The sequence below is a fragment of the Klebsiella sp. SYXHC3 genome (assembly GCF_057196925.1).
In genome coordinates, this window is the sequence record NZ_JBXUNG010000017.1 from 1 (window position 1) to 40644 (window position 40644).

Sequence of the window (40644 nt, forward strand, 5' to 3'; positions counted from 1 at the left end):
GACCCCATGCCGAACTCAGAAGTGAAACGCCGTAGCGCCGATGGTAGTGTGGGGTCTCCCCATGTGAGAGTAGGGAATTGCCAGGCATCAAATAAAACAAAAGGCTCAGTCGAAAGACTGGGCCTTTTGTTTTATCTGTTGTTTGTCGGTGAGTGCTCTCCGGAGCAGGACAAATCCGCCGGGAGCGGATTTGAACGTTGCGCAGCAACGGCCCGGAGGGTGGCGGGCAGGACGCCCGCCATCATTGCCAGGCATCAAATAAAACGAAAGGCTCAGTCGAAAGACTGGGCCTTTTGTTTTTGTGTTTTGCGGCCAGACGCGCCGCCATCTTCCCCGGTGGCGCTGCGCTTTCCCGGGCTACAGACCCGTAGCCCGGGAAAGGCGCATCGCGCCGCCCCCGGGAAAATGACCATATCAATATAAATGAAAGGCCCAGTCGTGAGACTGGGCCTTTTGTCTTTCTGGCGGCTAAGCCAAAGGGAACGCATCCCGGCTGTAGCGTTTGTGGAGAGGTATCACTAACGCGTAAGCGCCACGATTCCTAACGTGAGACCGGCAACCGCTGCGGCCCCACCGGCGATTGCGCCAGCGGTTTCCCAGTTATCCTGAGTTGTGCCTTTTACACAGGTATTGGTATGCACCAGTCGGCCCTGCGAGTCATAGACCGGCACGCACGGGGAATCATGGGCACAGCCAGCAAGCAACGTTGCTAACAATGTCACTAATATTAATTTTTTCATGGTATTACCTCTAAATAACCGTTTGCAGTCAACGATGTCAACACATAACGGAATAGCTTATTTTACCACCGCAATGACCCAGGCCCGGAAGGGGAAATAATCTCAAATTATGAGCAGAGTAAATATCGTGAAGAGAAATGAGAAATAATGAAGAAAATATGTAGAAAGGGATATTTCAATGCGTCAGTCGGGGATGGGAATTAATATTTCTACTAACTTATTGTTCTGATAAATATAAAAAAAGGCGCCGCGTGGCGCCTTGATAATCATAGTCGATTATTCTGCGTGGCGGGTAAAGCGACGCCTTACAACCACAAAGAACACCGGCACGAAGAAGATGGCCAGCAGCGTTGCGGTAAGCATACCGCCCATCACACCGGTACCGACAGCGTTTTGCGCGCCGCTACCAGCGCCGTGGCTAATCACTAACGGCATGACCCCGAGAATAAAGGCTAATGAAGTCATTAATATAGGGCGCAGACGCATACGGGATGCTTCCAGGGTCGCCTCAATAATACCTTTGCCTTCTTTATCCATAAGGTCTTTGGCGAACTCAACAATAAGAATGGCGTTCTTTGCAGATAAACCAATAGTCGTTAACAGGCCAACCTGGAAATAAACGTCATTATTCAATCCTCTAAGTGAGGCTGCTAATAATGCGCCAATCACCCCTAATGGCACAACCAGCATAACTGAGAATGGAATAGACCAGCTTTCATAGAGTGCAGCCAGGCAAAGGAAGACGACTATCAGCGAAATAGCATATAGCGCTGGTGCCTGGTTGCCTGATAAACGTTCCTGATATGACAAGCCCGTCCAGTCATAACCAATACCCGCAGGGAGTTTACTGGCCAGTTGTTCCATCAAGGCCATGGCTTCCCCGGTACTCTTACCCGGAGCCGCTTCGCCGAGGATTTCCATTGAAGGCAGGCCGTTGTAACGTTCGAGACGCGGAGAACCATATACCCAACGTGAAGTAACAAATGCCGAGAACGGCACCATTTCACCGTTAGAACTGCGGACATACATGTTATTGATATCACCCGGCAGCATACGGAAACTGGCATCGGCCTGAACGTAGACTTTCTTCACGCGGCCGCGGTCAATAAAGTCATTCACATAATAGCCACCTAGCGCCGCTGATATCGTTTCGTTTATGTCGGATAACGAGACGCCAAGCGCCTGCGCTTTCTCTTGATCGACGTCGAGTTTGAACTGCGGCGTATCCTCAAGACCATTAGGACGAACACGGACTAGCTGTTCCGGATGCTGTTTGACCATCCCCAGAAGCTGGTTTCGGGCCTGAGTTAGCTGTGTGTGACCTAAGCCGCCCTGGTCAATCAACTCGAAGTCGAAACCGGTCGCGGTACCTAACTCGATGATGGCCGGCATGTTGAACGGAAAGACCATCGCATCTTTAATCTGACCAAATGCAGCGGTCGCGCGCTTGATAATGGCTTCAACCCCGTTTTGCGAACCGCTGCGTTCTTCCCATGGTTTCAGACTGACGAACGCCATACCGGAGTTTTGTCCTTGTCCGCTGAAGCTAAAGCCGTTAACGGTGAATACGCTTTCAACGTTAGCTTTCTCTTTCTGCAGATAGTAGTCGCTGACGGAGTCGAGCACCTTTTGCGTCCGCTCTTGCGTAGCGCCAGCGGGCAACTGAACCATGGTCAGGAATACGCCCTGGTCTTCATCAGGCAGGAAGGACGTTGGCAAGCGGACAAACAGCATCGCCATGCCGATAACGATCAGCAGATAGATAACCAGGTAGCGCCCGGTGCTGCGCAGGATCCCGCTGACGCTGTTGGTGTAATGGTTAACGCTTTGGTCAAACCTGGCATTAAACCAGCCGAAGAACCCCTTTTTGCCATGATGGTCTGCGGATGCTGGTTTTAACATGGTTGCGCACAGCGCCGGGGTCAGTACCAGCGCGACCAGTACAGACAGCGCCATCGCGGAAACGATAGTGATGGAGAACTGACGATAAATCGCCCCGGTCGAGCCGCCAAAAAAGGCCATCGGGACGAATACCGCCGAGAGCACCATGGCGATACCAACCAGCGCCCCCTGAATCTGCTCCATTGATTTCTCTGTGGCTTCAACGGGGGAAAGCTTGTCCTCGACCATGACGCGCTCAACGTTCTCTACCACCACGATGGCATCGTCGACCAGTAGCCCTATCGCCAGCACCATGCCAAACATGGTTAGCGTGTTGATGGAGTAGCCGAACATCGCCAGCACCGCAAAGGTACCCAGCAAGACGACCGGCACAGCGATCGTCGGGATAAGCGTTGCGCGAATGTTCTGCAGGAACAGATACATCACGAGGAAGACGAGGATAATGGCTTCAAACAGCGTTTTGACCACTTCGTGAATGGAGATTTTAACGAACGGCGTGGTGTCGTAGGGATAAACAACCTTCATCCCTTGCGGGAAGAAGGGCTGCAGCTCGGCAAGTTTCGCTTTGATCGCCGTAGCGGTATCTAACGCATTGGCGCCGGTCGCCAGCTTGATCCCCAAACCAGAGGCGGGTTTGCCATTAATGCGCGCGACAACGTTATAGTTCTCGCCGCCCAGTTCAATGCGCGCGACATCCTTCAGGCGAACCACGGAACCATCGGCGTTCACCCGCAGCGTGACTTTACCGAATTCCTTAGGATCTTTCAGGCGAGTCTGAGCAATGATCGAGGCATTAAGCTGTTGACCTTTAACCGATGGTGTACCGCCAAGCTGTCCGGCGGCGATCTGATCGTTTTGCACCTTCAGTTGGTTGATAACATCAACCGGCGTGAGGTTATATTTATTCAGCAGGTTGCCGTCGAGCCAGATACGCATGGCATATTGCGCGCCGAACAATTGTACATCGCCCACGCCGTTAAGGCGGCTGATAGGGTCTTTGATGTTAGAGGCAACGTAGTCGGAAATATCATCCTGGGTAGTGCTTGGATTATCAGAGATAAATCCGGCAACCAGCAGGAAGCTGCTACTGGATTTCTCAACGCTAATACCTTGCTGCTGTACTTCCTGTGGCAGCAGCGGCGTCGCCAGTTGCAGTTTGTTCTGCACCTGCACCTGGGCGATATCCGGATCGGTGCCGGATTGAAAAGTGAGCGTGATGGTCACGCTACCGGATGAATCACTGGTAGAGGACATGTACATCAGATTATCGATACCATTCATGTTCTGTTCGATAACCTGGGTGACGGTGTCCTGCACGGTTTGCGCATCTGCACCCGGGTAGGTTGCCGAGATGGCTACCGCGGGCGGCGCAATCGTGGGATATTGCGCGATAGGAAGCTGCATGATGGCGAGGCCGCCGGCAATCATCATGATGATCGCCAGCACCCATGCAAACACCGGTCGATGAATGAAGAACTTAGACATAGCGATTCATACCTTATTGTGCGGCGGAGGCAGCGGTATCTTCCGTCGCCTTCACGGTGACGCCTGGGCGAACCTTCTGTAACCCACTAACGATGACTTTGTCGCCGTTTTGCAGGCCGCTGGTGATTAACCATTTATCGCCTATCGCCTGGGCGGCGGTGACTTCTCGGTTTTCCACCTGGTTCTGCGCATTAACGATTAACACAGTGGCATCGCCGCGCGGCGTGCGGGTAACCCCCTGCTGCGGTACCAGAATCGCCTGCGGATTGACGCCTTCATCGATACGGGCGCGGACAAACATGCCCGGCAGAAGAGTGTGTTGCGGATTAGGGAATACCGCGCGCAGCGTAATGGATCCGGTGCTTTCATCGACGGTCACGTCAGAAAATTGCAGCGATCCCTTCAGGGAATAGGGTTGGCCATTTTCCATAATCAGCTGCACGCTTTTACTGTCATCACCGCGCTGCAGGCTTTCCTGTTTCAGGCGCATAAAATCGTTGCTGGATTCGGTTACGTCGACATAGATCGGATCGAGTTGCTGCACCGTCGCCATGGCGTCCGCCTGGCCGTTGGTCACCAGTGCGCCTTCGGTTACGCTGGATTTACCAATCCGCCCGTCGATGGGCGAGGTCACCTTGGTGTAAGCCAGATTGATACGGGCGTTTTCGACCGCGGCCTTAGCCGCCACGACATCGGCATCGGCCTGACGCGCGGTAGCGACGGCCTGATCGTATTCCTGCTGACTGATGTACTGCGTCCCAAGCAGAGGAACATAACGTTTCACCGTCAGATGGGCGATAGCCGCTGCGGCTTCGGCTTTTGCCTCGTCGCCTTTGGCGCTGTTCCAGGCCGCCTGGTAAGTGGCGGGGTCGATTTGATAGAGCGATTCACCGGCCTTGATATCGCTGCCCTCGACAAAGTTGCGTTTCAGGATAATACCGCTGACCTGAGGGCGAACTTCAGCGACACGGAAGGCCGACGTTCGCCCTGGGAGTTCAGTGGTGACGGAAAGCGGTTCGCTGTGCACTACATGTACGCTAACCTGTGGCGCCTGCGGTTGTGCCTGCTGGTTGCCTGAATTATCGCAACCGGTAAGCAACACGGCGGAGATAATTAGGCTGGATAAAAGAGAAACTCTGGCATGACTCGTCATTGCTGTTCCTTATAGATTACGGGCCGGATAGGGCGGCGAATCTGCGAAGAAATAATGAATATTAAAGCGGTTCGTTATCCTACAAATAAACATCGGTGGATGTAAGGAATAGTTATTTTTGCGCAATAAACAAGGCACGTAAAAACAAAAAAAAGGAGGTTGGTTTCGTTGCGTCTTCTTTAATATTTATTTTGTGAATGTATTCTTATTTTATATTTATCGCATGTATTAAATTATCGTGTAATTAAATGTCAGTATCTGCATTTTTGCTAAATAATATTTTTTATGGAATGCTAAATTGGCTTGTGTATCAGTCAATTCTGTATTCACCGTTAGGTAGCGAGTGGGAAAAGGTTATGGCCAGAAAAACCAAAGAGGACGCCTTAAGAACGCGTCAACTCCTGATTGAGTCCGCCATTCAGCAGTTCGCGCAGCGCGGCGTTACCAATACCACGCTGACCGATATCGCTGACGCCGCGGGCGTCACGCGTGGAGCGGTGTACTGGCATTTTTCCAGCAAGGCGGAGTTATTTAATGAGATGTGGCAGCAGCAGCCGCCGCTCAGAGAGCTACTGCCCCATCAACAGTGGGAGCTGGATAACAAAAATCCGTTAACTGGGTTACGTAAAAAATTTATTACCGGATTACAATATATCGCTGAGAATTCCCGACAGCAGGCACTGCTACAAATTCTTTATCATAAATGCGAGTTTACTAGTGACATGCTGCCGGAAAGCGAAATCCGCAAACGAATTGGCTTCAATTACGCCATAATCCGTGACGTCCTGCAGTGTTGCGTAAGAAATAGATTATTGCCGGCGGAAACAAATATCGAAATTACGTTGATAATATTACACGGCGCTTTTACAGGAATTATCAAAAACTGGTTAATGGATCCTGAACAATTCAATCTCTATCAGCAGGCGCCCGTGCTGGTAGACAATATTATGTCGGCGTTATCGCTGCAACAACCTGACCATAGCGTGTGGCCAATGGCTGCCGTGGGGCAGTAGTTCAGTATAAAAATCAGGTATAAAAAAAGGCGCTTCCCCATGCCGAAGAGCGCCTTTTTAATTCAGCAATTTACTGATTAATATCAGTTCATGCCGTATTTTTTCAGTTTCTTACGCAGAGTACCGCGGTTGATACCCATCATCAGGGCAGCGCGGGTCTGGTTACCACGGGTGTATTGCATCACCATGTCCAACAGTGGCTGTTCAACTTCAGCCAATACCAGCTCATACAGATCATTAACATCCTGACCATTCAGTTGAGCAAAATAGTTCTTCAGTGCCTGTTTAACCGAGTCACGCAGGGGCTTTTGAGTTACCTGATCCTGAGAGTTAACGGTAGAAACGGTCAGTACGTCAGAATTTACGCGTTGTTCGAACATAGTTCTGTCAGCTCTTTATTTCTATTACGCAAAATTTTCGAAGTATGCCTCCAACGCCTCCAGCTGTTCGCTGGCATCCTCAATGGCGTTGAATGTGCGCCGAAACTGGTCATTTGGAGCATGCTCCTGGAGATACCAGGAGACGTGTTTACGCGCGATTCGGTACCCTTTTGCCTGACCGTAAAAGTCATGCAGTTCCCGAACGTGCGCGCAAAGCAAGCGCTTAACCTCTGCCAACGGCAGGGGGGGCAGCAACTCCCCAGTGTCCAGATAATGCTGGATTTCCCGAAAGATCCAGGGTCTTCCCTGAGCCGCACGGCCTATCATGAGAGCGTCAGCCCCCGTGTAGTCGAGCACGGCTCTGGCTTTAAGCGGGTCAGTAATGTCGCCATTCGCGATAATCGGAATGGAAACTTTCTGCTTAACTGCCCGAATACTGTCGTATTCAGCTTCTCCGTTAAACAAGCAGGCGCGAGTGCGTCCGTGAATAGTCAGAGCCTGAATGCCACATTCTTCAGCCAGTTGGGCAATCTCTACACAGTTACGGTGTTCCGGTTCCCAACCGGTGCGAATCTTGAGAGTCACCGGAACGTCCACTGCCTTGACGACCGCGGTCAGGATTGACTTCACCTGATCGGGATACTGCAAGAGGGCTGAACCAGCAAGCTTACGATTCACCTTTTTAGCCGGGCACCCCATATTGATATCAATAATCTGGGCGCCGCTTTCCACGTTAATACGGGCGGCTGCGGCCATCTCTTCCGGTACGCTACCGGCGATTTGCACGGTACGAATACCGGGCTCATCAATGTGCACCATCCGTAACCGGGACTTGTCGCTCTCCCATACCTGCGGGTTGGAGGACATCATCTCGGAGACGGTTAAACCTGCTCCCATCTCGTAACACAGCGTCCTGAATGGTCTGTCAGTGATGCCAGCCATAGGTGCTGCGATCAGGCGATTTCTGAGCTGGTGGTGTCCGATGCGCATGAGTTAAGAAATGACCATACTGTGACTGCAAGGCGGCGTATATTACGCATTTTTTGCGCGAGATGAAAGGCCAAACTTTGACCAATCCTCTGTTACAGATCAATGAATCCAGGAGTAACGTAATAGCCATGAATAAATTATCATATTAATCATTATGTTATTACCAACGGGATAATTTGTGTCCAATTATAAAATCACAAAACTTCTCGATTTTTCTGAGATGAAGGCGATACGAGACGGGATAAAACGCTGTTTTTGTAGCCAAAAAAGGGCATCGTAATGCGATCCGGCTCTCATTTCCTGGCAATATTCGGCGGTTACTGGAAACAAAAATGCGGCCCGTAGGCCGCAGTCTTACTTAGTTTTTCTGTCCGGTAATTCGGCACCACTCCTCTTTCTCCACCACCGGGTCGAGGGTGAAGAGCGGGGCGTAGGCTTCGCAGACGCTTTCCGCCTGACTTGCCAGGATTCCGGAAAGGCCAAGCAGGCCGCCTGTAACCGGCAGGACGCTGATTAAAGGGGCCAGCTCACGTAACGGGCCTGCCAGGATGTTTGCGACCACCACATCGGCTTTCATGGCTTCTGGCTGATCCTGCGGCAAATACAGTTCAAGGCGTTCGGAGACGCCGTTACGCTGGGCGTTATCACGACTGGCCTGAATGGCCTGCGGATCGATATCAATACCGATAGCTTTGGCGGCGCCCAGCTTCAGCGCGGCGATCGCCAGGATGCCGGAACCGCAGCCAAAATCGATAACTGTTTTGCCCTGCAGGTCAAGGCCGTCGAGCCATTGCAGACACATCGCGGTTGTTGGGTGAGTGCCGGTACCAAAGGCCAGTCCTGGATCAAGCATCACATTGACTGCATTCTCATCAGGAACATCGCGCCAGCTCGGGCAAATCCACAGGCGTTCGCCGAAACGCATCGGGTGGAAGTTATCCATCCACTCGCGTTCCCAGTCTTTATCTTCCAGTTGTTCAATTTTATGCGCGAAGCCGGCGCCGAGCAGCGGATGCTGCTCAAGGATAGCAACCGCTTCGTTCATGTCGCTTTCTGCGTCGAACAGACCGATAACGTCGGTATCGCCCCACAAACGAGTTTCACCCGGCAGCGGTTCGAACACCGGCGTGTCGTGGGTGTCCTGGAAGGTAATCGAGACCGCGCCGGCCTCCATCAGCGCGTCGCTCAGTTCTTCCGCGTGAGCGCCGGTCGTATTCAGTTTTAGTTGGATCCAAGGCATGGCAAAACTCTTTATTTATCAGTAGTCATAATAGGGGCTGGTGGTACGGGTTGACCGAAGCGGTTCCCGACGACAAAAGCCAACAAACTTAGCAGCAGCGAGGGCACGATAGGGTGGAAGCCCAGGTACTGAATGTTAAACGTCGCGAGCACGGCATACAGTATGCCGCCCACTAACATCGCGCTGAGCGCGCCGGCAGCGTTTGCCCGCTCCCAGTAAAGGCCCAATACCAGCGGCCATAAGAACACGGCTTCCAGGCCGCCAAAGGCCAGCAGATTAAGCCAGATAATCATTTCCGGCGGCCGCCAGGCGGCCAGCATCATAAGTATGCCGAGCACTAAGGTGGCGATCGTTGAGATCCGCTTCAGCTTCTGCTCGTTACGCTTTTTCGTTGGCTGAGCGCTGAGCCACAGATCTTTAATGATCGTAGCCGATGCCTGCAGTAAATGGGCGTTAACGTTAGACATAATCGCGGCCATCGGCGCCGCTAAAAACAGCCCTGCGGCCCACGGCGGCAGCACCTGAACCATCAACGTCGGGATCACCTGATCGGGCACGGTGAGGCCCGGCAGGACGGCGCGACCAAGAGCGCCGGCGAGATGCATACCGAACATCAGAATCGCCACGACGATGGTGCCAATAACGATCCCGCGGTGTACGGCCTTGCTGTCTTTATAGGAGATACAGCGTACGGCGGTATGCGGCAAGCCGATGACGCCGAAACAGACCAGCACCCAGAACGAGGTCATAAAGGTTGGCGTGAGGATATCATCGGCGCCGTGGGGCGACACCAGCTGCGGGTCGATTTGCTGGAGTGTTTCTACCGCCTGATGCAGGCCTCCGGCGGCATGCACTACACCAACCAGCAGGACGATCGTTCCGATCAACATCACCATCCCTTGCATGGTATCGTTGAGTACGCTGGCGCGGAAACCGCCAAAAGCGGTGTAGAGCGCAATTGTGATACCAAATATCAATAGTCCTGTTTCGTACTTGATCCCGGCGGCGGTTTCCAGCAGGCGTGCGCCGCCGATAAACTGCACCGCGATGGCCCCAACAAAGGCCACCAGCAAGCTGACGCTGGCAATCCATACCACCGCGCGGCTTTGGTAGCGCGCCTGCAGCATATCGTTAAGGGTAATGGCATTGTAGCGGCGCGCCAGGATCGCGAACTTCTTGCCGAGGATCCCGAGAGAGAGCCAGATCGTCGGTACCTGGATCATCGCCAGCAGTACCCAGCCCAGCCCATATTTGTAGGCGGCGCCAGGGCCGCCGATAAACGAGCTGGCGCTAATATAGGTGGCGGTGAGGGTCATGGCTAATACAAAGCCGCCCATCGATCGGCTGCCGAGGAAATACTCGCTCAGGAAGTTCCCGGTACTGCGTTTACGCATCGCGTAAAGAGACAGACCGAAAACGACAAACAGATAAGCGATCAGCACCACGATAATCTCAAGCTGCATCGTTATCCTCCAGAGAGATATCGCGGAAGATAAAGCGCACCATCGCCCAGCACAGCAGAACGAACAGCAGCGGCACCAGCAGGCAGGCCAGTTCGAACCAGTGCGGCAGGCCGGTAAAGCCGATACCGACGCCAGGCAGATAGGCCGCAGCCAGCCACGCGGCAAGATAGAGAAGGGTCAGCCACAGCGCCCAGCGCGCTTCTTTATGGGCCTGAACAAATCTTTTGTCCATTTTTTGTCCCTTGAGGATGAAGAAAGCGGGGATTGTACCGCATGGAAAAGTCGAGGGGAGAGAAAAAGAAAAAAGGCCGGATTATCCGGCCTTTTGCAGCGAGTACAGGATTATTTTTCCTGCAGTCCGAGTTTTTTCTCCAGATAGTGGATATTGGTACCACCATGCTGGAAGTTCTCGTCGCTCATAATGCGCATCTGCAGCTCAACGTTGGTTTTGATGCCATCGATGATCAATTCCTGCAGCGCGTTCTTCATGCGGGCAATCGCCACATCACGGCTTTCGCCGTAGCAGATCAGTTTACCGATCATTGAGTCATAGTACGGCGGTACGGTGTAACCGGCGTAGATATGAGACTCCCAGCGCACACCAAAACCGCCCGGCGCGTGGAAGCGGGTAATTTTACCCGGGCTCGGCAGGAAGGTATTCGGGTCTTCGGCGTTGATACGGCATTCCACCGCATGGCCGCGAACCTGCACTTCTTCTTGCTTGATAGACAGCGGCTGACCCGCCGCGATGCGCAGCTGTTCTTTGATCAGGTCAACGCCGGTGATCATTTCGGTAACCGGGTGTTCTACCTGAATACGGGTGTTCATCTCAATGAAGTAGAACTCGCCGTTTTCAAACAGGAACTCAAAGGTACCCGCTCCGCGATAGCCGATATCCACACAGGCTTTCGCGCAACGTTCGCCGATGTAGCGACGCAGTTCCGGGGTAATGCCCGGCGCCGGCGCTTCTTCGACGACTTTCTGGTGACGACGCTGCATGGAGCAGTCGCGTTCCGCCAGATAGATAGCGTTGCCCTGGCCGTCCGCCAGCACCTGAATCTCGATGTGACGAGGATTTTCCAGGTACTTCTCCATATAGACCATGTCGTTGTTGAAAGCCGCTTTCGCTTCCGCTTTGGTCATGGAGATGGATTGCGCCAGTTCAGCGTCGCTGCGCACGACGCGCATGCCGCGACCGCCGCCGCCGCCGGAGGCTTTGATGATAACCGGGTAGCCGATGCGTTTGGCATGCGCGCGGTTAGCGTCCATGTCGTCGCCCAGCGGGCCATCAGAACCTGGAACGGTCGGAACGCCAGCTTTCTTCATTGCGGTGATGGCGGACACTTTGTCGCCCATCAGGCGGATAGTGTCGGCTTTCGGGCCGATGAAGATGAAACCGGAGCGCTCAACCTGCTCGGCAAAGTTAGCGTTCTCGGAAAGGAAACCGTAACCCGGGTGAATCGCTACCGCGCCGGTGATTTCCGCCGCGCTGATGATAGCCGGGATGTTCAGATAGCTTTTTACGGACGGAGCCGGGCCGATGCAGACCGTCTCATCCGCTAATAATACGTGTTTTAAATCGCGATCCGCGGTGGAGTGCACAGCAACGGTCTTGATGCCCAGTTCTTTACAGGCACGCAGGATGCGCAGTGCGATCTCGCCACGGTTAGCGATGACAATTTTATCCAGCATGTTCGCCTCGTTACTCGATGACAACCAGCGGCTCGTCGAATTCTACAGGTTGGCCGCTTTCGATCAGAATGGCTTTAACCACGCCGGCTTTGTCGGCTTCGATCTGGTTCATCATTTTCATCGCTTCTACGATGCACAGGGTGTCGCCCACGTTAACTTTCTGACCGACTTCCACAAAGGCTTTCGCGTCCGGGCTCGGGGTGCGGTAGAAAGTACCGACCATCGGGGAACGTACGATGTGACCACTGATTTCCGCTTTCGCTTCAGCGGCAGGTGCTGCTGCCGGCGCTGCGGCGGCTGGCGCCTGAGGCTGGGCGATTGGCGCAGCATAGGCTTGCTGCATTACCGGATAGCTAGCAGCCGGCGCTGCACGGCTGATGCGTACAGACTCTTCGCCTTCAGAAATTTCCAGTTCGGAGATGCCTGATTCTTCAACCAGCTCGATCAGTTTTTTAATCTTACGAATATCCATGAGTGGGTTCCGTACTCTTTGTTTAGTGTGTTTGTGACAGGCGTTTTACCGCCGTCTGTAAAGCGTATGAATAGCCGTCCGCACCTAATCCGCAGATCACGCCCGAGGCGACATCAGACAGATACGAGTGGTGACGGAACGGCTCGCGCGCATGCACGTTGCTCAGGTGGATCTCGATAAACGGGATACTCACGGCAAGCAGCGCGTCGCGGATGGCCACGCTGGTATGCGTAAACGCGGCCGGATTGATCAGGATATAGTCCACAGAGTCTTTAGCCTGATGAATTCGGTCGATGAGCGCGAACTCCGCATTGGATTGCAGGTGGTCGAGCGTCACGTTTAGCGCTTCCGCTTCTGCGGTTAAACGGTTAACAATTTCTGCCAGTGTTAGCGAACCATACTTCTCGGGTTCACGGCTGCCGAGCATATTAAGGTTTGGTCCGTTCAAAAGCAAAATGCGAAACTTGTCAGCCATTGTGCAGCTATCTCCTGCTAACCTCGGGTAAAAGACAAAATATACCTTCGATACGCGCTTGTCACCTTTTCAGGGTTCGAAAACCCCTTCAGGAAAACCAAAGTCGCACATTATAACGATTTCGTAGCAATTGGCAGCTAAATACTGGTCTTATCAGGGAAGATTATCAACCGCTATCGTAAAAAGAGTCGCGGTTGATAAACGTTATGCGGGGAACTGCACATATCCGGAGATTAGCGCCACCACTGGCGAAACTTCTTGTAGCGGCTGGCTAAAAGTACCGTTGCCAGCCCGGCATAAATCAGCGGCTGCGGCGATATAATCTTCACCGACCACAGATAATGTATAGGGGCGAGGATCGCCACCAGATAGACGAAGTTGTGCAATGTTTGCCAACGACGGCCTAATTTTCGTTGCATGTACTGGGTTGACGTCGCCGCCAGCGCCAGTAAAACCAACCAACTGATTAAACCAAGCGTGAGATACGGACGGTTGATTATCTCGGAACCGAGTAGCGCCAGATTGTTAATGCCGAGCTCCAGCAGCGTATAGCTGGTGAGGTGCAACGTGGCCCAGGCAAAGCACCATAACCCTAATAACCGGCGGGTGCGTATCAATAATGGCTGTTTAGCGTAGCGCGCCAGCGGCGTAATAAGCAAGGTGGCGAGCAAAAACTTCAGCGCCATCCGTCCGGTAAAATGCTGGATATCCTTTGCCGGATCGGCGCTGAAATAGCCCTGATGTCCGGCCCAGAACAGCCAGACAAGCGGTAAAAAACCGGCTAAATGCAGCGCAACTTTCAGCCAACCTATCTGTTTAACGCTCAGACGCACTAGAAATTCTCCCGTAAGTTAAGCCCGCGATACAGCGAGGCGACTTCCTCGGCATAGCCATTAAACAGCAACGTTGGCTGGCGTTTTACGTCGAGTACGCCGCCGGCGCCGATAAACCGCTCGCTGGCCTGCGACCAGCGCGGATGATCGACGTGCGGGTTCACATTGGCATAGAAACCGTATTCATCCGGCGCCGCCAGATTCCAGGTGGTCGGCGGCCGCTCGCGGGTTAATTCGATGCTCACGATAGATTTAATCCCTTTAAAGCCGTACTTCCACGGCACGGTCAGGCGGATGGGGGCGCCGTTTTGCGGCGGCAACGCTTTCCCATAGACGCCAACGCTCATCAGCGTGAGCGGGTGCATCGCTTCATCAAGGCGCAACCCTTCGACATAGGGATAGGCCAGGCCGCCGCCGATGAAGCGATCTTTTTGTCCAGGCATTTGTTCTGGCGCATACAGCGTTTTGAAAGCGACGTAGCGGGCGTTGCTGGTGGGCTCCACCAGCGCGAGTAGTTTATGCAGCGGGAAGCCGACCCACGGCACGACCATCGACCAGGCCTCCACGCAGCGCATCCGATAAATACGCTCTTCCAGCGGGAAACGACGGGTCAGGTCGTCGTGATCGAGCGTCAGGGGTTTGGCGACTTCGCCGCCGATGGTAAGCGTCCAGGGGTCAGTGCGCAGGCTGCCTGCGTTAGCGGCCGGATCGGCTTTATCGAGGCCGAATTCATAAAAGTTGTTGTAGCCGGCGACTTTATCTTCCGGGGTGAGGGCGAGCTTACTTTGCCATGCTGCGGGTTTATCAAAGGTCAGCGCCTTTCCGGCAGGCGCCGGCGGGCGATCGTGGCCTTTAAACCAATCGAGCAGGTCGGCATGGGCCTTCGTTGAGAGCGACATCGCCGTCGCGCCGATACCGAGCATTTTCAGCACCTGGCGGCGCTGCAGGTTAAATACCGATTCCGCCGTTACGTCGGCTTCCGTCAGTTTTCTGGTTTTCATGGCGTCCTCCGTCATACTTTTTCCTAAGCATGACGGAGGCGCAGCGCGATCGCGAATATGTCACGAAAAATTGCAGATTAGCCGATTTTGACCAGCGTACGTCCCTGGATCTGGTTGTTCATGATTTTGTCGGCGAAGGCCGGGGCATCGGCCAGGGTGATTTCGGTCGCGCTTTGCGCGTAAAAAAACTCCGGCAGATCGCGCACCAGCCGGCGCCAGGCTTCTGCGCGGCGCGCAGGCGGGGTCATTACCGAATCGACGCCCTGCAGGCGTACGTTGCGCAGGATAAACGGCATCACGGTGGTCGGCAGCGCGAAACCGCCCGCCAGGCCGCAGGCCGCGACGCAGCCGCCATAGTTCATCTGCGCCAGCACCTTAGCCAGCACTTTATCGCCGACGGTATCGATAGCGCCCGCCCAGATTTGTTTTTCCAGCGGACGGCTCTCAGCGAACTCGTCGCGGCCCAGAATACGCTGCGCGCCGAGGCTTTTCAGATAGTCATGGGTGCTTTCGCGACCGGAAACCGCCGCCACCTGATAACCCAGATGATGCAGCAGAGCGACTGCCGTGCTGCCGACGCCGCCGCTGGCGCCTGTTACGACGATCTCGCCATCCTGCGGACGCACGCCGGCGTCTTCCAGCGCCATCACGCATAGCATGGCGGTAAAACCTGCGGTACCGATCGCCATCGCTTTGCGTCCGTCGAGACCTTCAGGCATGGCCACCAGCCATTCGCCTTTGACGCGGGCGCGCTCGGCCAGGCCGCCCCAGTGATTTTCTCCCACGCCCCAACCGGTGAGTAATACCTGCTGGCCAACGTGAAAACGCGGATCTTCGCTGGCGTGGACGGTACCGGCAAAATCGATACCAGGAATCATCGGAAAGTTGCGGATAATTTTTCCTTTGCCGGTAATGGCCAACGCATCTTTATAATTGAGGCTCGACCAGTGAATATCGACAGTCACATCGCCTGGCGGCAACAGGTTGGCATCGATGTTTTGCACCGAGGAAAGGGTTTTGCCATCCTGCTGTTCTAAAATTAATGCCTGCATATGTGGTTCCTCGCGGTTTGAAGATTGGAAAAATTATTCTGCAGACTATACTCGCTAACGGCATTATTACGTGGATGTAACGCAATAAATTGCCAGATACGCCAGCTTTGGTAGTATGCGTCGCTTCAGAAAGTTAGTACTTACTTAAGAAAAAGTCTCAAAAGGGGCCCGAATGCCCATCGGGTAGTTATTCACACGCGGAGTTAACACAGGGATGCGATTAACGACGAAATTCTCAGCATTTGTTACGCTGCTCACCAGCCTGACGATTTTTGTCACGCTGATCGGCGCGTCGCTGAGCTTTTACAACGGCATTCAGATTAAGGTTGAGAATCGCGTACAGGCGGTGGCGACGATGCTGGATAGCCGCCTGGTGACCACCTCTTTTGAGAAGCTCGAACCGCAAATGGACGAGCTGCTCACGCCGGTAGAAGTCGAACATATTGATTTTCTGCTCAACGGCAAATCGCTTTACAGCCATACCCGCGGTGATAGTTACCGTCCGCTGGGCAGTAACAATCAGTATCGTGAAATGACGGTACCCTCGCTCAAACATCCCGGAATTTCGATTCGTCTGGTCTACATGGACCCGATGGTCAATTACTTCCGCTCGCTTCACGTCACCGCGCCGCTCTCCTTCGCCATCGGCTTCATGGTGCTGATTATCTTCTTTTCGATTCGCTGGATCCGCCGCCAGTTGGCGGGGCAAGAACTACTGGAGCTGCGCGCGCGGCGCATTCTCAGCGGCGAGCGCGGGCCGCAGGTGCGCGGTTCGGTTCATGAATGGCCGGCCAGTACCAGCAGCGCGCTGGATATGCTGCTCTCGGAGCTGCAGTTCGCCAGCGATCAGCGCAGCCGCATGGATACCCTGATTCGCTCCTACGCCGCCCAGGATTCCAAAACCGGCCTTAACAACCGCCTGTTCTTTGATAATCAACTGGCGACGCTGCTGGACGATCAGGAAAAAGTGGGGGCGCACGGTATCGTGATGATGATTCGCCTGCCGGAGTTTGATCTGCTGCGCGACAACTGGGGACGGGCGGCGGCGGAAGAGCATTACTTCACGCTAATTAATCTGCTGTCTACTTTTATTATGCGTTATCCCGGCTCGCTACTGGCGCGCTATCACCGTAGCGATTTCGCCGTCTTATTGCCGCATCGCACTCTTAAAGAGGCCGATAGTATCGCCGGGCAGTTACTGAAGGCGATGGATGCGCTGCCGTCAACGCGGGTGCTGGATAAAGACGACACGATGCATATCGGCATCTGCGCCTTCCGCAGCGGCCAGTCCACCTCTCAGGTGATGGAGCACGCCGAAGCCGCCACCCGCAACGCCGTGCTGCAGGGGAGTAATAGCTGGGCGGTTTACGATGATTCGCTGCCGGAGAAGGGGCGCGGTAACGTGCGCTGGCGAACGCTTATCGAGCAGATGCTCAGCCGCGGCGGCCCGCGCTTGTATCAGAAACCGGCGGTCATGCGCGATGGGCGGGTACATCATCGCGAGCTCATGTGCCGCATCTATGACGGTAAAGAAGAGGTGATTGCCGCCGAGTACATGCCAATGGTGCAGCAGTTTGGCTTAGCGGAAGAGTACGATCGCCTACAGATTACGCGTTTGCTGCCGTTATTAAGTTATTGGCCTGATCAAACGCTGGCCCTGCAGGTGACCGTGGAGTCGCTGATTCGCCCGCGTTTCCAGCGCTGGCTGCGCGATACCATGATGCAGTGCGAAAAATCACAACGTCGGCGGATTATTTTTGAACTTGCAGAGGCGGATGTTTGTCAATATATCGGCCGTTTACACCCGGTTATGCGGTTGATAAACGCGCTGGGCATTCGCGTCGCTGTGGTTCAGGCCGGGTTGACGCTGGTTGGCACCAGTTGGATCAAGCAGCTGGACGTAGAAGTGATCAAGCTGCATCAAGGGCTATCGCGCAATATTGAAAAACGCAGCGAGAACCAGTTACTGGTTCAAAGTCTGGTGGAAGCCTGTAAAGGGATGCCGGTACAGGTTTTTGCGACGGGAGTACGCAGTCGCAGCGAGTGGCAGGTGCTGTCGCAATGCGGCGTGACCGGCGGTCAGGGGGAATTTTTTGCCGCCTCACAGCCACTTGACACAAATGTGAAAAAATATTCGCAAAGATACTCGGTTTGATCTGCCGTTTGGCGTGATTTCACGTAGAATAACGCGCGCCATAGTAAAGGGGGTGTGCTTGTCTACCCGCCGGAATGTCGCAACTTACGCAAGACTGACCTTTGACAGGTACAAACAGAGCACGGAGCGCAGCTGATTTATTCAGCGCCGAAGGGACTTCGTAAATGTTTGTAACAAAGGAAATGAACTGCACTAATTTTCACCGTAGCAGATGATTTTTGCGCCTTGTCGCTGCTGCGTGTGGTTGGTAAAGTAAGCGGATTTTGTTTTCCGCCCCAGCTTTCAGGATTATCCCTTAGTATGTTAAAAAAATTTCGTGGCATGTTTTCCAATGACCTGTCCATTGACCTGGGTACCGCGAATACCCTTATTTATGTAAAAGGACAAGGCATCGTATTGAATGAGCCTTCCGTTGTGGCCATTCGTCAGGATCGTGCCGGTTCGCCGAAAAGCGTTGCCGCTGTAGGTCATGAAGCGAAGCAGATGCTGGGCCGTACGCCGGGCAATATCGCGGCGATTCGCCCGATGAAAGACGGCGTTATCGCCGACTTCTTCGTGACTGAAAAGATGCTGCAACACTTTATTAAACAGGTGCATAGCAACAGCTTTATGCGTCCGAGCCCACGCGTGCTGGTGTGCGTGCCGGTTGGCGCGACCCAGGTTGAGCGTCGTGCTATCCGCGAATCCGCGCAGGGCGCTGGCGCTCGTGAAGTCTTCCTGATCGAAGAGCCGATGGCGGCCGCGATCGGCGCAGGCTTGCCGGTTTCTGAAGCGACCGGTTCTATGGTTGTTGATATCGGCGGCGGTACTACCGAAGTCGCAGTTATCTCCCTGAACGGCGTGGTCTACTCTTCTTCCGTACGTATCGGCGGCGACCGTTTCGACGAAGCCGTGATCAATTACGTGCGCCGTAACTACGGTTCCCTGATCGGCGAAGCAACCGCTGAGCGTATCAAACACGAAATCGGTTCCGCTTACCCGGGTGATGAAGTACGCGAAATCGAAGTGCGCGGCCGTAACCTGGCTGAAGGCGTTCCACGCGGCTTCACCCTCAATTCCAACGAAATCCTCGAAGCGCTGCAGGAGCCGCTGACCGGCATCGTCAGCGCCGTTATGGTCGCGCTGGAACAGTGCCCGCCGGAGCTGGCATCCGATATCTCCGAGCGCGGTATGGTCCTGACCGGCGGCGGCGCGCTGCTGCGTAACCTTGACCGTCTGTTAATGGAAGAGACAGGGATCCCTGTCGTAGTTGCAGAAGATCCACTGACCTGCGTCGCTCGTGGCGGCGGTAAGGCGCTGGAAATGATCGATATGCACGGCGGCGACTTGTTCAGCGAAGAGTAGTCAGCCTGAAGGTCTGGGGCAGCTTAAGGGCTGCCTCTGGTCTTTACTGACACGAGAATACGCATAGCCTATGAAGCCAATTTTTAGCCGTGGCCCGTCGCTACAGATTCGCCTTATTCTGGCGGTTTTGGTGGCGCTTGGCGTCATTATCGCCGACAGCCGCCTGGGTACGTTCAGCCAGATTCGAACGTACATGGATACAGCCGTCAGTCCTTTCTACTTTATCTCAAATGGTCCCCGGGAACTGCTCGACAGCGTATCGCAATCGCTGGCGACCCGCGATCAGCTCGAACTCGAAAACCGCGCGCTGCGTCAGGAACTGCTGTTGAAAAACAGCGATCTGCTGATGCTGGGTCAATACAAACAAGAAAACGCCCGTCTACGTGAGCTGTTAGGCTCGCCGCTGCGTCAGGATGAGCAGAAGATGGTGACCCAGGTTATCTCGACGGTTAACGATCCCTACAGCGATCAGGTCGTTATCGACAAGGGCAGCGTCAATGGCGTTTATGAAGGCCAACCGGTCATTAGCGACAAGGGCGTTGTCGGCCAGGTGGTGGCGGTAGCGAAAATGACCAGCCGCGTGCTGCTCATTTGCGATGCGACCCATGCCTTGCCGATCCAGGTGCTGCGTAACGATATCCGCGTCATTGCTGCCGGTAACGGTTGTACTGATGATTTACAGCTTGAACATCTGCCGGCGAATACCGATATTCGCGTCGGCGATGTGCTGGTGACCTCCGGGCTCGGCGGACGCTTCCCGGAAGGGTATCCGGTTGGGGTAGTCTCCTCGGTACGTCTGGATACTCAGCGTGCATACACGGTGATCCAGGCCCGTCCGACCGCCGGACTGCAGCGTTTGCGCTATCTGCTGCTGCTGTGGGGCGCCGATCGCAACGGCGCTAACCCGATGACTCCGGAAGAGGTGCACCGCGTTGCCAATGAGCGCCTGATGCAAATGATGCCGCAGGTGCTGCCTGCGCCTGATGCGATGGGGCCGCAGATGCCGGCGCCGGCGACAGGCCTGACGCCGCCGCCGTCCGCGCAACCTCTGCCAGCAGGGGGGCAATAGTGGCAAGTTATCGTAGCCAGGGACGCTGGGTTATCTGGCTCTCGTTTCTTATTGCGCTATTGCTGCAGATTATGCCCTGGCCGCAGGACATCACCGTCTTCCGGCCAAACTGGGTGTTGTTGATTCTGTTGTACTGGATCCTCGCGCTGCCGCACCGGGTTAACGTCGGTACTGGATTTGTGATGGGGGCGATTCTCGACCTCATCAGCGGTTCGACCCTCGGCGTACGTGCGCTGTCGTTAAGTATTGTTGCCTATCTGGTCGCTTTAAAATATCAGCTGTTCCGTAATCTGGCGCTCTGGCAACAGGCGCTGGTGGTCATGCTGTTGTCTCTTGCCGTTGATATCATTGTTTTCTGGGCAGAGTTTTTAGTGATCAACGTCTCTTTCCGTCCGGAAGTGTTCTGGAGTAGTGTAGTAAACGGTGTGCTCTGGCCGTGGCTATTCCTGCTAATGCGTAAAGTGCGTCAGCAATTTGCGGTTCAATAAAGGTTGATATGACAACTCTGTATCTGGCTTCTGGTTCCCCGCGTCGGCAGGAACTGTTAACTCAGCTTGGTCTCTCTTTCGAACGTCTGGTTCCGGGTATTGAGGAACGACGCGGCCCGCAGGAGAGCGCTGCGCATTACGTTGCGCGTCTGGCGCGAGAAAAAGCGCTGGCTGGCGTGGCGATGGCGCCGCGCGATCTGCCGGTGTTGGGCGCGGATACGATTGTCATTCTTAACGGCGAAGTGCTGGAAAAGCCGCGCGACGCCGGGCACGCCGCAGAAATGCTTCGCATGCTTTCCGGAAAAACCCACCAGGTGATGACCGCGGTGGCGTTGGCGGATAAGCAGCAAACGCTGGATTGCCTGGTGGTGACGGAAGTGACCTTCCGTCTGCTCTCCGAGCAGGATATCGCTACCTACGTAGCCAGTGGCGAACCTTTAGATAAAGCAGGCGCATACGGTATTCAAGGGTTGGGTGGTTGTTTTGTCAGGAAGATAAATGGCAGCTATCACGCCGTAGTCGGCTTACCGCTGGTGGAAACGTATGAGTTGCTGAGTAACTTTAACTCACTGCGTGAAGAAAAGGGATAAAGATGACGGCTGAATTATTAGTTAACGTAACGCCATCCGAGACGCGCGTCGCGTATATCGATGGCGGGATCCTGCAGGAAATTCATATTGAGAGAGAAGCGCGGCGCGGAATCGTAGGCAATATCTACAAAGGTCGTGTCAGTCGTGTGTTGCCTGGAATGCAGGCGGCTTTTGTAGATATTGGCCTGGATAAGGCCGCCTTTCTGCATGCTTCCGATATCATGCCGCACACCGAGTGCGTGGCGGGTGAAGAGCAGAAGCAGTTTACCGTTCGCGATATTTCCGAGCTGGTGCGTCAGGGCCAGGACCTGATGGTGCAGGTGGTGAAAGACCCGCTGGGTACCAAAGGCGCGCGTCTGACCACCGACATTACCATACCTTCCCGCTATCTGGTCTTTATGCCGGGCGCTTCGCACGTCGGCGTATCACAGCGTATTGAAAGCGAGGCCGAGCGCGAACGTCTGAAAAGCGTGGTTACCGAATATTGCGACGAGCAGGGCGGGTTTATTATCCGCACCGCGGCGGAAGGCGTGCATGAGCAAGAGATGGCGGCGGATGCGGCCTACCTTAAGCGCGTCTGGACCAAAGTCATGGAGCGCAAAAAGCGCAACCAGACCCGCTATCAGATGTATGGCGAGCTGGCGCTGGCCCAGCGCGTGCTGCGCGATTTCGCCGACGCTCAGCTTGACCGCATTCGCGTGGATTCGCGCCTGACCTACGAGGCGCTGCTGGAGTTCACCGCGGAATACATTCCGGAAATGACCAGCAAGCTGGAACATTACAGCGGCCGCCAGCCGATTTTCGATCTCTTTGACGTTGAGAACGAAATCCAACGCGCGCTGGAGCGTAAAGTCGAGCTGAAGTCAGGCGGCTATCTGATCATCGATCAGACCGAAGCGATGACCACCATCGATATCAATACCGGGGCGTTTGTTGGCCACCGTAATCTCGACGACACCATCTTCAATACCAATATTGAAGCCACGCAGGCTATCGCGCGCCAGCTGCGTCTGCGTAACCTGGGCGGCATTATCATCATTGATTTTATCGATATGAATAATGAAGATCATCGTCGTCGGGTACTGCATTCCCTGGAGCAGGCGCTGAGTAAAGACCGGGTGAAAACCAGCATTAACGGCTTCTCGCAGCTGGGGCTGGTCGAGATGACCCGTAAACGCACCCGCGAAAGCGTGGAACATGTGCTGTGTAACGAGTGTCCTACCTGTCATGGGCGCGGCACGGTAAAGTCGGTCGAAACGGTCTGCTATGAGATCATGCGCGAAATAGTTCGTGTGCATCATGCGTATGACTCAGACCGCTTCCTGGTCTATGCTTCACCTGCCGTCGCGGAAGCGCTGAAAGGGGAAGAGTCCCACGCGCTGGCGGAAGTCGAAATCTTTGTCGGCAAGCAGGTCAAAGTGCAAATTGAGCCGCTCTATAATCAAGAGCAGTTCGATGTGGTAATGATGTAATCATTCAGCCTGTCGCTCCCGATGGCGTCGGGGGCGGTAAACAGGCGGGCTGAAGGATAAAGCGTAACAGGCTGACAAGGAGAGATGCGTTGAGGCGATGGCCCGGGATATTACTGCTCACCGTGGCAACCGTGGTGGTGATTGTTGCGCTACTGGTGAGTGGCCTGCGTCTGGCATTGCCGCAGCTAAATAACTGGCGTCCCCAACTGCTGGAGAAAATTACCGCGGTATCCGGGGTCGCGGTTGATGCCTCGCAGATCAACGCCAACTGGGAAAACTTCGGCCCGACGCTGGACGTTCGCGATATTAAAGCCACCTTGAAAGACGGTGGCGAAATGACGATCAAACGGGTTACCCTTGCCCTCGACGTCTGGCAAAGTCTGCTACATATGCGCTGGCAGTTCCGCGACCTGACCTTCTGGCAACTGCAAATTCACACCAATACCCCCATCCAGACTAACGACGACGGCGCCAGCCTGAAGACCGATCGCATCAGCGATCTGTTCCTGCGCCAGTTTGACCACTTTATTCTCCGTGATAGCCATTTGAGCTTCCTGACGATTTCCGGCCAGCGTGCTGAACTGGCGATCCCACAGCTGACCTGGCTTAACGGTAAAAATCGCCACCGCGCCGAGGGGCAGCTGAGCCTTTCGAGCCTCACCGGCCAGCACGGCGTCATGCAGGTGCGGATGGATTTACGTGATGAGAACGGCCTGCTTAACAAGGGGCGCCTCTGGTTACAGGCCGACGACATCGACGTTAAACCCTGGCTCGGGCGCTGGATGCAGGACAACATCGCCCTGCAGAGCGCGCGCTTTAGTCTCGAAGGCTGGATGACCATCGATAAAGGCGATGTCGCCAGCGGCGATGTATGGCTGAAAAAAGGCGGCGCCAGCTGGCAGGGCGATAAGCATCTGCATCAGCTGTCGGTGGATAACCTGACGGGGCATATCACGCGTGAAAATCAAAGCTGGGCATTTCACATCCCCGATACGCGGATCTCGATAGACGGCAAAGCCTGGCCGCGCGGCGAGCTGGCGATGGCGTGGATTCCGGCGCAGGAAGTGGGTGGCAATAACAATCAGCGCAGCGATGAGCTACGCATCCGCGCCAGCAATCTCGAGCTTGGCGGGCTAACCGGTCTGCAACCGATGGCCGATAAGCTGGCGCCGAGCTTTGGCGAAGTGTGGCGAACCACCCAGCCGAGCGGCAAAATCAACCTGTTGGCATTGGATATCCCGCTGCAGGCAACGGAAAAGACCCGTTTCCAGGCCGACTGGAGCGATCTGGCGTGGAAGCAGTGGAAGCTGTTGCCGGGAGCCGAGCACTTCTCCGGCAGCCTGAGCGGCAGCGTGGAAAACGGCGAACTGCGCGCGCATATGACCCAGGCGAAAATGCCTTATGAAACGGTCTTTCGCGCACCGCTGGAGATAGCCCAGGGCGATGCGACTCTAAGCTGGGAGAAGAACAGCAAGGGCTTTATGCTGGATGGCCGCGATATCGACGTGCAGGCGACCGGCGTTCGCGCGCGCGGCGGCTTCCGCTATCTGCAGCCAGCAGGCGATGAGCCGTGGTTAGGCATCCTGGCGGGTATCAGTACCAACGATGGCGGCCAGGCGTGGCGCTATTTCCCGGAAAATCTGATGGGCAAAGCGCTGGTGGATTACCTGAGCGGCGCAATTAAGGGCGGCCAGGCCAGCAATGCCACCCTGGTTTACGGCGGCAACCCACATCAGTTCCCCTATGAGCATAACGAAGGCCAATTCCAGGTCTCGGTACCGCTGAAGAACGCGACTTTCGCCTTCCAGCCGGACTGGCCGGCGCTGACCGGACTGGATATCAACCTTAACTTCGTCAATAACGGCCTGTGGATGAAGGCGGATAAAGCGATGCTGGGCAACGTTACTGCCAGCAACCTTGACGCGGTGATCCCCGACTACTCCCATGAAAAACTGTTTATCGATGCCGATGTTAACGGCCCTGGTAAAGAGGTCGGCCCTTATTTCAAACAGACCCCGCTGAAGGATACGCTCGGCTCGGCGCTGGATGAACTGCAGCTTGATGGTAATGTGAGCGCTCGCTTACATCTTGCTATCCCGCTTGATGGCGAGATGACCACCGCCAAAGGCGATGTACGGCTGAAAAATAATGATCTGTTTATCAAGCCGATTGACGCGACGCTGAAGAATCTCAATGGTCAGTTCAGCTTTGAAAACGGAGATTTAAAAAGCGGGCCGCTAAGTGCGACCTGGTTTAATCAACCGTTGAACCTCAATTTCACCACCACTGAAGGGGCGAAAGCCTTCCTCGTTGACGTCGGCATGAACGCTAACTGGCAGCCGACGCGTACCGGCCTGCTGCCGAAAGCGGTCAATGATGAACTCAGCGGCAGCATCCCCTGGGACGGCAAAGTGGCCATTGAGTTACCGTATCGCGGTAGCGCGAGCTACAAAGTCGATATCAACGGCGATCTGAAAAATGTGAGTAGTCACTTACCTGCGCCGGTGAATAAATCGGCGGGTGAGCCGTTGCCGGTGAAAATCAACGTGACCGGCGGCTTAAGCAGCTTCGATTTGACCGGCAACATCGGCAGCAAGAACCACGTCAATAGCCGCTGGTTACTGAATAACAAGCTGACGCTCGATCGGGCGATTCTGACCTCCGACAGCAAAGCGATTCCGTCGCTGCCTGAAGCATCAGGCGTCGAGCTCAACATGCCGGCGATGGATGGCGCGCAATGGCTGGCGTTGTTCCAGCAAGGCGCTGTCAACGAAGTGAGCAGTAATATGGCTTTCCCGGAGCGCGTGACGCTTCGTACACCGTCGCTGGCCTTCGCCGGGCAGAACTGGAATAACGTCAGTCTGGTCTCTCAGCCTGACGGTAGCGGCTCGAAGGTGGAGGCGCAGGGGCGTGAAATCAATGCCACGTTGACGATGCATAAGAATGCCCCCTGGCTGGCAGCTATTCGCTACCTCTATTACAACCCTTCCAGCGATAACAGCGGCACGGCGAAAAAAGAGAGCGGCCCGCTGGCTGATACCCGTCTGGATTTCCGCGGCTGGCCGGATTTACAGCTGCGCTGTAAAGAGTGCTGGCTGTGGGGGCAAAAATATGGACGAATCGACGGTGACTTCGATATCAAGGGCGATACGCTCACCCTTAGTAATGGCCTGGTGGATACCGGATTTGGCCGACTCACTACCGATGGCGTCTGGGTAAATGCGCCAGGCGGCGTACGTACCTCGCTGAAAGGCAAGCTTCATGGCAATAAAACGGACGACTTCGTCAACTTCTTCGGTGTCTCGACGCCGGTGAAAGGGTCGTCGTTTGATGTCGATTACGATCTGCACTGGCGCGCGCCGCCATGGCAGCCTGATGTCGCTTCGCTGAACGGGATCCTCAAAAGCCGCCTCGGCAAAGGCGAGTTTACTGACCTGAGCACCGGTCATGCCGGTCAGTTGTTAAGGCTATTGAGCGTTGACGCGCTGCTGCGTAAGCTACGCTTCGATTTCAGCGACACCTTCCAGGAAGGGTTCTGGTTTGATTCGATTCGCAGTACGGCGTGGATTAAAGACGGCGTGCTGAATACGGATGATACGCTGGTGGATGGGCTCGAAGCCGACATCGCGATGAAAGGTTCGGTCGATCTGGTGCGTCGTCGTCTAGATTTACAAGCGGTGGTGGCGCCGGAAATTTCGGCCACCGTCGGCGTAGCGGCGGCATTCGCCGTCAACCCGATCGTCGGCGCGGCGGTGTTTGCCGCCAGCAAGGTGCTTGGGCCGCTGTGGAACAAAGTGTCGATTCTGCGCTATCGCATTACGGGTCCAATCGATCAGCCGGAAATCAATGAAGTGCTGCGCCAGGCGCGCAGTAACAAAAAGCAATGATTTGACGAGTACGGGGAATTATCGCACTCTCAATAGAGGGCATTTTATCCCCGTCATTTTTTTCGCCGCGTGGCATTCCCCTATGTCAGGCGGCAACAAACGAGTAGCGTAACGATGAGTTTGAACCTGGTAAGTGAACAATTACTGTCGGCAAATGGCCTGAACCATCAGGACCTGTTTGCCATTCTTGGCCAACTGGCTGAGCGCCGTCTCGATTACGGCGATCTTTATTTTCAGTCGAGCTATCACGAATCCTGGGTTCTGGAAGACAGCATCATTAAAGATGGGTCGTACAATATTGACCAGGGCGTAGGCGTCCGGGCGGTAAGCGGCGAGAAAACCGGTTTTGCCTATGCGGACCAAATCAGCAAACTGGCGCTTGAACAGAGTGCCCAGGCGGCGCGTACTATCGTCCGCGACCATGGCGACGGCAAAGTGCAGACGCTCGGCGCGGTGGAATACAGCACTCTCTATACCAGCGTCGATCCGCTACAGAGCATGAGCCGCGAAGAGAAACTGGATATCCTGCGCCGCGTTGATAAGGTGGCGCGTGCTGCCGATAAGCGCGTGCAGGAAGTTTCCGCCAGCCTGAGCGGCGTCTACGAGCTTATCCTGGTGGCGGCAACGGACGGGACGCTGGCCGCTGATGTCCGTCCTCTGGTTCGCCTCTCCGTAAGCGTGCTGGTGGAGGAAGACGGCAAACGCGAGCGCGGCGCCAGCGGTGGCGGCGGGCGATTTGGCTATGATTATTTCCTTGCGCCGCTGGATGGCGACGTACGGGCGGATGTCTGGGCGCGTGAAGCGGTACGTATGGCATTAGTCAATCTGTCCGCGGTTGCCGCGCCAGCCGGAATGCTGCCGGTGGTGCTTGGCGCGGGCTGGCCTGGCGTGCTGCTGCATGAAGCCGTTGGCCACGGTCTGGAAGGTGACTTTAACCGTCGCGGCACCTCGGTCTTCAGCGGTCACATGGGCGAATTAGTCGCCTCTGAACTGTGCACCGTCGTGGATGACGGCACCATGGCCGATCGCCGTGGTTCGGTCGCGATTGATGACGAAGGTACGCCGGGTCAATACAATGTGCTTATCGAAAACGGTGTCCTGAAAGGTTATATGCAGGATAAGCTCAACGCGCGTTTAATGGGCGTTGCGCCGACCGGTAATGGTCGCCGTGAATCCTATGCGCATCTGCCGATGCCGCGGATGACCAACACCTATATGCTGGCCGGTAAGTCGACGCCGCAGGAGATTATCGAATCGGTCGATTACGGTATCTATGCGCCGAACTTCGGCGGCGGCCAGGTGGATATCACCTCCGGTAAATTTGTCTTCTCGACCTCGGAAGCTTACCTGATTGAAAAAGGCAAAGTGACCAAGGCAGTCAAAGGCGCGACGCTAATCGGTTCCGGTATCGAAGCGATGCAGCAGATTTCTATGGTTGGTAACGACCTGAAGCTGGATAGCGGCGTTGGCGTGTGCGGTAAAGAAGGGCAGAGCGTGCCGGTCGGCGTCGGCCAGCCGACGCTGAAAGTCGACAACCTTACCGTTGGCGGCACCGCCTGATAACGGCTGGTCCCGGCGGCGCGAAGCCGCTGCCGGGATGTCAATTAACGGGTCATCCCGCGCCCGTGCATTCCCTGATAGATCTTCGCCACCTCGACAAAATAATCCGTCAGATAGTTAATACATACCTGCACCTTCAGCGGCAGTTTGTCTTTTTCGGTATACAGCGCATAGACCGGCCGCGGATCCGATTGATAGCTCGGCAGCAGGATCTCCAGTTCACCGCGATTGATCTCGTCGATCGCCCACATCAGCGGAACGTAGGCCACGCCAACGCCGGCAGTCAGCCAGCGGATCAGCGTCATCGGATCGTTAGTGACGAAACGCCCTTGTGGGATCAGGCGTGTTGAGATCCCCTCCGGGGCGATAATTTCGAACTCATTATCTGGCCGTACGCTATATTCCAGCCACGAGTGGCTGGCGAGATCCGCCGGTTTTTCCGGGCATCCCGCGTGCTGAAGATAACTTTTCGCCGCGCAGAGCACCATCGGCATCGAGCCCAGCCGCCGTGAGAAGAGGCTGGAATCCTGCAATGCGCCGACGCGTATTACCACGTCGAGGCCATCGGCAATCAGGTCTGGCGCAGGGATGCCGGTCACCAGATTAATCGATAAACCCGGATATTCTTTGAGCATGTCGGCGGTTATGCGCGCCAGCACATTCTGTGCCATAGTTGAAGAGCTACCGATGCGCAGCGTGCCGATTGGAGTATTGTTGAAGGCATACAGCTGTTCATGGACGTCCTGCGCTTCAAAGAGCATTCTTCGGCAGCCCTGGTAATAAATTTTACCCGCTTCTGTTAAGCCCAGGCTGCGGGTGCTGCGGTTGAGCAGCTTTACCTGTAGCTCGTCTTCCAGTTTAGCAACGGTCTGGCTGATAGATGAAACGCTCATCTGGAGCTGGCGTGCGGCGGCGGTGAAAGAGCCCAGCTCAACCACTTTGGCGAACACCGACATGCGTTTTAGTCGTTCCATTATTCACTCTGGCTTAAAAGTGATTTAGATCACATATTATAGATAAGGCTGCAATTGTTACGTTAATATATAGTTAGCTACATAATAAACGCATCACGCTACCACCTGTACGCTTCTTATCAAGGTCATCATGAGTCTGTTTCCTGTCATAGTGATTTTCGGCTTATCGTTTCCGCCGATCTTCTTTGAGCTGCTATTGTCGCTAGCCATCTTCTGGCTGGTGCACCGTTTGCTGGTTCCGACCGGTATTTATGATTTTGTCTGGCACCCTGCACTGTTTAATACTGCGCTGTATTGCTGTCTGTTTTATCTGATATCGCGCTTGTTCGTTTGAGGTCGATGTGAAAACACTAACAAGAAATATCCTGCGTACTGCCATCACTGTGATACTGGTTATTCTGGCGTTTATCGCTATTTTTCGCGCATGGGTGTACTACACCGCGTCGCCGTGGACGCGCGATGCGCGCTTTAGCGCCGATATCGTCGCCATCGCCCCGGATGTGTCCGGGCTCATTTCACAGGTGAATGTCAAGGATAACCAACTGGTTAAGAAAGACCAGGTATTGTTCGTTATTGACCAACCTCGTTACCAAAAAGCGCTGGCGGAGGCGCAAGCCGATGTCTCCTATTACCAGACGCTGGCTCAGGAAAAACGCGTTGAAGCCGGGCGCCGTAACAAGCTCGGCGTGCAGGCGATGTCGCGCGAAGAGATTGACCAGGCCAACAACGTGCTGCAAACCGTAGAGCATCAGCTGGCGAAAGCGGTGGCCAGCCGCGATTTAGCCAAACTGGATCTCGAACGCACGGTGATTCGCGCGCCGGCCGACGGCTGGGTGACCAACCTGAACGTCTACGCCGGCGAATTCATAACCCGCGGTTCGACCGCGGTCGCTTTGGTGAAACAAAATACCTTCTACGTGATGGCATACCTGGAAGAGACTAAGCTGGAAGGCGTGCGTCCGGGTTATCGCGCCGAAATCACTCCGCTCGGCAGTAGTAAGGTGATAAAAGGTACCGTTGACAGCGTTGCCGCGGGCGTGACTAACGCCAGTAGCAGCAGCGATACAAAAGGGATGGCCTCTGTTGACTCCAACCTTGAGTGGGTGCGTCTGGCGCAGCGCGTGCCGGTACGTATTCGTCTTGACCAGCAGCAGGGCAACCTCTGGCCGTCGGGCACCACCGCAACCGTCGTCATTACCGGTAAAGAAGATCGCGACGCCAGCCAGGCCAACTTCTTCCAGAAAGTCGCCATGCGCTTACGTGAGTTTGGTTAATCGCCATGGGGACCTATACCATTGCTCCCCGGCATCTCCGCTTTGCGATTAAGCTTGCATGCGCGGTGGTGCTGGCGCTGTTTGTCGGCTTTCATTTTCAGCTTGAGACGCCGCGCTGGGCCGTACTGACCGCGGCTATCGTGACCGCCGGCCCGGCATTTGCCGCCGGCGGTGAACCCTATTCCGGGGCGATTCGTTACCGTGGAATGTTGCGTATTGCCGGGACGTTTATCGGCTGTATTGCCGCGCTGGCGATCATTATCCTCATGATCCGCGCGCCGCTATTGATGATGCTGGTCTGCTGTCTCTGGGCCGGTTTCTGCACCTGGATCTCCTCGCTGGTGAAGGTGGAAAACTCCTACGCCTGGGGGCTGGCGGGTTATACGGCGCTGATTATCATCATCACCATTCATACCGACCCGATGCTGGCGCCGCAGTTTGCCGTTGAGCGCTGTAGCGAAATCGTCATCGGGATCGTCAGCGCCATCGTCGCTGACCTGCTATTTTCCCCGCGCTCCATCAAAAAAGAGATCGACCTCGAACTGGATAACCTGCTACTGGATCAGTATCGCCTGATGCAGCTTTGTGTCGCCCATGGCGATAGCGAGGTGGTGGACAAAGCCTGGGGAGCGCTGGTGCGCCGTACTGCCGCACTGGAAGGAATGCGCGGCAATCTGATCATGGAATCTTCGCGCTGGTCGAAGGTAAACCAGCGGCTAAAGGCGATCAACACGCTATCGCTGACGCTGATTACTCAGGCCTGCGAAACCTATCTGATCCAGAACTCACGCCCGGAGATGGTGACTGACGACTACCGCGAGCTGTTCGCTGAGCCAGTGGAAACGGTACAGGATGTGCATCAACAGCTTAAGCGTATGCGCCGCTTCCTGACATGGAAAGGTGAACACAATACGCCGGTCACTATTTATAGCTGGGTCGGCGCGGCGACGCGTTACCTGCTGCTCAAGCGCGGCGTGGTTGGCAACACCAAAATCAGCCGTATTGAAGATGAAGTTCTACGCGGCGAGACGGTGGTGAAGGTTGAGTCCGCCGAACGTCACCACGCGATGGTTAACTTCTGGCGAACCTCCATTTCCTGTATTCTCGGCACCCTGTTCTGGCTATGGACCGGCTGGACATCCGGTAGCGGGGCGATGGTCATGATTGCCGTGGTGACCGCGCTGGCGATGCGTCTGCCTAACCCGCGGATGGTGGCCTTAGACTTCCTCTATGGCACCCTTGCCGCTTTACCGCTCGGCGCGCTGTTCTTCCTTGTCGTCATGCCTGCGACGCAACAGAGCATGCTGCTATTGTGTATCAGCCTTGCCGCGATGGCGTTCTTTATCGGCATTGAGGTACAAAAGCGGCGGTTGGGATCGCTGGGGGCTTTAGCGAGCACCATCAACATTTTGGTGCTGGATAACCCGATGCAGTTCCAGTTTAGCCAGTTCCTCGATAGCGCCCTGGGGCAGATTGTCGGCTGTTTCCTCGCGCTGATGGTGATTCTGTTAGTGCGTGATAACTCGCAGGCACGCACCGGACGGGTGTTATTGAACCAGTTCGTCTCGGCGGCGGTCTCTTCGCTCACTACTAACAGCGCAAGGCGAAAAGAGAACCATTTGCCGGCGCTGTATCAACAGCTGTTTTTACTGCTGAACAAGTTTCCCGGCGATATCGCCCGCTTTCGGTTAGCGTTGACGCTGATTATCGCGCACCAGCGTCTACGCGATGCCCCGGTACCGGTAAACGAGGATCTGTCGGCCTTCCACCGCCAGCTGCGGCGAACCGCCGATCACGTTATCTCCGCCGGCAGCGACGATAAGCGCCGCCGTTACTTTACCCGTCTGCTGGAAGAGCTTGATGTTTATCAGGAAAAACTCCTTCACTGGCAGGCTTCGCCCCAGGTCACTGAACCGGTGCGACGGCTGGTGGATATGCTGAAAAAATATCAGCACGTGCTCACCAATAGCTAACCTGCGAACCGACGCCCCGGCGTCGGTTTTTTTATCGCTATACTTATTTGGTGTAGAGGGACAGAGCGGAAGGGGCGGCGGGCAATGACTATTTATACCTTTGATTTTGATGAAATAGCTGAGCAACAGGATTTCTATCGTGAGTTTTCCCGCGCCTTCGCGCTACCGGATAAGCAGGTGGATAACCTTGACGCGCTGTGGAGCGCGGTGACGGGAGGGCGCTTACCGTTCCCGCTGGAGATTGAATTTGTCCATCTGGATGAAAAACAGCGTCGTCGCTTTGGCGCGTTAATTTTGCTGTTCGATGAAGCGGAAGAGGAGCTGGAAGGACAACTACGTTTCAATGCCCGTTGGGCATAAAAAAGCCCCCGGCAGGCGGGGGCAAGTCGTCGGATAAGACGACGAGGGTTTATTTGTACAACTCAGCAGTCGCGTGCCAGCTGTCGCCGGTACGAGCTTCAATAATGCGGTAGCTGCTGGCGCCTTCTTTCTCGGCTTTAGCCGCGAGTTCCTGGCGCATATCCATTGGCGCGCTACCTACTTGCGATACAGAGATAGTGCCCATTGGTTGCAGGTTTTGTGCTTGATCGGCATTCACTTGCTGTACGGCTGCGCTTGCGCCGAAAGAGAGAACTGATGCCAGACCCAGGGATGCGATGATAATTGCGCTTTTCATAATCTTGACTCCAACCTTATGTGCAGCGGCGGGAGATTTCGTATGAACCCAGGCCGCTGAAGAGATACTGTTTCAGTTAATGACCGACAATCGTTAAAGCTTATTTATAAAGTTCAGCAGTGGCGTGCCAATGGTCGCCGGTGCGAGCTTCGATAATGCGATAAGAAGAAGCACCTTCTTCTTGTGCTTTTTTGTTCAGCATTTCATGCATATCCATCGGGGAAGAACCTACCGCGCCGATAGATACGGTGCCCAGTGACTGGCGGCTTTCCGCTTGAGTGCTGTTGATTGAATCAGCGGCGAAAGCGCCAAAGGACAGTACGGATAGCATGCTGAGTGCGGCTACAGTGGTTTTGATTTTCATGATGTTCACCTCGTCGAATTTTATTATTAGGGGGCTTTGTTTCGTGACCCTCATCACAAAATCAAGTATACACTAATCACCAAAAATATTAATACCATGCTAATTGTTTTCAGTGTAAATAATTTCCAAGAAATGTCGTTTTTATAACGTATAAGAATTAGAAATGTCATTCATGGGGTGAATGTCATAATTATTTATATTTAAATCAAATAGATATTGCGATTTGATCTTTTGTGCGCTTTAGCCGTTATCATTCGGTAAAGGAATGTATAGAGGTGGAAAACCACACTAAATGTTAAAAAAATGCTGCTTTATTTGAAGGTTTGGGGGATAGCATTTTGCGGGGAAGAACCCTCTGGCAGGAACCAGAGGGGGAGCGCTTAGAGTTCCTGTTCGAACAGGACCAGAATCGCGTCGTAGAGATCTTTAACGGAAAAACCGCGGGCAGGGGTGGTAAAGATAGTGTCATCCCCCGCGATACTACCCAGAATACCTTCGGCTTTGCCTAAGGAATCCAGCAGGCGTGCGATCAGCTGCGCCGCGCCGGGGCTGGTGTGAATCACCACCACCGCATCGTTATAATCGATGTCCAGTACCAGATTTTTCAGCGGGCTGGAGGTCGTCGGCACGCCGAGTTCGGCAGGCAAACAGTAGACCATTTCCATTTTGGCGTTACGCGTGCGAACGGCGCCAAACTTTGTCAACATGCGGGAAACTTTCGATTGGTTGATGTTCTCGAAACCTTCTTCCTGCAGCGCCTGAACGATTTCGCCTTGCGAGCTGAATTTTTCTTCTTTAAGCAGCGATTTAAACGCTTTAACCAGTTCTTCTTGTTTTGCCGAACTACGCATAAGTCACCCAGATTATGGTGGTAAAAACAACATCATTATGCATACAAGTGCATTTTTATGCAAATAATCCGCAAAGGAATAGCGTAAATAATGTTATGAAAGGCGCATATTTTAGCAAATAACCCTGATGAGGAACATGCCTGCATCACAGCGGGTAAATCGCTGTAAAAGTGAAATAAATGTTATGAAATTGATATTGTTTTGCCGAGCGAGCTGGGTGTATTGTAACCAATAGTCGATCCGGTACTACGGCTTTGCTGGATGGCCAGTCTCAGGAAGAAAAATGCGAATTTGCTGCATCATTGCGCGTACCCCGCATTCTTCAGCCATAATTATTGTAATTGTTCATCTTGTGAATTAAGGTCCAGGCGACGGAATAACGAAAGACTATATTAACCATAATAAGGAGTTTAGGATGAAAGTTGCAGTCCTCGGCGCCGCTGGTGGAATCGGCCAGGCGCTTGCCCTACTACTTAAGACCCAACTGCCTTCAGGTTCAGAGCTCTCGTTGTACGACATCGCTCCGGTTACGCCGGGCGTGGCGGTAGATCTAAGTCATATTCCCACAGATGTAAAAATCAAAGGTTTCTCCGGTGAAGATGCCACCCCGGCGCTGGAAGGCGCTGATGTGGTGCTGATTTCCGCCGGCGTCGCGCGTAAGCCCGGCATGGATCGTTCCGACTTATTTAATGTTAATGCCGGTATCGTTAAAAACCTGGTGCAGCAGATCGCAAAAACCTGTCCGCAGGCCTGCATCGGTATTATCACCAACCCGGTAAATACCACCGTCGCTATCGCCGCCGAAGTGCTGAAAAAAGCCGGTGTGTACGATAAAAACAAACTGTTTGGCGTTACCACCCTCGATATCATTCGTTCTAATACTTTTGTCGCCGAGCTGAAAGGCAAGTCGGCAACAGAGGTTGAAGTTCCGGTCATTGGCGGCCACTCTGGCGTCACTATTCTGCCTTTACTGTCGCAGATCCCTGGCGTCAGCTTTAGTGAGCAGGAAGTCGCGGATCTCACCAAACGTATTCAAAACGCCGGGACGGAAGTCGTGGAAGCGAAAGCGGGCGGCGGATCGGCGACGCTGTCGATGGGCCAGGCCGCTGCGCGTTTCGGGCTCTCACTGGTGCGTGCAATGCAGGGTGAAAAAGGCGTGGTTGAATGTGCCTATGTCGAAGGTGACGGCCAGTATGCCCGTTTCTTCTCGCAGCCGCTGCTGTTGGGCAAAAATGGCGTGGAAGAGCGCCAGTCCATCGGTAAACTTAGCGTTTTTGAACAGCAGGCGCTGGAAGGCATGCTGGATACGCTGAAGAAAGATATCGCCCTCGGCGAAGATTTCGTGAATAAGTAATGTCTACTTAGCAGAAAAGCCGGAACCGTCGTTCCGGCTTTTTTATCGCCTCATATCCCTGCCGAATGCGCCGCCTGGCGGCTAAATCTGCTAAAATCCCCGCGTCTTAAGCCCTAAGCAATGAGGACGTTGTGAAAAAGATCGAACGAAAGCAGACCAGGGACCACATTACGCAAATCATTCGCTATCAAATTCTGTCCGGAGCGATGAAAGCGGGAGATGAGCTGGCGCAGGAGAGTATTGCCGAGCAGCTAGGGCTTTCACGTATGCCGGTTAGAGAAGCGTTGCAGTCCCTTGAACAAGAGGGCTTTCTGGTGCGCTTGCCTAACCGCCATATGCAGGTATCAAAACTGGTGCCTGATGATGTTAGCCAAATTTTTCGCGTGATCGCGGTGATGGCTGCCGAATTGTTCACTCTGGTGCCGGCAAACCAGGGGGAATTGCTGCTCGGGCGCGCACAAGCGCTGGCGCAGCCTGGCGACAAAACTCGCGAACTGGAATTTCATCAGTTGCTGATTTCCTATCTTGATAACCGCTATCTGGCGAAGGCTTATCAGCAATTTTTGGATGGATATATCTCTTATGTCATCCTGTATCTGAAAGACGATAGCCAGGAATCGGCACTGATACTACATGAACTGGCCGGAGCCATTAGCCGCGGCGATGCGGGCAATATTGCTCAGGCAACACAGCGTTATTTCCTCATGCTTGCGGAAATTATGCGTCAACATATGAAGGATTGGGAAAGTGCAGAAGCCTAAATTAGGGAAAATTAAGCTTCTTTCGGCGAAAGAGCAGGTCGCGGCGGTATTACGCAAAGCGATTCTTTCGCGGGATTTAGTGGAAGGGCAGGAGATAACTCTCGAAGGCATTGCCCGTATGGTCGGCGTTTCCAGCATGCCGGTACGCGAAGCGTTTCAGATTTTAGCCGCCGATGGCCTGATTAAAGTCCGCCCCAATAAAGGCGCGGTGGTGTTGGGGATCAACGAGCAGACGATCCGCGAGCATTATGAAATTCGCGCGCTGCTGGAAAGCGAGGCGGTGGCGAAAGCTTCCCGTCCCGGCACGGATATTTCGCGCATTGCCCAGGTACACTACTCAGCGGAAAAAGCGCTGGCCGATAATAACTTCACTGAATATTCCGACCTGAACCAGGCTTTCCATATGGAGATCTGGAACGCCGCAGGCAACGAAAAAATGAAGATGCTGCTTTGTAATATGTGGAACGGACTGTCGATGGGGTACAAGGTGACCGAAGCGGAGTATGCCGCTATCTCCATCCACGAACATAAAGAGATTTTACAGGCACTTGAGCAGCATAATGAAGAGCTGGCGCGCCAGCGTATGCGCAAGCATATTATCCGCTCGATGGAGAACATGTTAACGCGCTACCTTCCTGATACCACCGCGTAACGCCAATTGCCTGTGGAGCAATTGCAGGCTTTTTTCTTATTGATCATCGTTATCAATCACTTCTTGTGACGATCTGCGCAGGATCTTGATGCAGATCGCACTGCGCGATCTTTCCTCAAAAACGCATTGACTTACTTTTTGTATGGGCATAATTTCTCCTTCGTCAATATTGGATACAATATCATATATCATTGATAGGGATAATTATAAATATGGAACCGATTACCATCACCTTATGTTTGCTGGTGTTCGCTATCGTCATGTTCGTCTGGGAGAAGGTGCCTTTGGCAGTGACTTCCATGGTGGTCTGCGTGGCGTTAGTACTCACCGGCGTGTTGGATCTAAAACAAGCTTTTGCTGGTTTTATCGACTCCAACGTCATTCTTTTTGTCGCCATGTTCGTCGTCGGCGGGGCGTTATTTGAAACCGGGATGGCCAATAAAGTCGGCGGGGTGATCACTCACTTTGCCAAAACCGAAAAACAGCTGATTTTCACCATCATGGTGGTGGTCGGCGTGATGTCGGGCTTTCTTTCCAACACCGGTACGGCGGCGGTGCTGATCCCGGTGGTGATTGGCGTCGCGGCGAAATCGGGTTTTGCCCGCTCTCGTTTACTGATGCCGCTGGTATTTGCCGCCGCGCTCGGCGGCAACCTGTCGTTGATTGGCGCGCCCGGCAACCTGATCGCGCAATCGGCGTTACAGAATATTGGTAGCGGCTTTGGCTTTTTTGAGTATGCGAAAGTGGGTTTACCGATGCTGCTCTGCGGCATCCTCTATTTCCTGACAATTGGCTATAAATTTCTGCCTGCTACCGGGAATAGCGACGAAGTCGGCGGCGTCGGCGAACAGCGTGATTACAGCGACGTTCCGCGCTGGAAACAGATCCTGTCGCTGGTGGTGCTGATCGCCACGATCCTCGGCATGATTTTTGAGAAACAGACCGGCATTAGCCTGACGGTTGCAGGCTGTATCGGTGCGTTGGTACTGGTGTTTACCGGCGTGCTGACGGAAAAGCAGGCTTACAAAGCGATTGATTCACAAACTATTTTCATTTTTGGCGGCACGCTGGCGCTGGCAAAAGCGCTGGAAATGACCGGCGCGGGCAAGCTGGTTGCCGATCATGTCATCGGCATGCTGGGCCAGAACTCTTCCCCGTTCATGTTGATGGTGGTGGTCTTTGTACTGTCCGTCATCATGACCAACTTTATGTCCAATACCGCTACCGTCGCGCTACTGGTACCGGTGAGTTTGTCGATAGCGGCCGGTATGGGCGCCGATCCGAAAGCGGTCCTGATGGCGACCGTTATCGGCAGTTCCTGCGCCTACGCGACGCCGATCGGTATGCCCGCCAACATGATGGTGCTCTCAGCCGGCGGCTATAAGTTTGTCGATTACGCCAAATCCGGCCTCCCTCTGATTATTGTTTCGACCATTGTCAGCCTCGTACTGCTGCCAATTCTTTTCCCTTTTCACCCGTAATTTACGGACGCTGTTCTGACTAAGGAGCCTTTATGAGCAAAAGCGAACAGATATCCCGAATGACCGATATTATGGCCAAATTCGTGGGATATACCGGCAAAGTATTGCCTGATGACGTCACTGCAAAACTGAAAGAGTTGCATAAAAAAGAGACCAGCCAGCTGGCTGACGTCATCTTTACTACCATGGTTGAAAACCAGCGTCTGGCCAAAGAGCTGGATCGTCCCTCTTGCCAGGACACCGGCGTGATTCAGTTTTTGGTTGAGTGCGGCGCCAACTTCCCGCTGATTGGCGAACTGGAAGCGCTGCTGCGCGAATCGGTGATTAAAGCCACCGTGGATTCTCCGCTGCGCCATAACAGCGTGGAGACCTTTGACGAATACAACACCGGTAAAAACGTGGGTAAAGGTACGCCGACGGTATTCTGGGAGATCGTCCCTGATTCCGACCAGTGCAGCATTTACACCTATATGGCCGGCGGCGGCTGCTCGCTGCCGGGTAAAGCGATGGTGCTAATGCCGGGCGCCGGTTACGAAGGCGTTACCCGTTTCGTACTGGATGTGATGACCAGCTATGGCCTGAACGCCTGTCCGCCGCTGCTGGTTGGCATTGGCGTCGCGACCTCCGTTGAAACCGCGGCGCTGCTGTCGAAGAAAGCGCTGATGCGCCCGGTGGGGTCGCGTAATGAGAATGAGCGCGCGACATCGCTGGAGAAAATGCTCGAAGACGGCATCAACAAAATTGGCCTTGGCCCGCAGGGGATGTCCGGTAACACCTCGGTGATGGGCGTCAATATCGAAAACACTGCGCGCCATCCTTCCACCATCGGCGTGGCGGTCAACGTTGGCTGCTGGTCGCACCGCAAAGGACATATCGTTTTCGATAAAGATTTGAATTACACCATTACGTCTCACACAGGAGTGGCTTTCTGATGACTAAAAAAATACTCACTACGCCAATTAAAGATGAAGATTTAGCTGATATTAAAGCGGGCGATATTATTTATCTCAATGGTCATATTGTTACCTGTCGTGATGTAGCTCACCGTCGTTTAATTGAAGGCGGTCGTGAATTACCGGTCAACGTTGCCGGCGGCGCGATATTACATGCCGGGCCCATTGTGCGGCCGATTAAAGGTACGGAAGATAAATTTGAAATGGTCTCCGTTGGGCCAACCACCAGTATGCGCATGGAGAAATTTGAAAAAGAATTTATTGCTAAGACCGGTGTGAAATTAATCGTTGGCAAAGGCGGTATGGGTAAGGGGACCGAAGAGGGCTGTGCCGAACATAAAGCGCTGCATTGCGTCTTCCCGGCCGGCTGCGCGGTGGTTGCCGCGGTCTGTGTGGAAGAAATTGAAGACGCCCAGTGGCGTGATTTGGGTATGCCGGAAACCTTATGGGTTTGCCGGGTGAAAGAATTCGGCCCACTTATTGTGTCGATCGATACCCACGGAAATAACCTGTTTGAGCAGAATAAGGTGATATTTAATCAGCGCAAAGAAATTGTCGCCGATGAAATCTGCCAGCACGTAAGTTTCATTAAATAATTCCCGGTTAAATATCTTGCGCAGTAATGGCGAGAATTAATTTCCGCGATAAAGAGGCTTCTGACTATGTGGTCTGGGGAAATCCACTCGGCTATCGCGGTTGTTCATCACGCCATTATTGCGCTCCTCCAAAGGCTATTTTATGACTGATGCCGTTCTGTTAGGCGAAGGCTTCACCCTGATGTTCCTCGGCATGGGCTTCGTGCTGGCGTTTCTGCTGCTGCTCATTTTCGCCATCCGGGGAATGTCTCTCGCCGTTACCCGTCTGTTCCCTGAGCC

At 54.2% G+C, this 40644-nt stretch carries 38 protein-coding genes and 1 rRNA gene; 21 read left to right on the forward strand and 18 right to left on the reverse strand.

Annotation, left to right across the window (positions count from 1 at the left end):
• Positions 1 to 86, forward strand: a 5S ribosomal RNA gene (rrf, locus tag AC2CGP_RS23655); the annotation flags it as partial.
• A 432-nt stretch (positions 87 to 518) separates the two neighbouring features.
• Here the strand turns inward: rrf and AC2CGP_RS23660 are convergent.
• The 3 genes from AC2CGP_RS23660 to AC2CGP_RS23670 all read right to left on the reverse strand — a co-directional run bounded on the left by AC2CGP_RS23660 (position 519) and on the right by AC2CGP_RS23670 (position 5280).
• On the reverse strand, positions 519 to 740 hold the full coding sequence (locus AC2CGP_RS23660; protein WP_015369447.1) for a hypothetical protein: 222 nt from the start codon (positions 738 to 740) through the stop codon (positions 519 to 521).
• Between the two features lie 276 nt (positions 741 to 1016).
• Entirely contained in the window at positions 1017 to 4127 is a 3111-nt protein-coding gene (locus tag AC2CGP_RS23665) for an efflux RND transporter permease subunit (protein WP_213198813.1), read from the reverse strand.
• 13 nt (positions 4128 to 4140) lie between these two features.
• Positions 4141 to 5280, reverse strand: a complete 1140-nt coding sequence (locus tag AC2CGP_RS23670) for an efflux RND transporter periplasmic adaptor subunit (protein ID WP_015369449.1) — start codon at positions 5278 to 5280, stop codon at positions 4141 to 4143.
• 356 nt (positions 5281 to 5636) lie between these two features.
• Between AC2CGP_RS23670 and envR the strand changes: the two genes are divergently transcribed.
• Entirely contained in the window at positions 5637 to 6293 is a 657-nt protein-coding gene (gene envR, locus AC2CGP_RS23675) for an acrEF/envCD operon transcriptional regulator (RefSeq protein ID WP_045362589.1), read from the forward strand.
• Between the two features lie 83 nt (positions 6294 to 6376).
• Here envR and fis read toward each other — a convergent pair whose 3' ends face one another.
• The 11 genes from fis to acuI form a co-directional block, all read right to left on the reverse strand.
• Complete coding sequence (gene fis, locus AC2CGP_RS23680) at positions 6377 to 6673, reverse strand: DNA-binding transcriptional regulator Fis (RefSeq protein WP_000462905.1); 297 nt, start codon at positions 6671 to 6673, stop codon at positions 6377 to 6379.
• Positions 6674 to 6697: 24 nt separating this feature from the next.
• Entirely contained in the window at positions 6698 to 7663 is a 966-nt protein-coding gene (gene dusB / locus AC2CGP_RS23685) for a tRNA dihydrouridine synthase DusB (RefSeq protein WP_015369451.1), read from the reverse strand.
• A gap of 358 nt (positions 7664 to 8021) precedes the next feature.
• Positions 8022 to 8903, reverse strand: a complete 882-nt coding sequence (gene prmA / locus AC2CGP_RS23690) for a 50S ribosomal protein L11 methyltransferase (protein ID WP_015703628.1) — start codon at positions 8901 to 8903, stop codon at positions 8022 to 8024.
• Between the two features lie 11 nt (positions 8904 to 8914).
• Positions 8915 to 10366 (reverse strand): sodium/pantothenate symporter, encoded by a 1452-nt coding sequence (gene panF / locus AC2CGP_RS23695; protein ID WP_015369453.1) that lies wholly within the window; start codon positions 10364 to 10366, stop codon positions 8915 to 8917.
• Positions 10356 to 10598 carry a DUF997 family protein gene (locus tag AC2CGP_RS23700; protein ID WP_015369454.1) on the reverse strand — a complete coding sequence of 81 codons (243 nt, stop codon included), beginning with the start codon at positions 10596 to 10598 and terminating at the stop codon, positions 10356 to 10358. The genes panF and AC2CGP_RS23700 overlap by 11 nt, the downstream gene beginning before the upstream one ends.
• Positions 10599 to 10708: 110 nt before the next feature.
• Complete coding sequence (gene accC / locus AC2CGP_RS23705; protein ID WP_015369455.1) at positions 10709 to 12058, reverse strand: acetyl-CoA carboxylase biotin carboxylase subunit; 1350 nt, start codon at positions 12056 to 12058, stop codon at positions 10709 to 10711.
• 10 nt (positions 12059 to 12068) lie between these two features.
• Positions 12069 to 12530, reverse strand: coding sequence for an acetyl-CoA carboxylase biotin carboxyl carrier protein (gene accB, locus AC2CGP_RS23710; protein WP_015369456.1), 462 nt, complete (start codon positions 12528 to 12530; stop codon positions 12069 to 12071).
• Between the two features lie 22 nt (positions 12531 to 12552).
• Complete coding sequence (aroQ, locus tag AC2CGP_RS23715; protein WP_015369457.1) at positions 12553 to 13005, reverse strand: type II 3-dehydroquinate dehydratase; 453 nt, start codon at positions 13003 to 13005, stop codon at positions 12553 to 12555.
• 233 nt (positions 13006 to 13238) lie between these two features.
• Entirely contained in the window at positions 13239 to 13838 is a 600-nt protein-coding gene (gene msrQ / locus AC2CGP_RS23720) for a protein-methionine-sulfoxide reductase heme-binding subunit MsrQ (RefSeq protein WP_015369458.1), read from the reverse strand.
• Entirely contained in the window at positions 13838 to 14839 is a 1002-nt protein-coding gene (gene msrP, locus AC2CGP_RS23725; protein ID WP_015369459.1) for a protein-methionine-sulfoxide reductase catalytic subunit MsrP, read from the reverse strand. Before msrP ends, msrQ begins: the two co-directional genes overlap by 1 nt.
• Before the next feature lie 77 nt (positions 14840 to 14916).
• Positions 14917 to 15891 (reverse strand): acrylyl-CoA reductase (NADPH), encoded by a 975-nt coding sequence (gene acuI, locus AC2CGP_RS23730; RefSeq protein WP_015369460.1) that lies wholly within the window; start codon positions 15889 to 15891, stop codon positions 14917 to 14919.
• 214 nt (positions 15892 to 16105) lie between these two features.
• Here acuI and csrD point away from each other — a divergent pair, with 214 nt between their 5' ends.
• The 8 genes from csrD to tldD all read left to right on the forward strand — a co-directional run bounded on the left by csrD (position 16106) and on the right by tldD (position 28456).
• Positions 16106 to 18046, forward strand: coding sequence for an RNase E specificity factor CsrD (csrD, locus tag AC2CGP_RS23735; protein ID WP_015369461.1), 1941 nt, complete (start codon positions 16106 to 16108; stop codon positions 18044 to 18046).
• Positions 18047 to 18346: 300 nt separating this feature from the next.
• The gene (mreB, locus tag AC2CGP_RS23740) at positions 18347 to 19390 is read left to right on the forward strand and encodes a rod shape-determining protein MreB (RefSeq protein WP_002918653.1); all 1044 of its coding nucleotides are present in this window, start codon (positions 18347 to 18349) and stop codon (positions 19388 to 19390) included.
• A gap of 70 nt (positions 19391 to 19460) precedes the next feature.
• Positions 19461 to 20459, forward strand: a complete 999-nt coding sequence (gene mreC / locus AC2CGP_RS23745) for a rod shape-determining protein MreC (RefSeq protein ID WP_015369462.1) — start codon at positions 19461 to 19463, stop codon at positions 20457 to 20459.
• Positions 20459 to 20947 (forward strand): rod shape-determining protein MreD, encoded by a 489-nt coding sequence (gene mreD, locus AC2CGP_RS23750; RefSeq protein ID WP_015369463.1) that lies wholly within the window; start codon positions 20459 to 20461, stop codon positions 20945 to 20947. Before mreC ends, mreD begins: the two co-directional genes overlap by 1 nt.
• A gap of 8 nt (positions 20948 to 20955) precedes the next feature.
• A complete protein-coding gene (locus AC2CGP_RS23755) occupies positions 20956 to 21537 on the forward strand; it encodes a Maf family protein (RefSeq protein WP_015369464.1) in 582 nt (193 codons plus the stop codon).
• A 2-nt stretch (positions 21538 to 21539) separates the two neighbouring features.
• Positions 21540 to 23009, forward strand: a complete 1470-nt coding sequence (gene rng, locus AC2CGP_RS23760; protein WP_015369465.1) for a ribonuclease G — start codon at positions 21540 to 21542, stop codon at positions 23007 to 23009.
• Between the two features lie 89 nt (positions 23010 to 23098).
• Entirely contained in the window at positions 23099 to 26896 is a 3798-nt protein-coding gene (gene yhdP, locus AC2CGP_RS23765; protein ID WP_086630568.1) for an AsmA2 domain-containing protein YhdP, read from the forward strand.
• A 114-nt stretch (positions 26897 to 27010) separates the two neighbouring features.
• Positions 27011 to 28456: a metalloprotease TldD gene (gene tldD, locus AC2CGP_RS23770; RefSeq protein ID WP_032715906.1), complete on the forward strand. Its 1446-nt coding sequence runs from the start codon at positions 27011 to 27013 to the stop codon at positions 28454 to 28456.
• 44 nt (positions 28457 to 28500) lie between these two features.
• Here tldD and aaeR read toward each other — a convergent pair whose 3' ends face one another.
• Positions 28501 to 29430, reverse strand: a complete 930-nt coding sequence (gene aaeR / locus AC2CGP_RS23775) for an HTH-type transcriptional activator AaeR (protein ID WP_020077822.1) — start codon at positions 29428 to 29430, stop codon at positions 28501 to 28503.
• Between the two features lie 130 nt (positions 29431 to 29560).
• Here aaeR and aaeX point away from each other — a divergent pair, with 130 nt between their 5' ends.
• From aaeX to AC2CGP_RS23795, 4 genes are all read left to right on the forward strand, one after another.
• The gene (gene aaeX, locus AC2CGP_RS23780) at positions 29561 to 29764 is read left to right on the forward strand and encodes a p-hydroxybenzoic acid efflux pump operon protein AaeX (RefSeq protein WP_002918640.1); all 204 of its coding nucleotides are present in this window, start codon (positions 29561 to 29563) and stop codon (positions 29762 to 29764) included.
• 7 nt (positions 29765 to 29771) lie between these two features.
• Positions 29772 to 30704 (forward strand): p-hydroxybenzoic acid efflux pump subunit AaeA, encoded by a 933-nt coding sequence (aaeA, locus tag AC2CGP_RS23785; protein WP_015369469.1) that lies wholly within the window; start codon positions 29772 to 29774, stop codon positions 30702 to 30704.
• Positions 30705 to 30709: 5 nt separating this feature from the next.
• On the forward strand, positions 30710 to 32677 hold the full coding sequence (gene aaeB / locus AC2CGP_RS23790) for a p-hydroxybenzoic acid efflux pump subunit AaeB (RefSeq protein WP_015369470.1): 1968 nt from the start codon (positions 30710 to 30712) through the stop codon (positions 32675 to 32677).
• An 84-nt stretch (positions 32678 to 32761) separates the two neighbouring features.
• Positions 32762 to 33037, forward strand: coding sequence for a barstar family protein (locus AC2CGP_RS23795; protein WP_015369471.1), 276 nt, complete (start codon positions 32762 to 32764; stop codon positions 33035 to 33037).
• 49 nt (positions 33038 to 33086) lie between these two features.
• Here the strand turns inward: AC2CGP_RS23795 and yhcN-B are convergent, their stop codons facing one another.
• From yhcN-B to argR, 3 genes are all read right to left on the reverse strand, one after another.
• Positions 33087 to 33353, reverse strand: a complete 267-nt coding sequence (yhcN-B, locus tag AC2CGP_RS23800) for a DUF1471 family stress response protein YhcN-B (protein WP_015369472.1) — start codon at positions 33351 to 33353, stop codon at positions 33087 to 33089.
• Positions 33354 to 33453: 100 nt separating this feature from the next.
• Positions 33454 to 33717, reverse strand: a complete 264-nt coding sequence (yhcN, locus tag AC2CGP_RS23805) for a peroxide/acid stress response protein YhcN (protein ID WP_015369473.1) — start codon at positions 33715 to 33717, stop codon at positions 33454 to 33456.
• A gap of 380 nt (positions 33718 to 34097) precedes the next feature.
• Positions 34098 to 34568, reverse strand: a complete 471-nt coding sequence (argR, locus tag AC2CGP_RS23810; RefSeq protein ID WP_015369474.1) for a transcriptional regulator ArgR — start codon at positions 34566 to 34568, stop codon at positions 34098 to 34100.
• Positions 34569 to 34983: 415 nt separating this feature from the next.
• On the opposite strand from argR, the gene mdh reads away from it, so the two are divergent.
• The 7 genes from mdh to AC2CGP_RS23845 form a co-directional block, all read left to right on the forward strand.
• Positions 34984 to 35922: a malate dehydrogenase gene (mdh, locus tag AC2CGP_RS23815; RefSeq protein WP_020077823.1), complete on the forward strand. Its 939-nt coding sequence runs from the start codon at positions 34984 to 34986 to the stop codon at positions 35920 to 35922.
• Positions 35923 to 36053: 131 nt separating this feature from the next.
• Entirely contained in the window at positions 36054 to 36683 is a 630-nt protein-coding gene (locus AC2CGP_RS23820; protein WP_015703622.1) for a GntR family transcriptional regulator, read from the forward strand.
• Complete coding sequence (locus AC2CGP_RS23825) at positions 36670 to 37335, forward strand: GntR family transcriptional regulator (RefSeq protein WP_020077824.1); 666 nt, start codon at positions 36670 to 36672, stop codon at positions 37333 to 37335. Before AC2CGP_RS23820 ends, AC2CGP_RS23825 begins: the two co-directional genes overlap by 14 nt.
• Positions 37336 to 37547: 212 nt before the next feature.
• Complete coding sequence (locus AC2CGP_RS23830; RefSeq protein WP_045367841.1) at positions 37548 to 38816, forward strand: SLC13 family permease; 1269 nt, start codon at positions 37548 to 37550, stop codon at positions 38814 to 38816.
• A gap of 32 nt (positions 38817 to 38848) precedes the next feature.
• Entirely contained in the window at positions 38849 to 39748 is a 900-nt protein-coding gene (ttdA, locus tag AC2CGP_RS23835; protein ID WP_020077826.1) for a L(+)-tartrate dehydratase subunit alpha, read from the forward strand.
• On the forward strand, positions 39748 to 40365 hold the full coding sequence (gene ttdB / locus AC2CGP_RS23840) for a L(+)-tartrate dehydratase subunit beta (protein ID WP_015703618.1): 618 nt from the start codon (positions 39748 to 39750) through the stop codon (positions 40363 to 40365). Before ttdA ends, ttdB begins: the two co-directional genes overlap by 1 nt.
• A 142-nt stretch (positions 40366 to 40507) precedes the next feature.
• Positions 40508 to 40644 (forward strand): OadG family transporter subunit (locus AC2CGP_RS23845; RefSeq protein ID WP_207759439.1); only part of this gene is annotated, 137 nt, incomplete at its 3' end.

Excerpts from the sequence above, each read along its gene's own strand:
- aaeR (WP_020077822.1), bottom strand. The coding sequence starts at position 29,430 with ATGGAACGACTAAAACGCATGTCGGTGTTCGCCAAAGTGGTTGAGCTG.
- AC2CGP_RS23755 (WP_015369464.1), top strand. The coding sequence starts at position 20,956 with ATGACAACTCTGTATCTGGCTTCTGGTTCCCCGCGTCGGCAGGAACTG.
- panF (WP_015369453.1), bottom strand. The coding sequence starts at position 10,366 with ATGCAGCTTGAGATTATCGTGGTGCTGATCGCTTATCTGTTTGTCGTT.
- msrP (WP_015369459.1), bottom strand. The coding sequence starts at position 14,839 with ATGAAAACCAGAAAACTGACGGAAGCCGACGTAACGGCGGAATCGGTA.
- prmA (WP_015703628.1), bottom strand. The coding sequence starts at position 8,903 with ATGCCTTGGATCCAACTAAAACTGAATACGACCGGCGCTCACGCGGAA.
- tldD (WP_032715906.1), top strand. The coding sequence starts at position 27,011 with ATGAGTTTGAACCTGGTAAGTGAACAATTACTGTCGGCAAATGGCCTG.
- aroQ (WP_015369457.1), bottom strand. The coding sequence starts at position 13,005 with ATGGCTGACAAGTTTCGCATTTTGCTTTTGAACGGACCAAACCTTAAT.
- accC (WP_015369455.1), bottom strand. The coding sequence starts at position 12,058 with ATGCTGGATAAAATTGTCATCGCTAACCGTGGCGAGATCGCACTGCGC.
- accB (WP_015369456.1), bottom strand. The coding sequence starts at position 12,530 with ATGGATATTCGTAAGATTAAAAAACTGATCGAGCTGGTTGAAGAATCA.
- AC2CGP_RS23830 (WP_045367841.1), top strand. The coding sequence starts at position 37,548 with ATGGAACCGATTACCATCACCTTATGTTTGCTGGTGTTCGCTATCGTC.
- aaeX (WP_002918640.1), top strand. The coding sequence starts at position 29,561 with ATGAGTCTGTTTCCTGTCATAGTGATTTTCGGCTTATCGTTTCCGCCG.
- AC2CGP_RS23660 (WP_015369447.1), bottom strand. The coding sequence starts at position 740 with ATGAAAAAATTAATATTAGTGACATTGTTAGCAACGTTGCTTGCTGGC.
- mreB (WP_002918653.1), top strand. The coding sequence starts at position 18,347 with ATGTTAAAAAAATTTCGTGGCATGTTTTCCAATGACCTGTCCATTGAC.
- yhcN-B (WP_015369472.1), bottom strand. The coding sequence starts at position 33,353 with ATGAAAAGCGCAATTATCATCGCATCCCTGGGTCTGGCATCAGTTCTC.
- acuI (WP_015369460.1), bottom strand. The coding sequence starts at position 15,891 with ATGCAGGCATTAATTTTAGAACAGCAGGATGGCAAAACCCTTTCCTCG.
- envR (WP_045362589.1), top strand. The coding sequence starts at position 5,637 with ATGGCCAGAAAAACCAAAGAGGACGCCTTAAGAACGCGTCAACTCCTG.
- rng (WP_015369465.1), top strand. The coding sequence starts at position 21,540 with ATGACGGCTGAATTATTAGTTAACGTAACGCCATCCGAGACGCGCGTC.
- AC2CGP_RS23700 (WP_015369454.1), bottom strand. The coding sequence starts at position 10,598 with ATGGACAAAAGATTTGTTCAGGCCCATAAAGAAGCGCGCTGGGCGCTG.
- argR (WP_015369474.1), bottom strand. The coding sequence starts at position 34,568 with ATGCGTAGTTCGGCAAAACAAGAAGAACTGGTTAAAGCGTTTAAATCG.
- mdh (WP_020077823.1), top strand. The coding sequence starts at position 34,984 with ATGAAAGTTGCAGTCCTCGGCGCCGCTGGTGGAATCGGCCAGGCGCTT.
- dusB (WP_015369451.1), bottom strand. The coding sequence starts at position 7,663 with ATGCGCATCGGACACCACCAGCTCAGAAATCGCCTGATCGCAGCACCT.
- yhcN (WP_015369473.1), bottom strand. The coding sequence starts at position 33,717 with ATGAAAATCAAAACCACTGTAGCCGCACTCAGCATGCTATCCGTACTG.
- aaeB (WP_015369470.1), top strand. The coding sequence starts at position 30,710 with ATGGGGACCTATACCATTGCTCCCCGGCATCTCCGCTTTGCGATTAAG.
- ttdB (WP_015703618.1), top strand. The coding sequence starts at position 39,748 with ATGACTAAAAAAATACTCACTACGCCAATTAAAGATGAAGATTTAGCT.
- ttdA (WP_020077826.1), top strand. The coding sequence starts at position 38,849 with ATGAGCAAAAGCGAACAGATATCCCGAATGACCGATATTATGGCCAAA.
- mreC (WP_015369462.1), top strand. The coding sequence starts at position 19,461 with ATGAAGCCAATTTTTAGCCGTGGCCCGTCGCTACAGATTCGCCTTATT.
- csrD (WP_015369461.1), top strand. The coding sequence starts at position 16,106 with ATGCGATTAACGACGAAATTCTCAGCATTTGTTACGCTGCTCACCAGC.
- AC2CGP_RS23670 (WP_015369449.1), bottom strand. The coding sequence starts at position 5,280 with ATGACGAGTCATGCCAGAGTTTCTCTTTTATCCAGCCTAATTATCTCC.
- AC2CGP_RS23665 (WP_213198813.1), bottom strand. The coding sequence starts at position 4,127 with ATGTCTAAGTTCTTCATTCATCGACCGGTGTTTGCATGGGTGCTGGCG.
- fis (WP_000462905.1), bottom strand. The coding sequence starts at position 6,673 with ATGTTCGAACAACGCGTAAATTCTGACGTACTGACCGTTTCTACCGTT.
- AC2CGP_RS23795 (WP_015369471.1), top strand. The coding sequence starts at position 32,762 with ATGACTATTTATACCTTTGATTTTGATGAAATAGCTGAGCAACAGGAT.